We start from the raw sequence: 57,671 nt of genomic DNA on the forward strand, positions 1-57,671 counted from the left end.
ATGGAACCGCAAATGGACTATGATCGGCGCCGATTTTTTTGTTGCCATCTGTTCAGCAATCATTTCCCTGTTCTTTTACTTGGATATCGTTGAATTATGGTCTATCTATATTTTATTGATGCTAAGATCTGTAGGAAGTGCATTTCATGCTCCAGCTATTAAGTCTATTATACCGGTTATGGCTCCTAAATCTAAACTGGTTCGTATTGCAGGTATCAATGAAATTATTCAGTCAATATCGATAATATGCGGTCCCATGTTGGGTGCTATATGTTTATTGACATTTGGTATGAGTACTGTTATGTTATTAGATGTAGCGGGTGCTATTATTGCTTGTACATCATTACTATTTGTATCAATCCCTCACGTAACGAATATCGGAAAATCTGCGAAGAGTATCTTACAGGACATGAAAGAAGGTGCAACAGCGATTCTCAGAAATAAAGGTATGTCTTGGCTAATGGCTTCCGAGGTGGTGGTCAATTTCTTTGTTATGCCAATCGTAGCGGTAATGCCGTTAATGACATTGCATTACTTTCATGGATCAGCTTATCAGGTTAGCTTGATCGAAGGATTGTATGGAATTGGTTTACTCGTTGGTGGTGTTATTTTAAGTGTATGGAATCCGAAGTTAAAAAAAGTGACGTTAATTATCTTCGGGTTTTCTGGATTAGGGCTTGTTCTTGCACTATGTGGCGCATTACCGTCTAGTTTCTTCATCACCTACGCCGTGTTGACAATTGGTCAGGGATTAGCGGTGCCGCTTTTTACGGGCCCGTTTACAGTATTAATACAAACACAATTTGAGTCTGTCTATTTAGGTCGTGTATTCGCTTTATATAGTAGCTTAAGCCAATTCCCCGCCATCATTGGTTTACTCTTTGCGGGTTTTATTGCTGACGAAATAGGTGTTGAAAAGCTTTTCCTTTTTGGGGGTATCGTTGTGATGCTGGCAGGAGTTTCTTTGTTCTTTATACCAGCTGTGCAACGGGTGGAACATCATAAGTATTAAACATGTGTTAAAGGTCTCGTCGACCTACTTCTTGAAGAGAAACGCACAACGTGTTCCATTAACAGGTGTATCAATGTGATCTTGGTTTGGCATTTAAATTTTGAAATACTCAAGCAAGAATTTTTGTTAAAGGAAAGGCCGTTTGAGGATATCAAACGGCTTTAAAATTGATTTAAATTACACCTTTAGGCTATTTTATTTTATCTGTGAATATATCTTCGGAGTTATTCATAAGGTATGCTTATAAGCTCAAATCAACTGATTGTAAAATAGTTTTATTATACAATGCTAATCGATGTTTATCTTATAAATTGCAGCTGCTTCTGTATCATCAAACAGATGAATTTGCTTAATTAGCTTTTTCTTCATCATTTTCACGATGGAACTATAGGCAGGATCATGATAGACATTATGAAGTTCTTGAGGGTCTTTTTGTAAATCGAAAAGTTCCCATGCTTCCTGACGTTTATAATATCGAATTAATTTGTGACGGTCATCACGTACTCCAAAATGGGGACTAACAGCATGTTCTCCATTTTCAAAGTAATGATAGAAAAGATCTTTCCGATGTTCTGTTGATGGATTTTTAAGCACATGTACAAAAGACTCTCCCTGCATGTCCTTCGGTTTTTTGACTGATGCAAGTTCCAGGAGAGTCGGTGCAATATCGGCATTGACAACCTTTGCATTGATTTCAGTATGGGGTTTTAAAATTGCCGGGTAGCGCATGACCATGGGTGTACGGAAGGATTCTTCATACATCCAACGTTTATCAAACCAACCATGTTCGCCCATATAAAAACCTTGATCGGACAGATAGATCACGACTGTATTTTCCCTTAGTTGCTTACTATCTATGTAGTCCAATACATTTCCGATGTTCCTATCCATGGATTGTGCTGTATTGAGGTAATCGGTCATATAGCGTTTAAACTTCCACTCTGCTAAAGCTTTTCCGGTCAACTTGGATTGCTTAAGTTCTTCATAAATCGGTCTGTAATAATTGATGTATTTTTCTTGCTGTGCTGATGTCATGCGTTTGAAATTACCATCCTGCATCATCGCTTCAACAGATTCGAACATCTTTAGATCGTAGCCCATACGCATATCCTTGTCAATAGACATCTCCTGAAGCTTGGCTGGTTTACGGCTTTCGTAATCATCGTAAAAGGTTTCCGGCAATTTAAAATCGACGCTGTCATAGGTGCCAAAATCTGCAGGATCGGGCATCCAGGTACGATGGGTAGCTTTATGCCCGATAACCAAGCAAAAAGGCAGTTCTTGATTTACGGTATCGAGCCAGCTTAAAGCTTTATCGGTCAAGATGTCTGAAACATATCCTTCACTTCGTTTAAGACCTTGTTTACTAATGAAATCCGGATTGAAATAGGTACCTTGATCCACCAGAATGTCAAAATAATTGAATCCTTGTAATTTGTCTCCCAAATGGATTTTACCGACCCAAGCGGTATTGTACCCTACTTGTTGGAGTTGTTTGACAAATAGATCTTGGCTGAAATCGAACTCGGAAGTCTCATTATCTTTAAAACCATTTTTGTGGCTGTACTTTCCGGTCAATAAAGTGGCCCTACTGGGGCCACATATTGAATTGTTGACAAAAGCATTTTTAAAAATAGCTCCCTCATTGGCAATCCGATCTATCTGAGGTGTTTTTCCATATTTTGAGCCGTATGCTCCTATGGTTTGATAAGCATGGTCATCGGAAATGATGATGACGACATTAGGCCTTTTCTGTCCGTAAGCATGTCGTCCTGTAGTTAGGGCGAGCGCTAAAATTACAATAAAACTTAATTTCATGATCCCTTTTGTTTAAAATTGATGGTTACTTCTTCTTTGGAAGTGGAGTTTATTTTGACCCAGCCCAATCGATCTTGACCCGAATCATTGGCCTTGATCGTCAGTTTCTGCGTCACGTTACCAGAGCCATATTTGCGTTCCACACTGTACCACTGTACGTTTGCGGGCAATGTAACCCACCAGCCATTGGTACTGCCTACGATGCTGATGGTATAAGCAGCTTCTGCTTTTTCGATTTCGTTTGTCACGGTACTGGTTACCTGAAATGAACCAGCGATAGGTTTAGAAGGAAGGTCTTCTTTTTTACAAGCAATTAACGCTAATAAGATTAGGAGTATAAGGACACCGAAGTTTCCTTTTTTATAAATTAATGTCTTCATGATAGTGATTTTACCAATTTGGGTTTTGTTTCCATTTACCGGTATAAGTAGGCAGACACTGATTTGATCTCCGTAAGCTTTGGACCCATATTCCAGATTTCCCAAAATACTTCGCTAGCGACATCTTCAGCGTGACAATCGTCTTTAACAATGGATAAGGCGTATTGCTCAAGAATTTCAATATTTTGAATGAAGAGCTCCTTAAACACATATTCATCACGTATAATGGCGATTTTATGTTTTTGTTCTTCACTAAAATCCTTAATATCGTACATGTGTATGGTTCGTTGATTGGCTTGACTAATATAAACAAATCATACATAAAACATTAACAATTAAAAAAAATAAAGACTTTTACTTCAGCTTCCTGGCCGAATTTTTGAAAGGCTGGAATGATTTCTACAATTTGGACATACCTACCAAAAGCAATATTAAACTATTAAATTTAAACATATCTATCTGACTTAATATCTTTTGATTTGATTAAAAATTTAAGTATTTATTAAGGTATCTTAAACATTTTACTTCTTACCACAAACCTGAAAATTGTTTTATACTTAATATTATATGTTGCATGAATCTCCTGCTATTGGGTTTTTAGAAGTTGAATCAACATGCGGTATCAAAATTTGGTCATATAAAAGCCGTTTGGAATGACCAAACGGCTTTTATTTTAATACTATCTTATTTATATTTTTTGTGGTACTGCTGCAAAAACTATAAAGATCACGACTTAACAGAGATATAGGTCTCTACCTCGGCTCCAGGACCATCATTATATTTTTCACCATGTACGCTAAAATCTGCTTTGTAAGCTCTTCTTGAATTAAATTCTTGATCAGCCCAAATACCCAGCCAGGTATTGAGTATAGCTTCTGGCATCTTTCCTTTGGACACATATTCAGCATAGTCTCCCCCTTCGATCACTAGCCCTATAAGTCCTTCTGGAACGACCATTAACGTGTTTACTTCATATCCGATAATGGTATCGTAATAGCCGGTAAAATCTGTTTCATAATTTGTATAAACGGCATAGATGTCGTTATTTATCTTTTGCTCAAGTTGATGTATGGTTTCATCTTTCAAAAACTTTTGCCATAATAATTCGATATCATTTGCAGCCTGTCCATTTTCATTGGTAGTTCGAATGACCATACCGATAATCTTCTTTTCTTGAATGGTGATGTTGTTCATTTTTTGATTTTTAATATTTAAACGAAGATAACGATGGCGACTGACAGCAGTATGTCAGCAGTAATAGCGACATTGAATTAAACTTATGCCCGATTAAAAGGAATCATATATAGAATGATACGCTGTTAGTTTGCACCTAAATAAAAGCGTCGTACAATTTGAGATGTATGACGCTTTTTGTTTAATAATGGAAAGACCGTTGCGACTTTTATGACAGTAATGGATCGCTTTTCGCGTTTTGCCCAACTTCAATACGTCCTGCAAACTGTTCGAAATAGTTCAAGTATCCATTACAGCTTACCTTTATATCATACCAAAAATGCTGTTTGGATAAAGCAACTATGGCAACCGAGGTCGAACCGGCACGCACCTTCATGTTACGTACCGCTTGTCCATAGCTGTTATCTTGAAGCAATACTTCAACCTGACGGTCTTCTTGATTCGCGATCTCGAACAGCAATCGGCCTGTCAATCCTTTACCTTTTTTATCACGTTCGTAACGACAAGAAATTTTAATTTTCGGATTTTCTTTACCTCCGGTAAATGTTCGAAAAAAACCATTTGGACCGTAAACGCTCAATTTATAAGCAGGCTTTTCGAAGTCATTTAATGACCAACTATCGGACAATCGGTCTCCTGCGACGGTAGCATAGTTCCAACTTCTCCCCTGTTCATTATGATAAGGAGTTTCACTGTAAACGGTAAATGCTGCTCCTGCTGATGCGGCACCGAATACGCTATTTGCAGACTCAAAGGAGATTTTATATGCTGCATTTTCTTGATCAAAATATCCATCAACATAGAGTTCATAGGGTAGCCCACATGAATCTCTATTCCCTTTCTCCTGTTTCGGGAAGTAGGGCGAAGTTCGAGGATCTTGCTCTATCTGCTCTATTTCAGCTTGATTTAAGACTTTAAATCCTTTGGGCACATCTTTAAATTGTGCTTGATGAATGCTTTTAATAAATGGCTTTTTCTGAACAAATTCGGGTTTTGCTATCACTTCGCCGTTATATGGTCTGAAAGCGGAGGTTAAATCTCCACAAACGGCCCTCCTCCATGCTGTAATATTAGTCTCTTCGATATCAGAACGTGTTTTGTGATTAATGAACCGCTCTAAAAACTGTAATGGTGAGGTGTGGTCAAACACCTGTGAATTTACCCAACCTCCACGGGACCATGGAGAAGCTATGATCATCGGTACACGATACCCCAGGCCGATGTTACTTTCACGGCCGCTTTCGGGATGATATTGCTCTTCTTTTGTTACATATTCCAACCGTGTGTCGATGCCTTGAGAAACTTTACCTGAATCTTGACGATAAGGGTTTGGCGCCGCAAAAGGTGCCACATGGTCAAAATAACCATCATTTTCGTCATAAGTAAGGATAAAGATAGTCTTTTTCCATACTTCTGGATTTTTGGTTAAGATGTCCAGAACTTCACTGACATACCAGGCTCCGAACCAAGGTGAATCGGGGTGATCCGAGAAAAGCTGTGGTGCAGCCAGCCAAGATACTGTTGGCAGTTTACCTGTGTCGACATCTTCTCTAAACTGATGCAAGATGTCACCCTTCGGTATTTGGAGGTGACGGGTCTCATCGCCTTCTTGATATTCCATCTGCTCGAGCTCCATATAATCGGGAGCAGCACTGTTATTGACAAATGCACGTCGGTGGATTTCTTTTGTGTGCGCGCTTAACTTCTCAAAGTTTTCGTCCGTATACAGCTCTTGCTCTTTTAAGGTTTCTTGCAGTTGCTTTTGCAATTTATCATACTCTACCCCAGTTACAATATCTTTTTCCTTTAGCTCTTCAAGCTTTGCGTCGATCTGCTTTCTTTTTTCAATCAATAAATCTTGATAACGCTTGCTATATTTGACAGCATATTGAGGGAAATATTCCATTACATTACACCCAAAATTCCCCAACCAACTGTTTTCTTGACCACTGTAACCGGCACTACTGGAGGATATTTCATTTTGATATATTTTCCAATCCACTCCGCTTTCTGTCAGGCGTTCAGGAAAAGTTTTCCATGTGGCTTTACCACTGAACTCGGAATCTCCGTTCCACACCAGTGCTTTATCGGTCAGTTTTTCTCTGATATTGCCTGTCCAAAAATAAAGCCTATTGGGATTGGTGCCTGTTAGACTGGAACAAAAATATTGATCGCAGATGGTAAATGCATCGGCAATGGCATAGTAGAACGGTATATCTTCACGCGTATAATGACCCAATGTTAAGGGCATCTCTTTAAAATCTTTAAATCCCGAACGTTTTACATCCAGCCATCGATTCATTTTGCCCTGATTACGTGCATCGGTCTGGTCTGTCCAATTGTGTGGCAGACAGCCCATCCAAGTGACTTTAGAATCTTTTATATCCAGTCGAAAAGGAGCGTATGTTTTACCATCAGCTTGTGTCTGTAACCAGACTTTCTGGTTATTGGGCTGACGGATAGTACGTGGATCGTTAAATCCTCGAACTCCCCTTAAGGTACCAAATGCATGGTCAAATGATCTATTTTCTTGCATAAGCAGCACAACATGTTCTGCATCATAAAACGTACTCCCTAAAGTGGGATCTATGGCCATGGCCTTAGCAATAGACTGAGGTAGCAGTTGCGACAATGACATACCACCTGCCAGCATCGCTGCTTTTTTTAGAAAATCTCTCCTGTTATCCATTTTATCAATTATTCTTTTAAATGATCATTCTTTAATCAGCCCCATCCATTCAACTTTTCCCTTACTCACAAAAATGCGCCAGTGTCTTCTTAATATTGTAATATCATGTGAGACTTGAAAATACGAATTATAGCTTGTTTATAATGAACAGCAATTATAAACTAATTATTGGAAATAGAATATTATTTTTTTATCAATTCCATGTTTCTGAGTAACGATAGAAATGGGATATTACCCATCGCCGTGGTCATATATTGATTGTAGTGATTGAATTAGGCAGGATGATAAGGGAGAAAAAACTAAAGATCATACGGGAGATAACTTTTGGAAATGTGCCTCTTATAGGTGCAAGTGCGCGATAATCTTATTATCTTTAAGATATATCTCCTTTTATAATTTTTTTAGATATACTATTATGTTTACCAATATTATACCACTTTCCGATCAACTAAAAAAATATATTACCTGTTTTACAGTATCACATCATGGAGAGACTTTTCCTTTAAGGTATACAGCGTTTCCAAATCTCGGCACGTGTCTAGCCCTCTTTAACCATACCTCGATATCCATACAGCCCAACGAAGTTACTTTCACAAGAGATGAAACCCATGGGCCTGAAATTATTGTACTGGGTAGATTAACACAACCGACACTAATCACGTTTAATAATCCTGTAAACGAAATAAGCATTAATTTTACACCCAGCGGTATCAACTTTTTTTTCGAGTTACCATTTTTAGAAATAGCCGCTCAATCACATCAATTACTGAACGAATCCAAATGGTCTAGATTTGCTTCACAACTCTTTTCAATTCCTCTAGAAAAGAGAATTGAGTGCCTCGAAGAATTTCTTTTATTAAATTTAAGCGTGCACAAAGGTGATCCATTAGAAAGAATTTATAACAGCACTTCTAAAGTCGATAAATTGACCGTGAAAGAGCTGGCAGCATCCGCCTGTATGTCTGAACGAAATTTCTTACGGTATTTTAAAAAGTACGTTGGTTGCACTCCTTCCCTCTTTAAAAAAATAATTAGATTTAGAAATGTACTGGATGCGCAATACTCGAAAAATACAAACGCATACCATAGGTTTTTAATTACGGAAGATTATTACGATTCATCGCATTTCAGAAAAGAATTTGTACAATTTACAGGTTGTGCATTGAGGTCCTTTACAAAAGGTACTTTCCTGCCTGGAAATGGGAGTTCAGTCTTTAAACTGATGTAAAAGTTGTCCGATTTATACCTTTTGGGCTTCTTCCTATCGTGTATTTTTGGTAAGTAAAATAAGTTGTAATTATGAAAGAAGTATTCCTATCAGTATTAGCACTCATTAGCATAAGCTGCTATGCTCAACAGCCATTAAATCTGGAATTAAAGAAACAATTGGATAGCATTCTACGAACTGATCAGGGTATAAGAGAATTTTTAGATCCTCAGGTTACAGATGAAAGGAAAGATACCATTGCTCAGTTCCTCAATTATCCGAGAGCTTTACTGGATAAAAGTAAGTGGAAAATTATGCAAAAAATTGATTCAATAAATATTGAAAAGGTAGAGCATATCATTGAAAAATATGGTTACCCAGGTAAAACATTAGTTGGTGAACCTGAAAATACAGCTGTTTTTTATGTAGTACAGCATTCAGATAAAATCTCAAAGTATTATAAAATAATTGAAAATGCAGGAAAAAATAAAGAATTACCTTTTCGATATGTTGCTATGATGCTGGATAGAAAACTTACTAGCGAAGGAAAAGAACAGATATACGGTACCCAAGTATATATGCAAATGGTCAATAATCCAAAAACCGGTAAAAAAGAGCCATTTGAATATGTGATGCCTATTAAAGATGCTAAAAATGTAAATAAGAGACGGAAAAAAGCTGGTTTTGATTCTACAGTGGAAGAAAATGCACAGAGACTCGGCGTGGTCTATAAAGCATATACACAAAAGCAAATAAATGATGTTATTAACAATAGGTAGACGTATCTTTAGCTGTTTAACATGAGCTTCTATTGACGAATGATTAAAACAAATTGTTAAGTGATTATGAGAAGAACTAAAGCTTATTCAAAAAAAGGATTTCACATTTTTATCGGATTACTTTCAGTATTATTCGTCCTGTTCTACAGTTCGTGCAGTTCAATATCTCCGAAATATTTAGCAAAAACTGCCGATGAATATACTGTTTCTAAAATAGTATCCCAGGAGATTTACAGCTTTGATAATTTTCCGCAGAAAATCGGAAGCCGAATAAATCCCATTCTAAAAAAGAGCTCACAGGAAAATGTCGATTGTCTCTGGAATTTCATTGAGCCTGGTTATTATAAACGCGATAGCCTCCAATATCTTTATAAGACCTCATTGGAATTAATTGGCAAAAATAAAATTCATTTAAAATTGATTGATACTGTGGGGCATGTTGTGCGGGAAAAAACAATAAAAATCAAATCGGAACCGCAAAACTTTATCTCGTTTCGAAAGACAGATATGGACATTTACATTCTATTAAATAGATTTACCTCAACAACATTTTGCCTCGCCATATCTAAAAATGGCAACTTAATCGTACCAAGTGAAACCACAGCAGGTGGCTTTCTCGTGTTTTTTCCTTTTGCAGGGAATCAGGATATTGCGACGAATACTTATAAAAGAATCGATGCAGGCTACAATCATTGACCAAAATTTCAATACCAAATCGATAAAACAGCCGTTTGGTGATTTCAAACGGCTCTTCATCAATCAGATTTTAATCTCATTCTTTCAGATCTGAAACCCAGATATTATCTATACCATAAGTGGAAGGTTCGGCGCTGGCCTCTATCTCCAGTAATCCACCTTTATCAAGTTCATCATGATGTAACCAAAGTCTGTTGATATCTTTACCATTGAGTAAAACCCGTTTGATATAGTTGTTTTTATCGTTATAGTTGAGCACTTTGATTTTCAGTTTCTGCTCTCCCTGCTGTACGATAATCTCTGGAAATAAAGGGATGCTGACATAATAAATGGGCTGTCCGATCAGAGGTTGATGTAAACCCAGTGCCGTGAGTACAAACCAACCTGACATGGCGCCGGCATCGTCATCCATGGTGCGTACAAATGCTTTGGGCTGGTTTTTGTATATCCGGTCTATAAAAGGATCGATACCACGGCTATTGTCATTAAAGTAATATTGTATTACCGTATCCAGAGCCAGTTCCCGTACCAATGATTGATAGCGTGATGGCTTACTGCTGGCATAATAGGATGTGGGTGACTGTATATCGGGTTCATTGGCACGATTAAAATAATGGTGATCAAAAAAATCATTCAACTGTGCAGTGAATGTTTCTTTCCCTCCTGCCAGATCTACTAATCCCTGCATATCAAAGGGTACATTCCAGCGATACTGGCGGATTGTACTTTGATACATATTTCTTGCCGACATACGGTCTACATCTGGACGATTGAGATCTTTAAATTCTTTTAACCAAACGTTTCGGTAACTACTGGCTCGGTCCAGGTAATACTTGCGTTCTGACTGGAACAGACCTGCCATAGCCCACATATCATAAGCAGCTTCTAAATATTTATCTGGTTTAGAAAAATCAAAACGCAACGTATCCTGGACTAAGGAGTCACAGATAGCGGTTAGATTTATATCATACCCTTTTTTATGGGCATCTAAAAGCACTACCGCAGCATGTTCTGTTCGAACAGAATTTGCTGGTTCGTGAGGACCGGCGAAATCAAATTTTCCATAACGATAGAGATCTGAAACCGAAGAAACAATATCTTGATACTGTTTAGGATAGAGCAGTTCTAAAAGCGGCAACTGTGTTTTATAATTGTCCCAGATGGCCCAACCGTGATAGCGCTTACCTTTGGAATAGTGGACTTGCCCATCTGTACCGTTGTAGTTACCGTCTGATTCATTTATCTGATAGGGTGATTGAAGGGTCCGATAAAGCAAAGAATAGAAAAGCTTCTCGCGCTCAGGATCTCCTTTGACTATAATACCCGACAGGTAACTTTCCCAGCGATGATCTGAAGCAGTTTTTACCTGGTCGTAAGTTTTATTGCTATTAACTTTTAAAGTGGTTTCGGCATAATTTGGACTTACAGCAGAAAAAGCGATCCGTAATGTTGTTTTTTTTACCTGCTTATCCAGATGAAGAGTCAGGAGATTATCAGTTCCTATCCAGAGGCTGCCAGATGTAACAGCGATTGCATAATGAATGCTGTATATACCTACGCCGCAAGTTGTTTTTGATCTGACAGTTCCTTTGATCATACCATTGTTGTCCATGGTATAGGTGTTCGACACAAATGAACCATTGAATGCATGTGCGAGATCCAATGTCAGTCCTTTTTCTCCTTCAGGAAAAGTGTATTGATGAATTCCAAAGTTTTCATGAACGGCAAATTGTGCTTTTATACGACCCTTTAATGCAATGTCATAATATCCCGGCCCTGCCTTTTCCTGCTCTTTAATCAGGGGTTTGCCATCATCCTGATGTCCTAGAAATGGCTTTATCAAAATGAGACCTCCGCTCCCCTTACAACCCACACCTTCAAATCTATTGTGGGTAAATCCCAGTATTTCTTTAGCGAGGTGCTCATAACCCATATGCAACGTGGGATAGGTTTGAGGAGCGATACTCATCTGATGGAAAGGTGAAGATGCGGCGGGAGATAGCTGTCCGTGATCTCCAGAAGATCCAAGAAATACATTTGTCAATTCTGTCTTTGTCTGAGCATGAAGTGCTAAAAAGGAAATGAATGACATTAAAAAGCTGGTCGATAATTGTCTCAAGTATTTTTTCATAACGCTGTTTACAGGTCTCAAAAAGAGACCTGTAAATTACTATAATTATAGGGTTAGTAATGGAAATATATAAAAATTGAAGAAAGAATCAGAAACAGCTAAGGATCTAACGGTTCATCCGGATCTATGGTTAGAGATTCTATACGCGGTTTAAACTCCATAATGACATCACTGATGCGTTTTCCAAGCTCATACGGTACATATCCTAATTCCCGCATGCAGCGATCGGCCATATTTTGAACGGCATCGATATGTGGTACACTACTATTAACGATTGCAAATTTATCTTTCGGAAATCCATAAGTCAACAGGATACGGGCAGTATTACGCAGGTTAGTGGTGGTATGGCGTGCATGTGGATCAATCAAAATTGCTTCTTCAGGCACACCGAGTACCTGCATCAGGTATTTTTTCATCTCCAGCGCTTCGATGTAGGGGGTTTTATAGGGATGTACGCGTCCGCCTGAAACTATAATAAAGGGAGCTAATCCATCGAAATAACTGCGAGCTGCCATTCTGGAACGCAACATTCCGCCGGGGCTGATTGGTTGACCGTATTGATCTGGTCCTGCTCCTAAAGTCAATAACAGGCTATAAGGATAGCGGTCAAAATCTGTTATTCGGATCGCTTCGTATGCTTTCTTATTCTCCAACTGCATCAAAGGTTCCAATTGTGCCGCGTCCCATCTTTCGTTAACTTCCAATAGCCTAACAGCTGTCCAAAGTGATTCGTAGAATGCTAACTTAGGTTGCTGTACATCTTTGAGAACGTCCTGTGCCACATCTTTGAGCAAGTGTAGATATGATTTACTGGTAATATTAAAAGAAATAGAATCTATACGCGGATAATTAGGTTTCTTAGCTCCGGCATAAACATCGATCACATAGTTCATTGCTTCAAGATCCTGTCGCAATGCGCGAGCAAGGTATTCATCGGCTTTCTTTCCATGTGAAAGCCCATAGGTCTGTGAATCCATCAGCCGATTGCGGAAGGATTGCCCTTTCTGGCTTTTGGTGTTAGCAACAAAAATGTTCACTAAAAGATCAATTTCCTGTTGTTTCCATTTGAAGGCATCCACAAAGCATGCTACGGCTGCACATTTAGTATTATTGAGGTAGCGGCTATGCCGTTTTTTCAGTAGATTTTGAACTTCAGGCAGAGACAATAATTGTCCAATCAGTACGCTATCTTGACTTAGAATAAAAGAGGCATAATAGTTTTTGGCGATCACCCAATCTTGTGGGCTTCTATCGCTATGAAACTCCTGGCCCCAGGTTACATTCGAAAGGCATGTACCTAGGACCAGAAGCCATATTTTTATCGTATTGATCATAAGAGTAGTTTGTCACTAATTTAGTATCCTGTATTTTGATACATCTTTTCAGGATTTAGCTTATACTCGTCAAATGGTATCGGATAGTAGCGATCTTTAATCGAAATATTGGATAACTTGGCATTACCATAGTCGGCCTGACTCTTCTTTTTAAAATATTCGACCAGTGCATTTGCATCATAATTACGGATGAGATCAAACCATCTGTGATTTTCAAAGGCAAGTTCTACACGGCGTTCATGCAAAATAGCCTCTTTCAATGTCGGGTATTTGGCTGCGTAACTGGCATTAGTCCTTGAAACTGCATATGATGGTAAGCCTGCTCGAAGCCTAACCTCGTCGAGCAAAGCAATAGCTTCTGCATCTTTACCCAAATTCATCTTCGCTTCTGCAAGGAGCAACATTACGTCGGCATAACGGATCAGTATCCAATCATTTCCTCCTCTTCCTTCGGTTCCTGCACCTTCACTGTTATCTCTAAATTTGGTGATAAACCAATCTTTAACTTGTGCATGTTCGGCAAATTTGATAGAAAAAATCTTGCGCAGATCTTGATCTTCATAATCTTTTACAAGATCATGCTTAACATTGCCTCCGATACCTGTTGATATAAATTTCGAATTGATGTTTTCTCCTCTCGCCTGATTATTGCGTGCGATACTTGAACTGTAGTTTTGGTCACCTTGCAGATACTGAATCTGCATTACCAATTCTTTACAGGTACTTTTTTTGCTAACATCGAATACTTCCGTATAAGGAATCTCCGTAAGCTTGCCAAATGTACGCATGCCGTATGATGCTGTCAGATATTGCTCTGCTTTTTGAAAATTAGTTTGTTTATCGCCTGCCAAGGTTGCTCCCATAGTCAGATAAACCTGTCCTAAAATAGCATTGATGGCTGCCTTGGAAGTTCGCCCTACAGCATACTGCCACTGCACATTGGGCAGGTTGCTGTTCAGAGCATCAGTTAGATCTGTTACGATCTGCTGATAAACAGTAGCTTCTTTTTGTCTATAGGCAATTTCGGCCGCTTGCTCTTTAGTCGTGATCTCGACCGTTGACAACGGAATATCACCGAATTTACGTACCATATGGAAATATAAGAGTCCTCTCACAAACTTGGTTTCGGCAATGTAACGTTCTTTGACTGCATTGTCGGCAAATGTTACACGGTCGATATTGGACAACAGCGTATTGCAACGTGCAATTCCATCGTACATAGCAGACCAGTGTGTTTTGATATAAGAGTTACTGGGCAATATGGAGAAATCATTAAACTGGAAGGGTTCTCCTGCATTGGACTGGTTATCATCGCGTCCGGTATTATCCGAACGCTCTTCGCTGTAAAGTGCACTGGACTCGCCGATGGTGCTTCCGGAACGCAATGCTTGGTACAAACCGTTAACAGCTAACAATACGTCGTTTTCTGACTTAAAATATGTGCCGACAGAGACCGCATTGGGGCTTTCCTGATTTAGGAAATCTTTATTGCAAGAGGATAATGCGAGAAGAACAAAGGGTAGTAAATATCTTTTTTTCATGATAGTCGATTTTTTAAAATGTAACTTTTAATCCGAGATTGAATGAACGTACCAATGGGTACAGACCGTAATCAACACCTGGAGTCAGATTGCCGCGTTGATTGTAATCGGGTTCGGGGTTGTAACCTTTGTATTTACTGATGGTAAATGGATTGTCAACACTCGCGGATATCCGAACGCCCGAAAGGGATAACTTGTTTGCTGCTGCACTTGGCAGACTGTAACCCAGGATGATATTTGTCATCCGAAGGAATGAACCATATTGTAGGTAGAAAGTCGACAGACGTGTGCTGTTACTCTGGGTTCCACCACGTGAGGCACGATATACTTCACCATTACCTGGATTTGAAGCTGATCTATAGCGCTGTGCAACATCTGCATATTGATTGCCTGACCCTTCCATATTATACAGGTAATAATCGTAGCCATCCAAAACTTTGTTGCCTTGGGATCCATTGAACGAAGCTCTTAAGTCAAAGTTTTTATACCGTGTACTGATCGCAAATCCATATGTAAAATCGGGATGTGGACTACCGATAATACGTTTGTCTTCATCGTTTACAATACCATTACCATCTACATCCTCAAAATAAAGATCACCCGGTTGCAATGGATTGGTTGAACCTGCAGATGGGGCAACACTTTTATAGTTCTCTTCGGTAGCTACTCCCAACACTTTGAATCCATAGAACATGCCGATTGGACTGCCTTCTTGGGTAATATGTGTGATGTATGAGCGCTCTGCCCCATTGGTCATAATGGTAGAACCTCCACCAAGATCAAGTACTTTATTTCTGTTGACATTGATGTTACCACTGATACCTAAATCAAAGTCCTTTTTACGGATCAAGGTAGCATCGACCTGAAGGTCAAACCCTTTATTTTCGACTTTACTATTAGGCAGATTGGTCAATATGGTCGTCGCTCCCGATACTGCGGTGATCGGCTGATTGAATAGCATATCGGACGAACGACTCAAATAAATATTGGTCATGATATTCAAGCGACCCCGGAGAAGTCCCAAATCCAAACCAGCATTGTATTGTGAGGTGGTTTCCCAACCTAATTTCGGGTCGCGTATATCTCCTGGCGCTAATGAGGTTTCCACTTTATCACCAATGATCACACCTGTGGGTGAATTGTATGTAGTGATGGCATTATAATCGCCAATATTGTTATTTCCACTTTTCCCCCAGCTTGCCCTCAGTTTCATCATCGATCCCGCTCCTAACCAAGCATCATAAAAATCTTCTTTGGAAATTGTCCAGCCCGCAGATACGGAAGGAAATGTTCCCCATTTAGTTTTGGGTCCAAACCGGGATGAACCGTCGGTACGGAATGACGCGGATAGAAAGTATCTGGAGTCATAGCTGTAATTGACCCGGCTAAAGTACGACTGCATTGTTGTTATTCTTTTGTAAGCGTCACGCAACTGAAAATTTGACGGATCTGCTCCTTTATTGCTAATCTCATCGATTGCATCATTCTGAAATCCGTTGGCGCGAACAGACATATAGTCAATATCTGTCCTTTGGGCTGAGTAACCTAACAGAGCAGTCACTTGATGGTTTTCTGCAAATGTCTTACTATAATTTAAGGTCGTTTCGATGAGCTTATCGATCTCACTTCGGGTAGTGGCATCGGCATAAGCTGCTGCTTTTGCAGAATTTGAATAGGGTGCGTTATTACCATTTGAGATACTTGTCGGTCGATAATAATCGTGCTTCTCGTCGTAAGTTGATAATCCACCGTTCACTTTTAGGTTAAGACCATCTATAATGGAGAAATCTGCAAAAGCATTGTAAAGTCCACGCTTCCCGCGTCTATTATTTTTGATCTCAGTGACGTAAGCCAACGGGTTTTCCGGATTCTGGACACCAAAGTTATTGGCAGAAAGATCAGCCATTAAAAATTTGGCATAGCTACCATCCTCATTATAAACCGGTAGCGTGGGTAAATAGATCAATGCGGCCATGGAAGGGCTGCTGTCATAGCGGCCTGTGGTGACCTCATCGTTATCATTATACGTGAAAGATACATTGGTACCTACAGTGAGCCGCTTGCTAACCTTGGCATCGACATTGGCTCTAAAATTAAAAACCTGTTGTCCAGTACCCAACATAATACCGTCTTGATCTTGATATGATGTACTTAAAAAGTATCTATTTTTGTCATTTCCTCCGTATGCGGATAAGTTGTGTCTTTGAAAAGGTGCATTGCGATAAAGCGCATCCTGCCAATCGGTATCATACTTTGCTTTCTTAGCAAGTCCTGTCGAAAAATCGTAATACTCTTCTGGAATAGAAACAGAACCGGCATTGCTTACACGAGCGACGCGGTCGGCATTGCTGTCTAAGCGCATATTATCATTCCAAGTCAATCCTCTACCAGTGACCAGGTCTTTGTAGGCATTATTTCTTCCATCGATCAATAAATCAATAAATTCGGCCGCATTTAGTAGATCTATCTTTTTTGATAATTGTCCGAAACCGCCTAATACTTCGTAATCTATATTACTACGTCCCTCTTTACCACGTTTGGTGGTAATAAGAACCACACCTCCTGCAGCTCTAGAACCATAGATCGCGGCAGAAGCGGCATCTTTGAGGATATCGATGGTCTCAATATCATTGGGATTGATATTTAAGTTATTGCCTGAAGGATATCCATCAATAACGTACAAAGGATCTGAACCTGCATTGATAGATCCTATTCCGCGTACCTTAATTTTGGTTCCCTCATAGGGTGCACCGCTGGTTTGCATGACTTGTACACCAGCTATTTTGCCGACTAAAGCTTGCGACAGTTTTGGTGATGTCAGGTTGAGCTCATCTGCTTTTACACTGGCAATAGCTCCTGTTACATCGGATTTGCGAACTTTCTGGTATCCAATGGATACCATCACTTCTTCGAGCTGTTGCCCTTCTGAAACCATCTTAATCTGAAAACCACTTTGAGCAGTAATGGTCTGTTGTGTGGTGGTATAACCGATGAACCGGATAGAAATGGTATCTCCTACTTTTCCGTCCATCACGAATCTACCGTTATGATCAGTCTGATAATCTTGTTGAGTGCGCAAATTTCGGACAGTAGCGCCAATAATGGGCTGACCAGCTTCATCGAGCACGGTTCCGGATAGCTGCTGTTGAGTGTTCAGTTCACTTTTCAGCAATGCTATTCTTAAATTGCTTGCTTCTGTAGGTAGTGAATGGCATGTAAGTGGTAATAACAGCCACAATAGTCTAGATGATTTAAAGTACATGAGTTTTGCCTTTACAAATAAGATTGATTAGCGGCAAAGCTATACGTTGCGTGTTAAATAGGGATTACCATAAGCTTATGAAATGATTAACAATCGTGTGCGTACCACTTAAAACATACTGTCCACAATAGAACAAAACAAGTCTTAATGATCGTGCATAACATGAATTTAAACTTATTCCTTAATTTTGAAATTCAAACCAACACACGGCATGGGAAATAAGAAAGTAAAAAAGGTTGTAGTAGTACCCTATACTGTAGATTGGGTTACTGAATTTGAAAAACTTAAATCCGTTTTCCAAGATTATTTGAAAACGCTAATATGTAACATTGAGCATGTGGGCAGTACCGCTGTACCTGGTCTCTCCGCTAAACCTATTATCGATATCGATATTATCATCAGCAATAAAGAAAAATTTGATGAGATCAAAAGTATACTCAGAAAACTAGGTTATACGTATTCCGGTGAAATGGGTATTCCTGGAAGAGAGGCCTTTAAAAGAGATGACCAATTAACGCCTATGGATGGTTCTGGCTATTATTGGCATGAGCATCATTTATATGTTTGTGTTGAAGATAGTGAGAGTTTAAAAAATCATTTATTGTTAAGAGATTACCTACGCGCAAATCTGAATGAAGCACAAGACTATGGTCGATTAAAAACCGAACTAGCGGCAAAGTATCCTGATGATATTGATCATTATGTAGAAGGAAAAACAGCCTTTATTCTTCAAATTTTGAAAAAGTCAGGTTTCGATCAAGAAGTCTTATCACAAATAGAACTGCAAAATAAGGCTATGAAGTTATAGCATATATAGATCGAATATAATTCTACTGTCTAATATCGTTTAATTTGTTTCTTTTATTTCTGCTCAATATCTGCGCGAAGATCCCGAGCGCGCACACACCTGTTGAAAGCAGAAAACTTCGTAAACCTATTTCCCCGATAGAAAATAAAACTATACTAACGGTTTCTACTAAAATATAAGCTATAATAATGATTTTCGAATATTTATTCATAATGTTATAATTTGGGCTGTTCTATCAATTTAGTTTATCAGTATAGTGCTCTACATCTTTTAGAAAAAATAACAGATCCATTCAAAGTAATTATCTTTCGTCGAAAAAGACACCTACAATTATGATCAATGATAACCTTTCTTCTCCTAACCGTGTTTCTTAAATTGTAATTGTGGTTTACAGTCTTAAGATAGGCATCATTTTTTTAAAATAATATTAATAGTGCAAAAATATATTTCCCGGTTTAAAAACTATGTGGTAAGATTCTCTAGTGCATTGCAAAAAAACATCACAATAAATCAAATTAGCAGTAGCAAGGATAATTTTTTTTGATGATTTTCACATAAAAGAATTCTTACATAGATGTAGTACGATCGTTGTGCTTGCTCGCGCGTATCTTGTTCATTCACATTACGAAAATTTTACCTGTTCGATCTTGTAAGTCACAATAAAAATCTCGCTGTAATGATTTCTTATTTTTTTATATTGAAAAACACACAACCTTGTTATGAAACCCATTTTTGCAAAAGTAATGGAAACGGTGGGGGAAGATTTGTTTGCAGTACGGGTAACACAGCAGCAAGCATTCTCTACCGATTATCATTTTCATAAAGAATGTCAATTGACTTATATTGTGCAGAGCCAAGGTAAACGTTTAATCGGTGATCATTTCGATTATTTTATAAGTGAAGAACTCACGTTAACTGGGACGGAGCTCCCTCATGTATGGTTTACTGATGTTATTGAATCGGAGAAGGAACATCATGCTCATTCTATTGCCTTGTTTTTTGATCCGGACCGTTTAGTGGAAATCTTATCATCATTTCATGATACTGAGAAATTACAGGCATTTCTGCTTCTATCTAAAAGGGGGATACGCTATGAAGGAAAATGCAAAGAGCAGATCAAAAAATTATTGTACAAGCTTCTGGATGCTCAAGGATTGAAAAGAATAATTATATTTCTGCAAATCATCGAAAAACTACAAGATGCATCGGACAAAAATGTTTTATGTCACATTGACTACTCAAATATTCACTTTCCTAACAACGCTCTAAAAATTGATAAGATAGTTCAATATGTACTGACCAATTATTCGAGAGAAATCAGTTTAGAGGAAATCGCTCTGGCAATGAATCTAAGCAAAAATGCTTTCTGCCGTTATTTCAAAGCTCAAACTCAAAAAACATTTGTGCAATTTGTCAATGAAGTACGCATCATGCAGGCATGCAAATTAATTGTAGAAAATCAACTTTCAATACATAGAGTTGCTTACGATTGTGGTTTCAATAGTTTATCAAATTTCAATAGAGTCTTTAAGACGATTAAAAACCAAACTCCGAGTGAGTTCAAAAATGCTCTTTACGAAGCTACTTCGACTTCTTGAAGTCGTAGTATAAAGTGCTTCTTATATTTCACCTCTTCTGCGTTCAAGAAAATAAACAGGAAATCATATGGACTCCCTGTTCTTCAAATTGTTTACAATGGGCCTGTATACAAAACCATTGTAAACAATGCTGATCGCATTAAGCATTTACAGCTTCTTCTGAAAATACAACACCTTCATAACACGCATTATAGATTGCCTTCAATTCTTCTAAAGAAGGAACACGTGGATTGAACCCTGTACACGGATCTACCAGTGCATTTTGAGCAATAAAATCCAAATTTTTCTCCCAAAGTTCTTTTGAAATACCAAAATCTTTGATCGAAGCGTTGTTATTCACTTCAGAGCGTAAACGTTCAATAGCTTGTGCTAATCCTTCTGCTGTCTCCTCACCTACTATTTTCGCTAAATCTGGATAACGTGTAGTTTCTTGGGCATTATAGCGGATTACATTGGGCAGAAAAATCGCATTGGAAGCTCCATGAGGTATTCCATATAATGCTCCTACCTGATGTGATAGCGAGTGTACTATACCTAACCAAGCGTTATTGAAAGCCAAACCGGCCATAAATGAGGCATCATGCATATTTTGACGTGCTGTAATGTTATCCGGATGAAGGACAACTTCGCTAAGATTATCAAATACAAGCGCTAAACCTCCTTTTGATAATGCATCAGCATAATTGTTTTCAATGTTGGAAACATAAGCTTCAACACAGTGAGTCAATACATCAAGACCTGTATTTGCTGTCACATGGGCAGGCATAGACGCGCAGATTTCTCCGTCTACAATAGCAATATCTGGTGTAAGTTCGTAAGAAACAACCGGATATTTGACACCTTTCTCACGATCTGTAATCACAGCAAGGCCTGTTGTTTCTGTTCCTGTACCGCTTGTTGAGGGAATCGCTATGAATTTGGCCTTATTTCTTAAAACCGGAACTGTAAAAGGTTTTAAAATACTATCAAAATCAATATCAGGATATTCGTAAAAAACCCACATGATCTTAGCGGCATCAATAGCAGAACAGCCTCCCAATCCGATAATCCAGTCGGGCTTAAATGCTTGAATCTGCGCTGCTCCTTTTAAACAAGTTGTTGAAGAAGGATCTTCTTCAACGCCCTCGAAAACACTTACTTCTACCCCTGCTTCTGCAAGAAATGAAATGGCTCTATCCAAAGTACCACTTTTTTTCATCGAGCTGCCACCGGTTACGATTACAGCTTTTTGACCTTTGATATTTTTCAGCTCTTCAAGACTTCCAGCACCATGGAAAACCTCACCTGCAATAAATAATTTACTCATGTTTATATTTTTTTGTACTTGACAAAAGTACATGAGCAGGAATTACCACTGTTATACAAATGGGATTATCCGTTATACATTTGCGACAGTTCCTGCTGCAGCTGTGTGGGTGTTTCTTTTAATTTCGAGCGCACGAACTTGTTCAATGCTGATGGCGAATTAAACCCTAGATCAAAAGCTATCTCTTTGTGAGCTAGATCGGAAAACATCAATTGCCTTTTAATTTCCATTAAAATACGGTGATGAATAGTTTGAATAGCTGTTTCACCGCAATGTTTTTTGGTGATGGCATTTAATTTTTTTGTCGTTATCATCAGTTCCGCCGCATAATACTGAACTGTACGATGTTGTTTGTAGTGTATATTCAACAATTTCTTGTACTTGATATAAATGGGCTTATCGCTAGTTTCCTGATACATTATGGGATGTAAACCATGGACAGATTCAATTAATCCGAGTAATAAAATTTTAATATAAAATCTGGCTTGCTCCTTTTTAACCAGCGAGGGATTCTGATAAACATCTTGAATAATATTGATCATCCCGAGACTCCGCTGAAAATCTGCTGCGGCAAGCATCGTACAATTGAGCTGTGTGGAAAGGTTAACATTGTATGTACTCAATTCATTTTTCAAAATATCGGAACAGAATAATATTTCTTCAAATAGGATGATCTTACCTTTTAGATCTATACTTTGATTTGCGATTAAACTCACCTGCTCTGGAAATATTACGGCAATCTTACCTGATTTTAGTGTATGGATTTTATCTTCTACACTCATTTGCATGGTCCCATTTTCAATCACGTAGATGCAAAAGTGATCCTTCTTATGCGCTATTGTATATTGATCCAAATTTTCTTTGGTTAAATCAAACACTCTAAAAGACAGATCCTGGTCTTCCTTCTTTTGCTGATTATCTTTTATTTTTAACTTCTTCAAAATCCTTCGCTTTGTTTCTGATACATCGGGGCGGTAAATCTAAAAAAACTAATGACACTTAAACGTAAAAAATTAAAATGTCTTCGATTCAAAGGATACGAAATTAAAAAAAGAAGTGTAGCAACTGATCTGATGATTTCATCTTTACTTTATAATAGTATATAGTACTTTACGTCAAAAACTAATCATACTACTAAATTCATCCTGCCATAAATTCCCTATCGTTGAATCTTTGTCTTATTTTATACCGATATGTAAAAAATTAGTGCTTAGCAGCATAAGATAGATCAAATTGTTAAAAAACTAACCTTAGTATTTCGTAAAGTCATGATCAAAATCTGAATATCGATTTCCAAGTAGCGATAACTAATTAAATCATTGGTAAAAAAAACATAAAATGTAAAGAAGTTATTTATCTTTGAATTTCAAATCAATAACATGATAAATAAATTACCCTTGATAACGCTATGTTTATTTCTATTTGCTTCATGTAATAAAGCAAAAGAAGATAATCTAATCACTCACGAAGAAAAAATCAACCCTTATTTTACAGGTATAGATCTATCCAATACTGCTCATATAGATTGGAGAACTAAGGATGTTACAGACACCTATTATATGCTCGGCTACGGCTATAATATTACGGGTAAATATGCGCATCCTGCATCTACTAGAAACAAAGTAATCGATATTGAAGCATTTGACAAGGATGGTGGAACGATCTTTCAAAGTTTCAGTTCAAGTGGTGGCCCTAAATTAGAAATAAGTGGAACAAAAGAAACATGTATCCAGACGATGGGGCAAAGAGCGGGGCTTAGCAGCGAGGAACTTGCTAAATATAAACATATTTTTAGAGAGACTTTCGAATCAGCATTTAAGAATGATACAACATTTAGATCAATAGATTATGAATATGAAGGGATTTCTCAAGTCCTAGTATATGCTACTTTTGGAATCTTTGAAATGGATCTCAATGAATTTCAATCTAAGTATCTAACCTCAGCGTTTAAAAATGATCTGGAGACAAAAACAGCCAAAGAAATAATAGCTCTTTATGGAACACATGTTTTAAAGAAAATCGATGTTGGACAACGAATGGATTATCTCTATCGCCATAATCAAGCGTCTAATGGAAGAAAGTGGTTTATACCAACGATGTATAAATATTTTATGCCCACCCCTTCTACTTGGACAGAAACACCGAAAGAAGCCGCTCCATTAAAACAGAATTTAGCTGTTGAACTGGTTGGAGGAAATAAACTAGCGCCCAATTTTTGGATGATCGATGTCACGAATTACACCGGAGAAAAAATTGTTTCTCAGGAATGGAATAATATTTCGAAGACAGCTCCTACCCTGGTTGATTTTTTTAAAAAAGATGGTGTAATTCCAATCTATAAGTTTGTAAAAGACGAAACAAAAAAACAAGCACTTATCGAAGCTTACAATGCATATCTAGGTCTGTAAGTATATATAAACTCGGCTAAAAGATAATCCGCGAGCTCATCTATTTTAACGCTGAACTGTTACTCGTCGAATACCATAGAATGGGACTTGTAAAAAGTTATGAAAATGGTGAATTTGATCTGAAATCATTAATAAAAAAGAATGAGTTTGATTTTTTTGAAAACGACCATTGCGCATGATGAACAATATAGTTCGCGCTAAATCTCTTAAATTAAAGGTGATATTCTTTACCAAATACAGGTTACTTTGCGGGTAAAGTTCAAATTAAACACGTGGCTAGAACTTGTTTTTCAATGGAGGATTGTATAGGTTTGTGTTCGCTAAACATTCAATATAAAAAAGTATATGCAAATGGGCTATGTGATCTTCAACGGAAAATTAATTCCTGAAAACGAAGCTAAATTATCAATTACGGATCTTGCTCTTGTGCGCGGCTACGGTATTTTTGATTTTTTCAAAACGGTAGACGGTATTCCAGTATTCCTAGAAGATAATCTAGATCGATTTTATCAATCTGCTGAGCTGATGGATCTACCTGTAAATTACTCCAGAGATGAACTGAAAGCTCAAATAAAAAGTTTGATGGAAGCAAATATGATTCCGGATTCTGGTATTAAAATTTTATTGACCGGCGGATATAGTAATGATGGGTATAGTATTGGTGAGCCCAATTTAATTATCAGTCAACAAGTTTTAAAAAGAAATTTAGTGTTGGAAAGTAAGGGTCTGAAACTACTTCCTTTTCTCTATCACCGTCCATTTAGTCTCGTCAAATCTATCGATTATGTGATGGGTATACAGGCGCTTAAGGCAGCTAAATCGCAGGAGGCTGACGATGTGGTTTACATACAAAACGGCTTGATATCGGAATGCCCGCGTGCTAACTTCTTTTTAATAAGTCAAGATGGCAAATTGTTAACTGCTGGTGAAGATGTTTTACAAGGTATTACCCGTAAAAAAATTATCGAATTGGCAAAAACTATCATGGTGGTTGAAGTCCGCAATATTAGCATTGAGGACATTGCATCGGCAAGTGAGGCATTTATTAGTTCTACTACTAAAAATATTACTTCTGTAACTGCTTTATTGGGTTATAAAGAGTTTAGCCCAGCAGCAGGACCTTTAACAAAGCGCCTTCAGGAATTGCTACAGGAATTGGTTTACGGTCATTAATAATTCATCATTTATCCGGTAAGCGGACGACGCTGTTATTTATAAAATTCTATGCTATACGACAATAACTGACACAGTTCTAAAAAAATAAGATCATACTGTTCAAAATTTCTTAACTTCAAGAAAGCTAAATTATGTTGACATGGAACAGTATGCAACAATTATCATTGGAAGTGGATTATCAGGACTCGTTACTGCATATGAAGCGACGAAAGCCGGTAAAAAGGTGCTTATTTTAGATCAGGAAACTGAAACGAATATGGGTGGCCAAGCATATTGGTCATTTGGAGGTCTTTTCTTCGTAAACTCTCCACAACAACGAATTTTGGGGATTAAAGATTCTTTTCAACTTGCTCATCAGGATTGGGAAGGTACGGCTTCGTTTGATCGTCCTGAAGATTTCTGGCCTCGTAAATGGGCTTCTGAATATGTTAAATTTGCAACAGAAGAAAAATACAACTATGTTTCGGACTTAGGAATGAAGTTTTTTCCGATCGTCGGCTGGGCTGAACGTGGTGCTGGTTCGGCTTCGGAACATGGCAATTCTGTACCCAGATTCCACATTACATGGGGCACAGGAACTGGCGTGGTCAAGCCTTTTGTTGACAAAGCATATGAAGCTCAAGAAAAAGGTTTGCTTACGTTCAAATTTCGACACCGTGTGTCGCGGTTATTGATCGAAAATGGAGTTATTGTCGGTGTCGAAGGTGATATTCTTCAAGCTGATGATAAAAAACGGGGTGAGAAAACTAATAGAAATTGTATCGGTGAGTTCTGTTTTCGTGGAGCACACATTGTCATCGCTTCGGGTGGAATTGGAGCCAATCTGGAACTTGTGAAAAAAAACTGGCCGATTCGACTGGGCTCTCCTCCTCAACATATGGTATGTGGAGTTCCAGATTATGTGGATGGCAAGATGATTGAAATCGCGGAACAGACTGGCGCACACGTCATCAACAAAGACAGGATGTGGCATTATACTGAAGGTCTAAAAAACTGGAATCCCATCTGGTCGAACCACGGAATTCGTATTCTACCGGGGCCATCTTCAATTTGGCTCGATGCAACGGGCAATCGGCTCCCCGCTCCTTTCTTTCCTGGCTTTGATACGCTCGGTACGTTGAAATTTATACAAGCTACGGGATACGATTATTCGTGGTTTATTCTCACTCAAAAAATTATTAAAAAAGAATTTGCACTCTCTGGTTCTGAGCAAAATCCAGACCTGACCAATAAAGATTATCGACTCATTCTGAGCAGACTTTTTGGGAAAGCTGCTACAGCGCCTGTGGAAGCTTTTAAAACTCATGGCGATGATTTTATTGTCGCAACAAATCTGGAGGAATTGGTGACAAAAATGAATCAGAAAGCAGGAAACGAACTGCTCGACTATAATACGATAAAAAAACAGATTCAGGACCGGGACCGTCAACTTGACAATAAATTTAGCAAGGACATACAGATCAACTACATTCAGCATACGCGAAAATATCTCGGCGATAAACTTGCCAGAACCGCAAAACCACATAAAATACTAGATCCTAAAAATGGTCCATTGATCGCTGTACGTCTGAATATTCTGACTCGAAAAACGTTAGGTGGCATTGAAACCAATCTAAATGGTCAAGTGCTTGACGCAGAAGGTCGTGTCCTGCCCGGATTATTTGCTGTTGGAGAAGCTTCTGGATTTGGAGGTGGTGGAATGCACGGTTACAGGGCTCTGGAAGGAACTTTTCTAGGGGGATGTATTTTTACCGGAATGAAAACTGGTCAATATATAGCAAAACAATAAAGGGATAGCCTAGAAACACAATCTGATTTTTAATCTACATACAACTAAAAATCAAATCATTAAAGCAGACCATATAAAGTCTTACCACAGAAAGAATACCGAATAAGAAGTGTTTAAAAAGCATTCTTCACAATCTTACCCAGCCGTTTCAGATCGGTATGGATTCGTTCGTTCCACTCTAAAGCAAAATTTAACCGCATACAATTATGATAACGGTCCTGAAGTGTGAACATTCTACCTGGCGCAAAGCTTATATTCTGGCGGATAGCTGTATCAAACAATGATGCTGTATCAATTCTTTTATCCAATTCGAGCCAAAGCACGAATCCGCCCTGAGGGTCGGATATTTTAGTATTGTCCGGAAAATATTCTTCGATAGCCCGTTGGTACTGAAAGCAGTTTGAATACAGCTTATTTCTAAAATTTTGAAGGTGGTGGTCATAACGGCCATGTTCCATAAAATCTGCAATAACCTCCTGATATAAAACAGGTGTTGAGATGGTCTGCAGCAGTTTTTGCCGAATGATCTTCTTCTTGAATTTTCCTGGCGCTACCCACCCTACACGGTACCCCGGTGCCAGTGTCTTTGAAAAGGAACCGCACCACATGACTATTCCAGCTTCATCAAAGGCTTTACAGGGCTTAGGTCTATTGGTGCCAAAGTAAAGGTTACCATACAGGTCATCTTCAATCAACGGTATATTTCGTTCTGTAAGCATCTTCACCAGTTCGATTTTGTTTTCTTCTGGCATAAGACTGCCTAATGGATTACTGAAATTTGCGGTGAAGCAACATACATCTATTTTAGAAATAACTTTCTTTAATGCGTCCATATCGATCCCAGAAATCGGATGGGAAGGTATTTCGATCACATGAAGTCCAAGTGACTTAGCTATTTGAATTGTCCCGAAGTATACAGGTGTTTCCATTACGATCGTATCGCCTGGCTTTGTCACGGCTAACAAACAATTAAAAATGGCATTCATGGCTCCGGAAGTGGTCACCAGATCATCTTCAGTTAGTTGTCCTTCAAACTCCATGCTCCATTTGGCTATGCTTCTTCTTAAATTAATACTTCCCTGCGCAGGTTCGTAACTGGTCCCGCCGTCGTCAAGTTTTCGTATCACATTCACAATTCCTTTATTTAGTTTTGCTATTGGAAGCATGCTTTGTGCAGGAACACCTAAAGAGAACTGTGTCAGATTTTCTTTTTTTAGCGAGTTATAAACTTTATCAATAAGATCTTCCTGGTCGTGCTCATTATCCGAGGCCTGTAATCGACCAACTGAGGGAAGTGATAAACGTCGTTGCGCTATTTTACTCACAAAATAACCAGATCGAGGTCTAGATTCAATCAGAGACCTGCTTTCTAACTCTAGAAAGGCCTGTTTAACCGTATTGATACTCACATGATACATCTTCTGAACCACACGCAGCGAAGGGAGTTTATCACCTAATTGCATTGTTCCGGAGACAATCTGTTCTTCAATAATATGAGCAATCTTGAGGTATAAGGATTCTTTCTTCATGGATTTTACGCTATTTAATTATTTTCCTTTTTTTTAATCTTATTATTCACTGCCTTCAAATTGTTGGATATAGAACACGCTGCAATTTACATATTTTAGGATATCATATGTATCCAACAGCACCTATGCTATATGTTTTAAATATTCACATTTTCATTCAGTTTAAAGGTTGAGCCAATCAATAAGTCGTTCAATCGCCAATTTAAGTTTAGAGATGCTATGATCATCATCTCCGAATGTCTGGATATAATTTCTTTTTGCTTTGACTTCTAATGCTTCCTTAAGTTCGACTTGATGAAATTCTGATAAAAAGAAACAAGTCATTTCCACCTTGTTTGAATGATTAATAACTGCAGATGCATAGCCAATAACTTCTTTAGCCTGCATGAGCACAGCTAAAGGGAGTCCAAATTCGGCCGTCAAAATATTTATCCTTGCGTCCTTTCCCTGAAAATCGGATTTCTCCTGAAGTTTTTTATATAAAGAAACTACAGTACGGAGTTCGGACAAATAAAAATTTCCAATCTTAAATCCATTAATTTCATTAGTCTTCATCTTCTTATTGTATTGGTGATAAGCAAATTTAAAGACTCTATTTCTTTGGGTACAGATACAGAAATACTAATTTTCATAGGTACAGCTAGTATTTTTTATACGAGTCTTAACCATTAATTTTACACATTTTAAAACGACATCTAGAAAAAGAATATAATCAGTTATAAAAATAATTGAGAACGCAATACCTTTCCTTATTTTGATTATATTCATAAAAAATTGCATCCCTTAACTATTAACTAAAGTAGAAAAGCCAATGGAGTTTCTGATCATATTTTTTCTAATTTCATTTCCACTACTAGGATTTTGGGTTTATAAACAGTTGCGAAAGAAAGCTAACACCTCTACTAAAATTACGGAGTACCTTATTATTGTTGCTTTTTGTATTTCGACTGTACTATTTGGTTGCGGACTTATGCTTTATGGTTCACATTATACGGAAGCAATCGATATTGTCGACGGCGGTTACTCGCCATTTGCTTTAGAACATAGCTTGACATTAGTTACTTTTTTCGCACTTGCCATGTTTGGAATTATAAAGCTATGGTTAAAAGGAAGATCAGCACCTCCACTTCTATTTGTACTGTCACTGATCTTTGTCATTATCGGAATAATTATAAGCGTTGCTGTCTTAATACAGATCTCATCGAATACGCAATTCTACGATTCTTGGTTATTCTTTTTCCTGCCCGTCACCTATATCGTGACTGCGTTTACTTTAATTTTTAGATGTATCGGAGAAGAAGCTATATACGCAACAAATAAACATTACTCGAATAAATTTCTTAACTACCTGAACACCAAAATGGCGAATGTGAGCCATCAACCCGTTTACGTTCTCGTCTTTCTTATTCCTGTTCTTATGATTATTGTTGCAATATTGGTTTTATTTGGACAGGAAGTAAATTCCATAACAAAAGTATTTACGGAAACGACTACATGGAATTTTTCTAGCAAAACTCACCCACCTTTTTTAGATCATAGGGGACATTATTTATGTACTGTAGCTGTTTGTGGAGATCCAACGGTTGTAAAACCACTTCGTTTAGGGAAAAGACATGGGAATGAAGTTGTTGTCAACAGGCAACTACTCGTTGCCAATGCTTTCGAAGAACTAATTTCAGATCATTTTCCATCTGTACATCAAGTCATCAGAAGATTTTATGATCGTTTTGGTTATCCTTTATCAAAAAAGATTAATACGACTCAAAAATCTAATTTGGTATACAGATTGATGAAACCTCTGGAGTACTTTTTTATCTTTTGTCTGTATTTATTCACTGAAAAACCTGAAGAGAAGATCGCTAAACAATATGCTTTATAAACACTAACAGCGCTTTAAATCAACTATAGATCGCAGTTATCATGTTTGTTTTTACTGTTAAAATGTAAAACATGTATAATTGTGATCAAATTTTATTATTCCATTTAATGATTTGGTTCAGCATGGATTTCATAGCCAAATCCATCTTCCTTCCAGGACTCTTTCTTTAAAAGAGCCATATTTGAAGTTTTACCGAGCCAGATCTTGATCACCTGCTCCGCTCTTACACCTTTCCTAAAAAGCTTTTTGAACTTGGCATGGATACCTTTAGTGGTTTCATCATATTTAGGTTCTCCATATAGGGAGGATATATATGTTGTAAAAACTTCCAGTTCTCGTTTTCCTATTTCAGGATTAAACTTCCTATAATCCAAATGCTCAAATCGCACATTTAATTTCGAGAAAATTTCTTTACCGATTTTATTGCTGTAGACTTGAAATTCATAATCTTGTGTTCCATTGTTGGTGTAGCCAATATTTTCATTCGGATCACCACTCAGCTCACTCCATTTAACGTGCAAAAAGTCTCCATCGCCAGAAATACGGATTGTTGCAGAATCTTTTACAACTAAGTCCTTTCCTCTATACCCCTTTAAGTAGGTTTTATAATTTCCTGGTAAATAAAAATAATGCCCCCAAGCTGTAGTAAACCGATATCCTCCGGATTGTTTAACGACAAGATTCAGTTTCTTGGGACTTCCTTCAACTTCCCATGTGAGCGAATCTAAATTTTGATATTTTAAGGGAATTAGCATTGATCCGTTTGGTCCATTATAAGTACTATCTTTTAGTTCAAACATCACCATCTCGTAGAAATTTTGATTGCTCTTATCTGCAACTATTCTGATCGGTACTTTTTCTTCTTCGCCAGTAGGATGTTCGACATCAATTTCGTCGACAAGTGAACCAAGTTCTTTGTCAGAACATGAAATTAGTAAACAGCTTGTTAAAAGTAATAAGCAGATTTTTCTAACCATAATTTAAGTCTTACTTGGGAGTCTACTCAAAAATAAGAATTAAAGCTTTATATTACAAGTTGATCGTGAATATTTTAACCGTTTTTTCATAAAAAAACCTTTGAAGTATGTAGTAAAAATAATATTATTTGTCCTTTCCAATTATTTATACGCTTATTACACCGATTTTATTCTGAAAGCATTTCACAATTTTCTTAGATTGATTATTATATTTGCATTGAACCGAAACACTATACCTTGAAAAAAAGACATTTATTAACCCTTATGATCGCGGGTATTTTTATTCCGCTTAGTATAATTGCACAAAATAAAAAGAGCAAACCAAATGTTATCTTTATTTACGTAGATGATTTGGGATATGGTGATTTAAGCTGTTATGGTGCAAAGGCTATTTCGACACCAAATACAGATAAATTGGCCACAAATGGACTGCGATTTACGCGTGGACATGCAACCTCTGCAACCTGTACTCCTTCCAGATTCGGTTTAATGACCGGTCAGTATCCCTGGAGAAAACCGGGAAGAAATATTCTTCCCGGAGATGCAGCTTTGATTATACCAACAGATCAGATTACCTTGCCTAAGGTATTTAAAAATGAAGGTTATACCACTGCTATCATTGGTAAATGGCACTTAGGATTAGGTGACCAAATTAATAAGGATTGGAATGCGGATATTAAACCAGGACCAAATGAGGTCGGGTTTGATTATTCATATATATTTCCTGCAACAGCTGACAGAGTTCCGACCGTTTTTATGGAGAACCATCGGATAATAGGCTTGGATCCCAAAGATCCTATTAACGTCAATTATAAAAATAAAATAGGAAATGATCCTACTGGAAAGGAACATCCTGAATTGTTAAAGTTACAATCTTCTGTTGGTCATAACCATACGATCGTAAACGGTATAGGAAGAATTGGCTATATGTCCGGTGGAAAACAAACAAGATGGACAGACGAAGAATTGGGAACTACGTTTTTAGCTAAAGCTCAGGATTTCATAGCGCAAAATCATAAGAAACCATTTTTCCTGTATTTTGCACTGCATGATATTCATGTGCCGCGAATGCCTGCCACCATGTTTAAGGGTAAAAGCAACTTAGGCTATCGGGGTGATGCTATTTTGGAAATGGATTGGATCGTTGGTCAAATAACAAAGCAACTTCATGAACTTGGTATTGAACAGAATACGATGATCGTTTTCAGCAGTGACAATGGCCCTGTACTGGATGATGGATATGCTGATAAAGCAGAAGAACTAAACGGAATTCACAGTCCCGCAGGTCCACTACGGGGATGGAAAACGGACCTATATGAAGGTGGAACCCGTGTCCCTTTTATTATCAGCTGGCCCGCACACATTAAACCTGCTGTAAGTCAAGAATTGGTTTGTCAGATTGATTTCGTTGCCAGTTTTGCCAGTTATTTCAATCAAAAACTTCCAGATGGACAAGCATCTGATAGTCAAAATTTATGGGATACCTTTGTTGGCAACGCGAAACAAGGAAGAAAGACATTGATACAAGAAGGATATAGCAACCTTGCTATTGTATCTGGAGACTGGAAGTATATACCTCCATTTGGAAAAAATGGTCCTCAACTCTACAATCTTAAAGAAGATCTTGCGGAAGAAATAAATGTATTCGATCAATTTCAGGAACAAGCCGCCATACTAGAGGCATTATTTAAGCAAGAGAAAAATTAAATTAGGATATACACTCATCACTAAATTTAATCATATTATGCTTTAATTATTTAAAAAAAACAGCTTCAATTGATAATTGAAGATGTTTTCACAGCATGAGAATTTACAAGACTTTTTAAATCTAAAACTCTTATTTTATTTTGAGATAATTACCTTTTTCATCAATATATTTCCAGACTGCTTCCCGATAAACCAGCAACGGGAAGATGTTTTGCTTTGTATCTAAAGGTGAGTCGAAAAAGGTGGGAGCATCAAATAAGATTTCTTCGAATTCAATTGGCACTATTATGTTTCCTTTAGCATCCGATATGCCAAATTTTTTATTTTTTTGAAGCAGAAAATAAGTTCCATTCTGAAGGGCCCGAATCTGTGTGTATTCAATTGGTAGCACCTCTTTTCCTGTGGTAAGATCTCCCAATCCATACAAATATTCATAACCGTTTACTTTTGGTAAAAAGACTGAATTATTAATAAACACAGATTCTTCGTGGTTTAGCCTAGAATTTGTGAGATCATATGTCAGGGGAAAGATCAATGCTCCCTTTTTATTGATAAAACCCATTTTAAAAACCAGTGCACGGCTGTCTGAGTTTTCAGATTGACATACCATAGCGGCATCGCCCCGGAAATCAAATGCCCAAACATATTTCGGTGAGACGATTACCTCACCCGTATTGTTGATATAGCCATATCCTTTTTCGTTGTACAGCAAAGCCATGTCACCTTTAAAGGGCAAGATCACCGTTTCCTTACCGGGATCCTTTGGCAGATAACCTTCTTTTACATAGGTTACACTAAATGCTCCTTTGAATTCTTTTTTTGCCTTAATATCATAAAGAACCCCGGTTTTGTCATTTTTCGACACTAATAGAAGATTGGGATTATTGATCGGATAAACAGATTGATAATCAAACGCCTGCAGCTCCATGTCATCCATATTGAGTAAAAGGTATTTTCCTTTTATATCTTTTATTAAACAGTATTTAACTCCTATGGTGTCTATTCGTTGAATAGCTGTCTCCAATATCTTTTTTCCTGCAAGATCATACAGATCACTACTCTGATTATCCATATCATCTGTATCTTTTTTCCGGACATTGTTTGCTTTTATAAGGTTTCTATTCCCGAATTTCCCCATAATAAAACTATCGTAAACGGGTGGAATGATTTCCTTTCTGGTATCTAAATCGTAAATGCCCATTTGTCCATTTTTGATGAATGTCATTAGATTTTCCGGCGCATCATAGAGTTCGGAAATCCCTTCAAAATCGCTTAACAACAGGTGTCCATCTTGATCAAATAGGCTGGAGATTTTATTTTTCTCGGTAATGATATATTGCTCTTTTGGTTCGTTGTTCTTAAACTTAAAAAGATCAATCTTATAATATTGTGGTTCAATACTGGTGTTTGTGCCGGCAAAATACAAACCATAATATGCTCCTTTTTTAATCTTAAAAGTAGCTAGGTTATTACTGCCGGATGAGTAAAAGTAATCATTGACATGTGTTATTTCTCCATTCTCGATTTCGAAAAGCACCTTCCGCGTCTTATCCATCAGATAAGACTTTTGCTGTTTTTTAACAACAAAATAATCGTCGTATACTTTTATATCATCATATTCATTTGGTATAATAACTGACCCTGATAAGTCTGAAATTCCTTTTTTATGCTGTTTTGTGGTCAACAGATAGTCTCCATAATAACCTAAATATGAATTATCGTTAGGCAGTTCGATATTATCGAAATCAAATGGTATTTTCAGATCACCGTCCTGCCCGTATACACCATACTTGTTATTTTCTTTTACAAGTAAAACACCTGTTAATATTTTGGCATCAACAAACTCTCTTTTTGATGGTATATGTATGATAAGCGGCTGTCCATTTTTTGAAAAGGAAGCCACCCATTTATCACTCCGCATATTCCAATGTGCATGCTCGTATTTAAATGGAACGAGCACTTTTTCACTCCAATCCATGACTCCCCACTTACCATTTTGCTGTGCATATACATAGGTTGAACCATTGCCACATCCCCCACAATAATCAAATGCATCATAGCCCTGACTGGTCGTTACTTTATTTTGCGATTTACTGTATAAATACCATTTTCCATTTTGTTTAACATCAAAATATTCACCATCTAAATATCCGATATCATCGAAATAAGGTAAAAAAGTTTTATCAGCTAAAAATAAGCTTACCTTTCCATTGCGCTTTACTTTCCAGAACTGCCGAAATTCGATGTCAATATCATCGTAGTCTACTGCTAACAAAAGATCTCCTTTTGGCGAAATAATTCCGATTTTTCCATTTTTCAGATACTTCAATACACTTTTTGGAAGAAAATCTGCTTCCTCTTTAATCTCACGTTGATAATCTTGTACTGAATACGCATCGTTAAAACTTACGGGGGTAGTTTCTGCAAGTTCAATTTTCTCCCCATGCACATTAATATAATAAACCTGACCTTTATCTGTTATTTTCGCGAAGCCATTTCTAAAGGGTGCCATACGATTTTCTTCAACATATGAACTGCTTATTTGTGCTGCTGCAGGATGTGAAAAACAAAGTGTTGCAGTAAAACAGCATGCAGTAAGTATAAAATTCAAATTCTTGTATTTTAAATATGATGAAAATGATGTCATAAGCGATTATATTTAGATTAAAAAGAGCATTCTTTTGCTTTTATGGAATACTTTTGACCATCTTTCCCAACGAAGTAATACCAGTCACCCTCTTTTACCAATAAGGGCCAGGTTTTTTGATCTCCTTCATAATTCCTACGAATATCGTCATATAGGGGCGCTACAAGGATATTACCAGCCCAATCTGCCAATCCATACTTGTTCGCTTTCGCAAAGGTAAAATTAGGATATGCACTACTTGTCTCTATGTCATGGTATTCTGCTCCTAAAATAACCGTACCGTCTCGTCGTACTAACATCTGGCTATCTTTTCTAGCAAAAACTAACATTTCAGCATCTGCGCCAGCGGTATACACTTCATCATACTCAAATGGAACGACTGTTTTACCATCCAAATCAATCATTCCTTTCAAGTATTTGAATCCACTAGAGGCTTCTTTGTTTTCGATCTTCTTTGCTGCAACAGCATATCCATCGTAAAAACAATCAACTTGATCAATGCCCGTAAATCTTTTCTCCTGACCTAAAGTATCAATAAAAAGATTTCCTTCTCCCGCATATATTTTTTTCAGCCCAAAATAAAACCCAATCATAGCATGCTTATTATAATTGAGGAAACGAATAAGGTGATAATTACCCTCGACCTTCCATGAAGGGTTCGCATAGATCTTCGTACCATCAAAAGTGGTCAATTGATAAACACCTTCTTTCGTTTCGATCTGCAAAAAACTGTCATTCACCACATGTACATCGGTAATATCAGCTCCTAATTTACGAAGCTTACGTTGTTTGATATCATAGAGTAAAAACTCGTAATTATAATCGGCAATCAGTTTCCGCAGTAGAAAGAAACGGTGATTCAGTAATGTAATATACTGTTCATGCGCTGCAAAAATAATCTCGTTTTGATCCAGATCAAACAATCCAATTTTTAATGCAATACTTCCTTCTTCTTTTCCTTCTGAGAATACAATAAAACGATTCGCGAGATCGAATTCGTTTTGTACTGCTTCTTTGGAATATTGATAAGAATCATTAAATCTGTATTGAACTGGTAATAGTTCGGTTCCAGTTTCATCCACAATTCCAGATTTTAGTTCGGAGTCTACAAGAAAGAATGACTTACCTCTGTAATAGTGAAATTGTATATTCTTGTATTTACCACATGGGATAATTGTTTTTCCGTTCCAACTGTACAGCCCTTTTTTTCCAGCCTTCGTGACTTCTATAAAATAGGGTGCCTGGTTTATCTGTTGCTCATAAATTAACTTCAATCTGACATCTTCTGGAGGTTTTCTGACCAACATTTTCTCGGTTAATGCATCGGAGCCGGTGGCATATTTATGATGGCCATTTGCCGCTAAAAATCTAATCTCCTCAAATTGAAAATCCAAAAGTGTTTTTCCCTGCATATCAACCACTCCGTATTTACCGGATTTTTTGGCTATTCCCAGATTTCTAATAAAAGGATCCAATGATTCAAATACTGGCGATACAATTACTTTTTGAGTATTCGGATCAATAACTCCAAACAAGTCTTTTTGCTTAAAAATCAAAAGTTTTGATCCTTCAATTGCTTTATAGTCCGTATTTCCTGAAAGTAATATCGTACCTGTAGTATCCATTAAATAAAGCTGTTTATTTTTTGTTCCCTCAATATAGGTCTGCAGTCCCCCTACGATATACCTTAAATAGTCATCATACTCGACGGGGATGATAACTTGCCCGCTAGCTTTAGCAAGTCCACTTTTATCCGCCGTGCGAACCTCCACATACTCGTCAGAAAAAAATTTTGTGATATATTCATATTCAGGCTCATGTACTAATTTACCATCAGAGGCTGAGGCCCAGCCCCAAAGATTATTTTTGGCAATTCCAATACTATTTTTATTAATAACTGTGGCATTCTGAAATTGTAAGGGAATAATAATGTTGCCCTTATCATCAGCGACTCCGGTTTTACCATCTTTTTTTAAAATGATGTATTTGTAATCGTATGATATTCCTGCATACCACTGTCCTTCGTATTCCGTAGCGAGCTCAATTTCATCATAATCGATAGGAACGACCATGTTTCCCTTATCATTCAAGACACCATAATGCCCCTTCTTCACGACAACAAATAGATCTGCATCATGTTCTTCCACATCATCTATGAAATGATTGCCATCCAGATGATAAAAATATTCTTTTCTATCTTTTTTGACTTTTACTAATGGAGACATCGAACCTCCGAAGCCTATCGCATCTGCAGTCTGAACTGTTTGCGAAAGACCTAAAACAGTTGATAATAAGAGTGAAAAAATAAGAATATGCTTCATTGATAACCCGTTTCTCCAAAGATCTAGATTTTAAACCGAAAAATACACCCCTGAAATCCGCTAATTTTATTCTTTTAACATCCTCATTATTAATGGCTGTATATCATTGTTCGAAAATAAATCGTTAATTTTATACATACAGTATATATGATCGTAAAGTTTTCTAGTCATACATACAGGTTTAACATCGCTAAATAAAGAATAAAACTATGCTAACAGCAATACATCCGAAATTACCTATGCGCGATAAATCGTTAACAAAAGACTATTATGTCAATCAATTAGGTTTTGAAACTTTCGGCGACCACGACTATGAAGGTTATTTAATGCTTTTCAAAGATGGTATTGAAATTCACTTTTTTGAATTTAAAGAACTTGATCTGAAAGAAAATTATGGCCAGGTTTACATTAGAACGGAGAATATTGAGACCGTTTATCAGCAGTTCTTAGACAATAATGTCGCTATTCATCCAAATGCTCCTCTGGAAATTAAATCGTGGGGGCAAAAAGAATTTTCGTTGCTCGATCCTGACAACAATCTATTAACTTTTGGACAAGGTGTCGATTGAATTTATAATACAATTTAAAGCTCAATCCAATTATTATCTTTTCTTATCACCTCATTCAACCTTTCTTGAGCCGCTTTTCTATCCTCAGCAATACTTCCGCCATTTGATTCCATTATGGAAAGCATATTTTTTTGATAGTACCTTCTATCTTTGAACAGCTTATCTTTGTTGATTTTTTTAATTTCAACATTTTCTTTTTTGTTTAATTCTATATCCTCGTCTACATTTTGAATAGACTGAAATTCAAATTTCCATGTTTTACTTGAATCTTCTAATCTTAAAATTAGTCCCGGTAATTTTCCGAATTTGTAAGGCCCATCCGATATTGGAATTTCTGTTGAAAACCAAGCTGTCCAATGCCTACCGCCAAAGTCTATTTCAGCTTTTTGACAAAGAAATTGCTTAATGGTAATTGTGTCTGAAGATAATTTCCAACTGTCCATTGCTGTAGCAGGCTCTGTATAATAATTTATTTCTTTAACATGATTTAAATTGCTGCCTGAATATTCATCATAGACTTTGATCTGTCCAGTATTAGATTTTAATATTTGATAATTCAGGTTATTGATCTTTCCAATTGTCACAACCACTGGTGCAGAAAGTTGGATAACTTTATTATTAATATAAGCTGCATACGTGGCATCTTGCTCAGCTTTATGAAGTGTTCTAAATAAAGAAACCGTATCTGATAACAGCAACTCTGTCAACTCGGTAGTTTTAGATGCTGTATCTAAACTATCCATTTGAAAAGTCATATTATACAGTACCTTTTTATGTACTTTCAAACGATCAGATTGGGCATAAATAGCCGTACTGAAAAACAATGCAACAGTTGAAACTGATAATGATAATAATTTTACGCGTTTATTTAAGTTCATATTTATGTGGAGTATTGATTGAGTCTACTTTCTAAACACATTGAAAACATTGATTTTTTGAAGTTAACAATTTATCCTGTAATGACAAAATTATTTACCACATAAAAAAGTATGTACTAGGGTTAATAATAAGGTTATTAAAAACAATGAATTCTAGAATAAAGTAACAAAAAATTAATAATCAATAGGGGAAAGATTTCAAACTGAGGGTAAAGTGTATGACTATAAATCAAATATTGCGGAAAGCTGTACTATAAAAGTGTTTTAGAATTATGTAAATTGAAATTGTTTTATAACACATCACATCATGTACAGATACAAAAGTAAGCGTTTTTCACTTAAAGATTTGGAAGAAATTATGCATAAATCTCAACATGGAGATTCAGATAGTCAATATTTACTTGCAAATTATTATGATGATGGATTATGGATTGATGAAGAACCCATCTTGCAACAAGATAAAAAAGAAGCATTCGATTTAACAGAAGCGGCCTATAGGAATGGTAGCAAACAAGCTATGATAAGCTACGCCAATTATTTATCTGTTGGGTATGCCTGTGACAAAAACGAAGCGCTAGCACAAAAACTATATAAAGAAGCGATTAAAGCAAATGACTGTTTAGGTGCTTTTAATTTAGCTCGTTTGTATACTACGAATGGGAAATATAAAAAAGCATTTGAGTTTTATCATCTAGCGGACAATATGGGTAAATATTGTGCATTAGAAATAGGAACGTGTTATTATTATGGAATTGGAACCAAGCAGGACATTAAAAGGGCAATTTGTTATTATAAATCTATTTTAAGGTTAGAAAAGTATTATTCCGCCTACGAATTTGAAGAGGCTAATTATATATTGGCAAAATTGTATTTGGAAGGAATTCACTTACCCAAGTCTCTTTCAAAAGCAAGAAAACTCTTAAATATGGCTAACATAGACCGAGATCACAGAAGTGCCCAGAATATCCAAGCGATGTTAAAAAATTCCCATAACTCATACTGATATGGTGTAGATAAGGATTATGATGAGGAAAAGATTTAAGATACAGATCAACATTGAATATCGCAGCTGATCTGTATAATTTAATGACTAATCTTCATCATGGTCTTCTCCAGCTAGCGAGAACTTGATTGATTTTTGAGGATAATCATCAAAACTTTTTCTACTGGTATTACCAATTACTTTTTTAAGGCTTACTTTATCTCCTAATCTAAAATGAAGTTCTACTAACTGATAGTCCAATAAATATGGCCCACAAAAGTAATTACCCTTTTCGTCTTGCTCAATTATTCCTTGATATAGCCCTCTTTTTGTTTCTCTTGGCATGTTATTATATTTATGGGACAAAGATACGAAGAGTAAAGGCATTTTAAACTATTAACACAAAAGATAATAATAAATGGTCTGAATTACATGATCATCCTATTCATCATGATCTCTGAATCAGAGTTGTGCTTTCAACATATCTAACGATAATCCCTGCATACTGGTAATCGTTTCGGAATCATAGCTTCCATCAGGTTTTAGCATAATATACGAAGGAAAACCACCTTTATTAAATAAATTCATCGCTTCGCTTGTCACCTTTTCATTAACAAATACATGAATACCGGGCTGCTCTATTTCAAGCACTTTATTTTTCCATTTCTCTTCACTTGAACTGGATGATGTGCAGATATAGACAAATTCAATTGGTAAATCAGCTTCTTTTGCTTGTTTATGTAGCTCTTTACTATAAGGCATTGCTTGAATACATGGGATACACCAGGTTGCCCAAAAATCAATTACAACAAGTTTATTTGGAAATGTAGATTTCAAATCTCGCAAAAAATCAGCCCCAGATTGATGTTCATCGATATAAAGTAATGCTCCAGATCCGGTTTTTAATATGTGTTTTCCAAGCGTTGATGCAACATTTTCTTTGACATTTTCTTTAACAGTTGATGCCTGGTTGATTGAATCAATTTTCTCAATCTTACTGTCCAACATGGCAATCTGAGATCGTACATACTCGGTAGACCACTTGAAATGCAGGGTCGGAGCTAATTGTTTATAAAGATCACGCTGAAGTTTAACATCTCTATCTTCTAGCTGTAACTTGATTAAATCTGCGTAAGCTGCCGGTAGTATGCTATCGCAGTAATTAGCAAGATTGACAGGACTATATTTTTGACCGGTAGTTTTAAAAGAGGATCTTACATAATAATTCAAAAATTGTATATATGTGCGTGAGTTATTTGATATCGCGTAAACAGGAGTCAGTAAGTCTTCTATCTGTTTTACTTGAATATTGTTTTCAAGTAAATATTTCAATTTATCTTCATAATAACTGGCCGCTGTTTCACTTTCGACTAAATATTGATAAGTATCGCCATATGTAGTATAGAACATATGATTAACACGATCCTGAACAGCAAATAAGCTATCTAGATTGGTTAAGAATGCTGTATCTTTTTTATTTAGATCCTGCAATTTCGTTGAAAAACTTTCATTATGTTTTTTATCGAATAATATATAATTATTCATCACCTCATTTTTTTTACCATCTTTACCACCAAAAGTAACTCCCTCGCCATTCCAGTAAACAAATTTCTTTTTCAATTTGTCCAGATCGAAAGTGAGCTCCAGTTTTTCATTTAAATAGATACAGATATATGCATATTCTCCAAACGTGAACCATATTTGCTGATTCATTAATTTATCTGGTATGACAATACTAAAAGTGCCATCTAGAGCTACTTTAGTTGTATAACTTGATTGAAAAGGATTTCCCGCATTCACGATGCTATATTTAATCGTAATTCTTTCGAGATCGGACGGGCTTGCATGTAACACTTTTCCCTTTATCTGAGCTTGTACCTGATGAGTAGATTGTGTATCAAAAGCCGCATCTGTAAGTGGCATTGGATGACTTTTTCCCTGAGCAAATAAAGCTATTGGAAAAACGATGCTAAAAAAGTAAATAATAAGAGTTTTCATGGTTTTATAATCTGGTTTAAAATTTGATATACATATTCTTTTTTCTGTCTGGCAATCGGTACCAAAAAATTATGTTGCATATGAACTGCCGGATTATCTCCTTTGGTATACCCCAACACATGCTTCGGATTTATGAGATGGCTCTGATGTGTTCTTATAAATCCATATTGACTTAACATTTCATCGTATTCTTTAAGGGTCTTACTGATCACAATTGGTTCTCCCTCCGACAGGTAGATCTCGGTATAATTATCATCTGCACGACATCGAACAATTTGAGCAACGGCAATATACCGGGTTTCTCTTCCAGTACTTAAAGCAATTTTATCTTCATCATGTTGCTTGTTATTGAGATTCTGGATTAAGTTCTCCAGATTGGCATTGTATTTCTTCTGCCTAATTTTTTCAACGGCTTTATACAATGCTTCTTCCAACTCTTGTATATTCAATGGTTTGAGCAGATAATCCAATGCTGAAAACTTAACAGCCCGAATTCCAAATTTATCATAAGCCGTTACAAAAATCACTTCAAAACTACGCTCTCCTATTTCCTGTAACAGATCAAAACCATTTTTTTGAGGCATTTGAATATCTAGAAAAATTAACTCCGGTTGTGTATTTTTTATCAGTAAAACACCTTCGTCAGCATGGGTAGCTGTACCGACCAACTGTAGATTATCCCTATACTTATCTAAATAAGAACTTAATATTTCGATGTTGTTTACCTCATCGTCTATAATTACATATCTGATCATCTGATTAATTTTTAGAAATCCAGTTAGAAATCAGGATACAGACCTGAGTTTTATTGTTAGTAGTCTTAATCTCAATATGAAATGTATTTTCTGGATAAAGCTTATTAAGTAAATTTAGACGTTCTTTGCTCAATCGAAGACCATATCCACTTTCATTATTTTCAACCGTATAATCAAATCCGGCTCCATTATCTTCGACACAAATACGCATGGTCTGTCCGAGCTGATCAATGATAATACTGATCATACCTGTATTTCCTAATATAGCGATACCATGTTTTACGGCATTCTCAACAATAGGCTGTAATAACATAGTTGGTATTTCAATGAGATCTGCATGAACAGAAATTTTATTTTCAATCTGATAATGAAAACCAAATCTTAACTGTTCCATTTGTAAATAATCGTCCAATAATTGTAATTCTTCACTTAGTGGATTCATTTCTTTTTCTGCATTTTCTAATGTTGCGCGAGTAACCGATGCAAATTTACTTAGGTAATGATTGGTTCCGATCAAATCATTCTTTTGAATCAAATTTTGAATGGAATTGATGGCATTGAACATAAAATGGGGATTTAACTGTGCCTGAATATTCTTGATCTGTAGTGTAACCGCCTGCTTTTGCTGCTGTACTTGTTTGATCTTTCTCTGACTTCGAGACCTCATCATGAAGAATCCAGCGCATACCATAATTGAGCCGGCTAAAAGATAGGGCCATATGATAGGCCACACCGCTTGTGTGGTCTTTATTGCTGTCGGCACTATTCGATAGGAAATGCGCAAGATCTCGCTATCTTTATATTCCGAAAGATCTCCGGTTTTATGCACCAGCAGTTCATACTGACCTACTTCATTCAAATATTGATTTGAAATGGTAAACTTGTCTAACTGTGTCCACCACTCCAGACGAAGTGTATCCACCTGACCATTGCTATTTTTAATTAAATGAATGGAATATGGAACGGTCTCATGCTTCTCAAATTCTAGATCAAATTCAGTAATACTATCTTTCTGAAAGGTCCATCCTACCGGAACTCCAGTATGCTTATCATAGGATTGAACCTGCCCCTTATTCAAAGAGTCGTTTAATACATTGAAATACCCGTATTCTCCTGATCCTCTTGCTACCAGCTGCTTCAGTACGGGGCGATTATTTTTACGCCAGTCAATGATATAACCATCTCTGATGCCGTAATTCTTCTTATGCCTGACCTCTACAAGGATCTGTTTTCCGGGATAATTAAAAGTGCCTATAGCACCATAAGGGACTTTGGCTCCATACTCCATTGACAATTTAGGTATCGGAGACCAGGGAACTAGTTCGATGCTATCATGCTCTACGACCCGGTAGACATAATCCTTATAATTATCTTTATTAATCCCCATAGCGACAATGATAGCATCGGAACTATCGGGTACAATATAACTATAGTAGACTTTGGATATGTTTTGAACAGGTGCCGTAAAATAGTTTTTAAGTTTAGGGCTCAATTTTATACCGAGCAATATTGGGGAATTGGGAACATTATTCAGGCCAGCTCCAGGTAATTTTACTTTATTATCAAAATTACCATAGACATGCCATAGATATTTAGCTGATTTGACATAGACGATATCATTGCGTACCATCATCCGCTTATCTGTTGAAAAACCATGAAAATGAAAATTATCTCCGAAAAAGTAGTCATTCCCCTGCTGGTCCTGTGCCCAGGTTTTAAAAAATAAAAGTAGCAGCAATAATAAAAGTGTTCTTTTCATTTCTATTTGGTTTATGGATCGAAAATGCTCAAATTAATTGGAATGAAAAAAGAAAATGAGCAATTGGCAGGATGTATTGAGTATCTGGAGAAAAGAGTAAAATATTCCTATAAAGATTTAAATCCTGATCAATTGAAGATCAAGACATACATCCTATTTTCGGATTAATTTGTTATATTTATAAAGTGTAGAGCGTGCTCGAAAGTGCCTTGTGAGAAGTACTTAAAAAAATAAAATACCTTAAAGAACGCAAATAGAGACTATTTATAAGATTAATTCCGTAAACAGATGACTATACGAAATACCATTCTTTTCTTAAGTATAATCTCCTTGGGATGTACAAATCAAACGACTAAAGTAAACGATAAAAAGACAACTGATAGCTTATCCAAAGTAACAGATAGTTCAATAATCGGCAATTTAACCGCCATACAACCGGTTAAAACTGATTCTACTTTGGGAAAAGTATTGATCCGTACTTATGAAGGAAAAGCTGCTTCATCTTCTCAATACACATTAATCGTTCTAAATCAAGAATATAGTGGTGATGGACAGTTCTCTATCAGTATCTATGATAACAGGAATAAAAAATTGTTCGTAGCACAAGGTAAAAGATATACGTTACGAGGTGAGAATGACACCACGCTATGGCAGTTTGTAACGAATGATGATAAATATAGTTTTGAATTTTTAGTTAATGCGGCTGACTCAATTACATTGGTCAATAATCCTTATAGTCAAGATAACCCTATTTTAAAAATGATTTCAAGTGAAAAAATAACGAACTAGTATATTAGGACACCGTAAATTTAATACACTTCATACTCAGTTCTTTCTTAATCAATAAGCTTACCTTCAAATATCTGCTTCTGGTTTGTTATCCAGCCGTTTTCTCTCTATATTTTTTTAAACTCAGTCCATGATGGCGTTTAAAAAATTTATTAATATGACTTTCATCCGCAAATCCAAATTCATGTGCAATCTCATGAACTCTTTTATCACTAAACCTTAATCGATGTTCTATTAAGCGGATCCGATACGAAGAGATATACTGTTGTATAGATTCATGACATTGTTTACGAAAATAGCTTCCGAGATAAGTGGAAGATAGTCCAAATTTTTCGGCCATTACTCCTATTTTTAAAAATTCGGGTTGCCGTATATTTTCCTGTATATAATCCAATAATTGCAGTATGCGTGTATCTGCAGTCTGTGAAATATGCTCTGGTTTAACAATCGCAATATTCCTTGCTGCTATGACAAGAATGGCATTGACCAGATGTCTTCTCAAATCTTCATTATAATGCCCATGCTCTTCGCATGCCTGTTGAAGATTTTGCATCAGCAAGCTGACCATCTGCTTGTCTTCCTTATTGACGAGCACAGATCCCGACAAATGAGAGGCATTGTATAATAAGCATTCTATATGGTCGATGCTTTTCCATTGATATTCTTTTATGTAGTTTTCGCCAAAGCGTACGACCAGAAACTCATTCATTCCATCGAGATCAAATTCATGACAATCATGTGGTGTCAAAAGAAATAAGTCTCCTTGAAAATAATCAAATTTATTACCATTGACACCGTGTTTTCCGTTGCCGGAGATAACATATACGAGTTCAAAGAAATTAAACTGTCGATCACGTAAAGGACATACTGAAACTTGTTCGTAAAAAACTTCTAAGGATTGATAGATATTTTCTCTTGCCATGATGCAAAGGTACCCAAATAACACTTAATTGTACCTGTTTTTACCTCCTTTTTCAGTCTATTTTTGCTAATAAAAATTAAGATATGAAGGCAATTGTGTTAGAAAAATTTGGCGGGGTAGAAAATCTGATTTATAAGGATATTGAAAAGCCTATATTAAAACCGGATGAAGTACTGATTGAAGTAAAAGCAATTGGTGTCAATCCTGTGGATGTTAAGGTCCGCAGTAGACAAGCTCCTCTTGCAGAAGATTTAATCAGGTATGATCCATTGATCTTGGGATGGGATGTTTCTGGAGTGGTAATAGAGGTTGGAAGTTTGGTTAAAAAATTTGGGATTGGTGATGAAGTATTTGGAATGGTCAATTTCGTCGGACATGGACGTGCTTATGCTGAATTTGTTGCGGCACCAGAATCGCATCTTGCCTTAAAACCTAATCGGATCAGTCATATTGAAGCTGCTGCCAGCACTTTGGCTGCATTAACAGCGTGGCAAGCATTTACCACATATGGAAAACTGCGCACTCATGATGTCGTATTGGTCCATGCCGCATCTGGTGGCGTTGGTCATTTCGCAGTACAGATAGCAAAATATATGGGCGCTTATGTCATCGCGACATCATCGGTACAGAATCGTGATTTCTTGCTCAACATAGGGGCTGATGAACATATTGATTACAACTCAACGGAATTTGAACAGGTCCTTTCGAATGTCGATTTTGTACTGGAGTCACTGGGGGGTGCTAATTTTCAAAAATCAGTTCAGGTTTTAAAACCTTTTGGCACTATCGTAGCCCTGCCATCGGGACATACGAAAGATGATGAGTTAAAAGCTCGTGAAAAAAATCTTCACGCCTGCTTTTTTATGTCTGTCTATAGTGATGGAGCGGCTATGCAACAAATTGCGCATTTATTAGAAACGGGTATTCTGAAACCTCATATCTCACATGTTTTCAATTTTGATCAGATGAGAGAAGCGCATCTGCAAATTGAATCTGGGAGAACGGTAGGTAAAGTGGTTGTACAATTTTAAAGCAATTTGAAATCATGTTGGGGAATATAGATCCAGAATTATTAGAGGCTATTGCTGCTAGTCCTTACAGTAAAATAAAATATGAATATCTGCTACAAAACGATCCTACAAAAATCAGAGCGGAAGAACTACGTTTGTCTTTAAACGAAGAGCCTTTGATTATACCAGAGCAATTACTTGTTGAAAATATGCTAATTCCATCTTCTCAGTCTGAAGAACCGATACGTTTGAGAATCTACAAACCAAAAGCTAAGCAAGATTTACCGGTATTGTTATATTTTCATGGTGGCGCATTTATATATGGAACTCCGGAGCAGTATGATTTTATACTCTTTGAATTAGCACTTGAAGTGGGTATGCTTATCGTTTCTGTCGATTATCGATTAGCTCCAGAATATCCTTTTCCTGCAGCTATTGAAGACGGCTACGATACCTTATTATGGCTCTATGAAAATGTGAGCAAACTGGACGGAAATAAAAATATAATCATTATCGGTGGCAGCAGTGCAGGTGCGACAATCGCTGCATCGATTACTCACCTAGCCCGGGATAAAAAGAATAAGATGATCCAACATCAATATTTACTTTATCCTCCTATGTGCGATACGTTGAAGAGTCCATCGATGGACAGTTTAGCAAAAGCACCGATGCAAACAAAAATAGCGGCTACATGGATGTGGAAGCATTATTTATGGAACGGCAGAACCCATGTCCCCAAATATGGGGTGCCATTGCGTGAATTTAATTTTCATCATTTACCCCATGCGACCATCGTTGTCTGTGAATTTGATCCTTTAAAAGATGAAGGAAAATTGTACGCAGAAAAATTATGTTTAGCTGGCACTTCGGTCGAATTATTGGAAATAAAAGGTGCAGTACATGCCTTTGATTTTTTTCCTTGTCTATTATCGGAAACCTTTTATGCACAGCAAATCGAACTGTTTAAGAAAATTATCAATCAGAAAAAATGAAAAAAATAGTTGTTATCAACGGGCATCCGGATAAATTAAGTTTCAATAGTGCTCTGGCAAATGCTTATATCAAAGCGGCGAAAGAATCAGGTGCTGACGTACGTTATATTGCTCTTGCCGACTTGGACTTTAATCCTAATTTACAATTTGGCTATAGGCAGAGAATGGAACTGGAGCCCGATCTGCTCCAAGCGCTGCAAACCATTCAATGGGGTGAGCATCAGGTATGGATTCATCCACTCTGGTGGCTCGGCATGCCTGCTCTGATGAAAGGTTTTTTTGACCGAGCATTTCTACCCGGCATTACATTTGGCAAGTCTAAACAGGGTCTAAATGTGGGCTTACTTCAAAACAAGACTGCTAGAATCATAACCACAGCGGGTGATCTAAACCTAAAAACTTATAAAGAGGTTTATGGATCCAGTGGATTGATTCAATTGAAAAATGGTATTCTGGAATACTGTGGTATCACTTCGATTCAAAGTAGTTTTATTGGACCTCTTGAAAATTTTGATGAAGCTGATCGATTGAAAGCATTAAACGATGTTGCAGATTTAGCGAGAGATGACGCAAAAGCGCTACCTATCGGCATAGTAGCTGATGATAGCATCCCATATATTGGATGAACACATCATTAAAAAGCTCATCTGCAATAAAATACAGATGAGCTTTTTAATGATGGTTATACATAACCTACCTGAATCAATGGTTTAATGATGCATAAGCCCCCACTGTTTATTTGGTTCAGACCCCATTTCTAGGACAAGCTCTCCTCCTTTCAGAAGCTCGGAAGCATCAAAATAAAATGTATCAAGTTTCTTTCCATTCAGGGTTGCGGCCTGCACGTAGATATTCTGTTTGCTGCTGTTATTGGCTTTGATCACGAATTGCTTTCCTCTACCGTATCGGTTATCCAGTTTAATTTTGATCTGTTTGAACATGGGACTTCCAATTTCATATACCGGATTGCTTCGCGTACCTCCATCCATCTGGAATAAACCGATTGCAGTCATGATATACCATGCACTCATCTGTCCTTGGTCTTCATCACCGAGATAGGCATTGGAAATGCCTTGTCCATAATACCTTTCGGCGATAGAACGGCTATATTTTTGCGTGAGCCAAGGTTTGTTCATGTAATTAAAAATATAGGCAAAATGCATCGATTGTTGATTACCTTGTACAACGGGGTAATCCCAGTATTGATCATTTGGCCCATTATAACGCCATTTTTCACTTTCTCCAAATCCCCATTCCAATCGCTTTAACAGCACATCTTCACCGATCCATTTGGAAAGCCCAGGTAGATCCTGAGGGACAAAGAAGGTTAATTGCCATGCATTACCTTCTACGTAATGATGGTTTGCTCCAGATTTGAATGGATCAAAGTCTTTTAACCATTCGCCTTTTGAATCTTTCATCCGGGCATAGCCGGTTGATGGATCGATTGCATTTTTCCACCAGGTTCCCCGGTCATTAAAATATGCATAATCGTCAGTTTTGTTTAATGATTTGGCAAATTGACCTACCGTCCAGTCATCATAGCTATATTCTAAACTATTGGAAAAACGACCCAGATCTGATGGTACATATTTATATTTTAAATACACATCTAGATCTCTATTGCCCGCAAATCCGCCTTCAAATTTCAGCGGGCTGGTCATCTGCATTTTCTTAACTGCTGTAAAAGCCTTTTCTACATCATAATCACGAATTCCCATCTGATATGCTCCGACAATCAGCGGAATTTCATGTTCTGCAACCATCACTGGTATATACTCCATTCCTGCTGGTCCTTTAGCTAACCAGCCGTCGGCATCGTACATCGCTAATTGTGATTTAACCCATTTGTTTGACCATTCAGGAGTCACCAGATTCCAAAATTGATTCAGATTCCAAAAGGTATTCCAGAATGCGTCACATCCAAGTGCCAGATCATTCTTGTTCGTGAGTGTACGAACTACTTCACGTGAATCTCGCCATTGCCCGTTAATATCGCTAAATGTGTTTCTACTGGCAAGTGCACGGTACATATTGGTGTAGAATTTCTCTTTCTCCAAATAATCGTCGGAGGTGATTTCCAAGCGGTCGAGCAATTCATTCCAGACATCGTGTTGATGTGCTACAACCTGATCGAAAGACCATTGAAAAGGTTGGGTGATTTCCTGATGCAAATTCTCTTCGGCATTTTCGATACTAACATAGGATATGCCTGTGCGCAATTGAACTGTTTTTTGTTTCCTGACATCAAATTCAACAAACATGCCGGCTTCTGTCACCTGCTTACCTTCGCCATCTTGGCCAGAACTGACCTGGTCACCTTTCCATGTTCCGAAGTTGATAATGGGACGATCAAACTCGATTGCAAAATGAACAATGTAATCTTGTTTTGCATCGGTAGACCACACATTTTCAGATAGCTGACTGCTATACCCAATGATCTTAGTGTCTGATACTTTCTTTAGTTTATAATCTAAAATCTGGTAAGGATACTCGCCGTTAGCTTTGAGGTCGATCATCACCCGGCCTGTATCGGATCTGTTGAAAGTATAACGTTGAAAACTTGCTCGCGTTGTCTGTGTTATGTCCACATCGATATCGTGATCGGTCAAATTGACGTGATAGGATCCTAATGGAGCACGTTCGGTTGTCTTATCAATCTGTGAGCGATATCCTGATTCGGGGTCGTATTGATCTCCGACCTTAACCTGCAGTTTTCCTGATGTCGGAAAGGTTCCTAACCCTCCCATTGTCCATTCATGGATATGACTAAAGGAACCGATCGATTCTATTGAGGGTTCATAACCTGCCTGCCAACCAATATTTTGATTATCAGGACTGATTTTCACCATACTAAATGGCATCCAGGGTCCCGGAGCAATCATCCATCGCGAATGAGCTGTACCAATCATGGTATTAACATAGTCGGAGGCACCTCCAAGTCTTTTCGGTTCTCGTGTCACCTGCAAACGATCTGTTAATTTATCATTGATGTAAATTTTACATATACTTTGCTTTCGTTTTTTTACGGGATCAAGGGGAACTTCGAGCATGGATAAGCCCTTGTCTAAACTTCCTTGATAGACAGATTTACCATCTATAAGAACCCGGATACGCTGGGCATTTTTTAGACGAAGCACCTCTACCAAAAGATTCTGCACACGTCCTTTAGGACCATTAGATTCGAAATCAGCAACCTTGATCTGCTTTACCAAAGCATCATAATTTGTGATCAATTTGGAATTTGCCGGCCCCAGCAAACGAAAAGAATCAAATTCAACCCATCCACCTTTCAAAACGGTTAAAGTGATATGGTTATATCCTGCGCGAATTACAGACGGATCAGGTTTTATAATAAGCTTCTTCTTCCCCAAAGCTCCAACTCCAGGTTGTCCTGTACCGGCTCCATTAGTAATATCATAATTATAATTTCGACCATTAATAGATAGCTGCAAGGTTGGATGATTTTTAGGATCCGAATTCACAAGGTCTACTTCCAATACATAAGGCTCATTGCCAGATGCTTTATCCAAAGCGTAATAGAAATTAAGGAAATGAGTCCGTAAACCTGAAGTAGGCCCTGTACCCCCCCACTCGTTTGCGGGCCCTGGAAGAACATAGGGAAATTCCGTATTTAGCTGGCTTTGACCAATGATTACCTGTCTGTCTTCATATCCCATATCATGAGCCAAAAAATTCTTATAATCTCCTGGTGCTAATGCAAATTCTGCACTCGAACCATCAGGTTTACCCAATTGCCAAATTACATTTTGCTGTGCTAAGGCCTCCTGTCCAAAAGCAAGAAAAAATAATCCTGTTGCTACTAAAAATTTATTTCGTTTATTCATACTGTTTAGTTTATTGGTTATTCTTAAAAAAACATCTGCTTTCTGATCCAATTCAAAAATGGGATCATAACGACAATATTTAATTAAAAATAGACACAATCATCACTGGTTTAAAAGGTAATTATTTGACAAGATTTAAAATAAATATCGATTTTTCAATCGATGCCATGCAGGTATAATTAAAATTTAACTACACTTAATATGCATCACGCGTCTCATCTATAATACAATAATAAAACTTTGTACGTACATATGCAAGGATAAATACTAGATTGTACATACATACTTATAAAAATTGGCAATTACAGCCTTTTATTCATACTGGATTAACAATGGAATGGGTTTTATTCCTTATCTTATTGTCCAAAACCGATTATAATGAAAAGATTCTTCTTTTGCTTACTATGTATACCTTTTTTTCTACATCAAACCTCTGGACAAATTGCTATTGATCGAAAAGCAGTAGTAGATAGACATCGGATTGTAACCAACAAACTTGATCTGTTGAGTCCAGCACAGGTTGGTAATGGTGAATTTGCTTTTGCAGTGGATATTACCGGTTTACAAACATTTGTACCATTTAACACTTTATCAAACTGGAGTTGGCACAGTAGTCCTTTACCACAAGGTATGAAGGAAAGTGACTTCAAAAAGACTACTCTCAAAACCAATGGCAAAGATGTTCCTTACGATCTTCCAAATCCAAAACAGGAACAACTATCCAACTGGCTTGCAGCAAATCCGCATCGTTTCAATTTAGGACGTATAGGTTTCAAACTAATTCGAAATGATGGTAAACTGGCAAATCAGAATGATATTTCACATCCCCATCAAAAAGTTGATCTCTGGACAGGAATCATTAGCAGCAGTTTTGTATTTGAAGGTGTACCAGTCCATGTTAAAACAGCTTGTCACCCCGATAGCGATGCAATTGGGGTATCGATTGAAAGTGCACTTATCGGGAAGGGGCAACTTGCCGTTTTCTTTGCATTTCCTTATGCCATAGAACAGGGATATGAGAATTACCTAGGTGTATATGATGGCGGTGATCAACATACCTCCACACTTCATAATTTAGAAAAAAATTCTGTACGTATAGACCGTACAATGAATAGCACACATTATAGCGCTTCCATTAAATGGGCGACTGATGCTCAGATGATAAAGACAAAACAAATGCATCGTTTTGAACTTATACCCAAAGATACAGCAAAACTTTCCTTCACTTGTTTCTATTCAAATCAAACTAACGATATTCAGATACCCATCACTTCAAACCTTTTTGATGAAAGTGAAAAATCATGGAAAGCATTCTGGAATTCTGGAGCTGCTATCGATCTATCTGAGAGCAAAGATCAGCGATGGAAAGAGTTGGAACGGAGAATTGTATTATCGCAATACCTGATGCGACTGAATGAGTCGGGCTCTTTACCTCCACAAGAAAGTGGTCTGGTCAATAATGGCTGGTTTGGTCGTTTCCATTTTGAAATGATTTGGTGGCATGGCGTACATTATGCGCTCTGGAACAGATGGGCATTGTGGGATAAAAGTCTTTCGACATATCAAAATTTTTTAAAAACATCAACAGAAAGGGCACTCAATCAAGGATATCAAGGAGTACGCTGGCCCAAGTGTACTGGTGATATCGATCGAGAATGGCCAGACTTAATTCATGCGACACTTGTATGGCAACAACCCCATCCCATTTATTTTGCCGAACTCGATTACCGATTGCATACGAACAAGGAAACATTAACGAAATGGAGAGATGTGGTATTTGCAACTGCAGATTTTATGGCAGATTATGCTTCGCATGACAAAACAAAAAATCAATTTGATTTAGGTCCTCCTCTATACTTAGTATCGGAAAATTCTGATCCATTAGTAACCAAAAACCCGACATTTGAATTAAGCTATTGGCGTACTGGACTACGCTTAGCACAACAGTGGCGCGAGCGACTTGGCATGCCAATAAATAAAAAATGGAAAAATGTACAGGATAAACTCGCCCCCCTACCTCAAAAAAATGGCTTATATGAAACTTATGAAAATATACCAGACATGTGGGAAAAATATAATTATGAACACCCTGGACTAATTGGTACTTATGGTATGCTTCCTGGAGATGGTGTAGATCCAGAAACGTTCAAACGCACACTTAAAAAAGTGTTGGAAACCTGGAACTTTGATCGCACATGGGGATGGGACTTTCCCATGCTAGCTATGGCTGCTGCTCGTTGTGGCTATCCGGAACTGGCGATCGATTTGCTACTACACCCTAGTAATAATTTTCAATTTGACCAGCATGGTTTAGCCACAGGTGGTCCATTTCCCTATTTTCCATCAAATGGTGGATTACTAACTGCAATTGCCATGATGGCCGGTGGTTGGGATGGTTCATCCTCAAAAAATCCTGGATTCCCTAAGGATGGAAATTGGTCAATTCGTGCCGAAGGATTCAATCCTTTACCAGCACTAAAATAATAGCGAAATAAAAATCTCCAATCACTGTCGGCGGAAATCAAGAAAGCCAACAGTGAAGGAGATTTCCAAAATACAACTGAAGGAATTATACCAAGAATTCCTTCAGTTGTGCTATATCTGTTATGGTATAGTCTGCTGATGAAGCTGAGTGAAGCGGTTGTTCCTCCCAACCTTCTCCATTCAACCAAAGTGTTTGACAACCGTTCACTTTTCCCGGTTCCATATCTTTGGTATAGGAATCTCCAATCACCAGGCAGGCATTTGCAGGTATACCTAAAGCTGAAACACCTAAAGTATAGATTTCAGGGTTAGGCTTACGTACTCCAACTCGTGCAGATTCGACAACGGCCTCAAAATAATGCAGCAACTGATAATCATCTAAAACATGTTCCAGATTTCCATAAAAATTAGATACCATCACCATTTTATATTGTTTCGATAAAGTATCAAGTAATGGCCTAACGTGATCAAGGCAATCTTCTACTAGTTTATTGCAGGCATTAACAATTTGCAATCCGACACTATCTACCTGAGAGGTCATATTTAAATATTCAAATTGTGCTGTTATCTTAGCTAAAAGCACATCTTTAAAATTAAAAAGTGGCTTTATAATAGGATTTGTAGCCATTTTTCGTTCAGCATATACATATGCATCGTAGAAACCTGACTTATCGGTCGCTACTCCATAAAATTGATAATATTCCCAAAAAACAGCTGCCCAATGTCTTCCATTGGTATCCAATGTTCCGCCGTAATCAAATAATAATCCCTTTATACCTGTTATTTTTATCATCTTAATTTATAATCTTTGCGGACAATACTCATCCAAATCAACCCTATACCAATCCAAATAATTTCACGAATACGGGTTGCCAATCCCATAAATATACCTACCGATGCGGGGAAACCAATACTTGTGACTGCCATTGCCAATCCTCCTTCACGTGTACCCAATTGCATAGGTAGAAAAAAGATCAGGTTAGCGAAAAGCGAAGATCCTGAACTAACTATAAAAGCCTGAATCACACTCATATCGAGTCCCAGTGCTACTCCAATAAAATAAAGTTCGGCACAACCGACAACCCGAGCGAAAAATTCCCAAAAGAGTGCTACAAAAAATTGTGGTCTACGCTGTGTATATAAATCTTGGATCTGCTGATCAACATGTTCGAGTACTGTTTTTTTTTCTTCATAAAATGTACGAGCGTACTTACCTACAAATGGAATCTTTTGAAAAAAGCGTACGATAGTGACTGTAAATCCTCGTTTATAAATTTTTGAAAAGGACCAAAAAATACCGAGTCCAAAGAATAAAATAAATAAACAGACGATCAGCATGCTCGCACTTAAGGGCACTACTGCTAGAATCAAAAAGATGGAAACCAGCCAAAAAACAATATGCGATAAAATATGCACCATACCGTACAGCAACACCGAGGAGCTCGCTTTTGCTTCTCCCAAATGTGGTTTCAATTCCATGATCCGGTAAGGTTCGCCGCCTAAAGCGACAAAGGGTGTAACATAATTAATGCTGTAGCCACTTACTGTCAACTGTAGAATTTTGATAAAGGGCAGTTTCGTTTCAGGAACGTTCGGTTCTTCAATGATTGATTTAAAAGCAAAAGCATTCATTACATAGATCACCAACCAACTTAGCAATATGGGCACAAACCACCACCCGGTCTGCAACAGATTGTTCCAAATATTTACTGGACCAATACTGAAAATCATATAAGCAAGTGTAGCTATTCCAATGATCAAGAAAATAAGCTTATATATGTTTTTCATCATATTGATTTGTCGCTAATTGATCGATGAAATGAGCACTTACTTGCTCCTGTCTTTTACACATATAGATCAGTATCGGATTTAAAATAAACATGTCAAAAAAGAAATATAACCAGACCTGATCAATAAAGATCCATAGAAACAAAAACAGTACGCGTGTATTAAACTGTACGATATTGGTATACTTCATCAATGGACGGTTACGGATACGAAATGCGTTGACAAATGATGCTGGCATCTGGTCGGCATACTTGTTCTTAACCATCTGCAATAACTGTTGCAGTTTTGGTGAAAAATTCTCCTGCATGGTGGTATAATTCTTATAACCGTTCAGTACGAATTTTTGAAAGAAGTCTTTCTTCCAGCTCATTTTGTCCAACTCTGCCTGAAGCTCTTTCGAATTATCTAGTTCACTACCTGCTTTTCCCTTTATAAAATACAAATGGACATTGCGATAATAGTCAGCCATTGCTGATTGAAATACATGGGATACTCCAGCTAAAACACCTGGTACCCAAATCCAGGCAGACCAACCTTCATTCATACAGCGTAAACATAAAGCAATATGAATGGCCGCAAACCAGAAATCACCTGCAAATCCATCTAAAATTCTTCCAAACCGACTTTTATTGTCAGTCATCCTGGCCAACTGTCCATCTGCACTGTCTAAAGAATTGGCAAATACCAATAATAGCATGCCGATGATATT

General features: G+C 37.3%; 45 protein-coding genes (2 of these 45 only partly in view). 19 read left to right on the forward strand and 26 right to left on the reverse strand.

Annotated features, from left to right (window positions below; translation table 11 throughout):
• Positions 1-1,012 carry the 3' portion of an MFS transporter gene (locus tag EDF66_RS02375; RefSeq protein ID WP_207898395.1) on the forward strand. 218 nt of this gene lie to the left of the window's left edge, so only the last 1,012 of its 1,230 coding nucleotides appear in the window; the start codon falls outside the window, past its left edge; the stop codon is at positions 1,010-1,012.
• Between the two features lie 288 nt (positions 1,013-1,300).
• Here EDF66_RS02375 and EDF66_RS02380 read toward each other — a convergent pair whose 3' ends face one another.
• The 5 genes from EDF66_RS02380 to EDF66_RS02400 all read right to left on the reverse strand — a co-directional run bounded on the left by EDF66_RS02380 (position 1,301) and on the right by EDF66_RS02400 (position 7,093).
• Positions 1,301-2,830 (reverse strand): sulfatase, encoded by a 1,530-nt coding sequence (locus tag EDF66_RS02380; RefSeq protein WP_132840284.1) that lies wholly within the window; start codon positions 2,828-2,830, stop codon positions 1,301-1,303.
• Positions 2,827-3,210 (reverse strand): BACON domain-containing protein, encoded by a 384-nt coding sequence (locus EDF66_RS02385; protein ID WP_132840285.1) that lies wholly within the window; start codon positions 3,208-3,210, stop codon positions 2,827-2,829. The genes EDF66_RS02380 and EDF66_RS02385 overlap by 4 nt, the downstream gene beginning before the upstream one ends.
• Before the next feature lie 35 nt (positions 3,211-3,245).
• Positions 3,246-3,485 carry an RNA polymerase sigma factor gene (locus tag EDF66_RS02390; RefSeq protein ID WP_132840287.1) on the reverse strand — a complete coding sequence of 80 codons (240 nt, stop codon included), beginning with the start codon at positions 3,483-3,485 and terminating at the stop codon, positions 3,246-3,248.
• A gap of 451 nt (positions 3,486-3,936) precedes the next feature.
• Positions 3,937-4,404, reverse strand: coding sequence for a GyrI-like domain-containing protein (locus tag EDF66_RS02395; protein WP_132840288.1), 468 nt, complete (start codon positions 4,402-4,404; stop codon positions 3,937-3,939).
• Positions 4,405-4,612: 208 nt separating this feature from the next.
• Positions 4,613-7,093: a phosphocholine-specific phospholipase C gene (locus EDF66_RS02400; protein ID WP_132840290.1), complete on the reverse strand. Its 2,481-nt coding sequence runs from the start codon at positions 7,091-7,093 to the stop codon at positions 4,613-4,615.
• A gap of 415 nt (positions 7,094-7,508) precedes the next feature.
• On the opposite strand from EDF66_RS02400, the gene EDF66_RS02405 reads away from it, so the two are divergent.
• The 3 genes from EDF66_RS02405 (at position 7,509) to EDF66_RS02415 (ending at position 9,775) form a co-directional block, all read left to right on the forward strand.
• Positions 7,509-8,321 carry a helix-turn-helix domain-containing protein gene (locus EDF66_RS02405; RefSeq protein ID WP_132840292.1) on the forward strand — a complete coding sequence of 271 codons (813 nt, stop codon included), beginning with the start codon at positions 7,509-7,511 and terminating at the stop codon, positions 8,319-8,321.
• Between the two features lie 71 nt (positions 8,322-8,392).
• Positions 8,393-9,079: a DUF6624 domain-containing protein gene (locus EDF66_RS02410; RefSeq protein ID WP_132840293.1), complete on the forward strand. Its 687-nt coding sequence runs from the start codon at positions 8,393-8,395 to the stop codon at positions 9,077-9,079.
• A 66-nt stretch (positions 9,080-9,145) separates the two neighbouring features.
• Complete coding sequence (locus EDF66_RS02415) at positions 9,146-9,775, forward strand: hypothetical protein (RefSeq protein ID WP_132840295.1); 630 nt, start codon at positions 9,146-9,148, stop codon at positions 9,773-9,775.
• 76 nt (positions 9,776-9,851) lie between these two features.
• Here EDF66_RS02415 and EDF66_RS02420 read toward each other — a convergent pair whose 3' ends face one another.
• From EDF66_RS02420 to EDF66_RS02435, 4 genes are all read right to left on the reverse strand, one after another.
• Positions 9,852-11,906, reverse strand: coding sequence for a glycoside hydrolase domain-containing protein (locus EDF66_RS02420; protein WP_207898397.1), 2,055 nt, complete (start codon positions 11,904-11,906; stop codon positions 9,852-9,854).
• 98 nt (positions 11,907-12,004) lie between these two features.
• A complete protein-coding gene (locus EDF66_RS02425; RefSeq protein ID WP_132840297.1) occupies positions 12,005-13,240 on the reverse strand; it encodes a YdcF family protein in 1,236 nt (411 codons plus the stop codon).
• Positions 13,241-13,260: 20 nt separating this feature from the next.
• The gene (locus EDF66_RS02430; RefSeq protein WP_132840299.1) at positions 13,261-14,781 is read right to left on the reverse strand and encodes a RagB/SusD family nutrient uptake outer membrane protein; all 1,521 of its coding nucleotides are present in this window, start codon (positions 14,779-14,781) and stop codon (positions 13,261-13,263) included.
• Positions 14,782-14,794: 13 nt separating this feature from the next.
• Positions 14,795-18,043, reverse strand: coding sequence for a SusC/RagA family TonB-linked outer membrane protein (locus tag EDF66_RS02435; protein ID WP_132840301.1), 3,249 nt, complete (start codon positions 18,041-18,043; stop codon positions 14,795-14,797).
• A 211-nt stretch (positions 18,044-18,254) separates the two neighbouring features.
• Between EDF66_RS02435 and EDF66_RS02440 the strand changes: the two genes are divergently transcribed.
• Together EDF66_RS02440 and EDF66_RS02445 are read left to right on the forward strand one after the other, a co-directional pair.
• Positions 18,255-18,851 (forward strand): GrpB family protein, encoded by a 597-nt coding sequence (locus EDF66_RS02440; RefSeq protein WP_132840303.1) that lies wholly within the window; start codon positions 18,255-18,257, stop codon positions 18,849-18,851.
• Positions 18,852-19,570: 719 nt separating this feature from the next.
• Positions 19,571-20,449, forward strand: a complete 879-nt coding sequence (locus EDF66_RS02445) for an AraC family transcriptional regulator (RefSeq protein ID WP_132840305.1) — start codon at positions 19,571-19,573, stop codon at positions 20,447-20,449.
• Positions 20,450-20,588: 139 nt separating this feature from the next.
• Here the strand turns inward: EDF66_RS02445 and EDF66_RS02450 are convergent, their stop codons facing one another.
• Both EDF66_RS02450 and EDF66_RS02455 read right to left on the reverse strand, forming a co-directional pair.
• Entirely contained in the window at positions 20,589-21,755 is a 1,167-nt protein-coding gene (locus EDF66_RS02450; RefSeq protein ID WP_132840307.1) for an iron-containing alcohol dehydrogenase, read from the reverse strand.
• 65 nt (positions 21,756-21,820) lie between these two features.
• Positions 21,821-22,696 (reverse strand): AraC family transcriptional regulator, encoded by an 876-nt coding sequence (locus EDF66_RS02455; protein ID WP_207898399.1) that lies wholly within the window; start codon positions 22,694-22,696, stop codon positions 21,821-21,823.
• 438 nt (positions 22,697-23,134) lie between these two features.
• On the opposite strand from EDF66_RS02455, the gene EDF66_RS02460 reads away from it, so the two are divergent.
• The 3 genes from EDF66_RS02460 to EDF66_RS02470 all read left to right on the forward strand — a co-directional run bounded on the left by EDF66_RS02460 (position 23,135) and on the right by EDF66_RS02470 (position 27,128).
• Positions 23,135-24,163: a hypothetical protein gene (locus tag EDF66_RS02460; protein ID WP_132840311.1), complete on the forward strand. Its 1,029-nt coding sequence runs from the start codon at positions 23,135-23,137 to the stop codon at positions 24,161-24,163.
• A 345-nt stretch (positions 24,164-24,508) separates the two neighbouring features.
• Positions 24,509-25,336, forward strand: a complete 828-nt coding sequence (locus EDF66_RS02465; protein WP_132840313.1) for an aminotransferase class IV — start codon at positions 24,509-24,511, stop codon at positions 25,334-25,336.
• A 142-nt stretch (positions 25,337-25,478) separates the two neighbouring features.
• A complete protein-coding gene (locus tag EDF66_RS02470) occupies positions 25,479-27,128 on the forward strand; it encodes an FAD-binding dehydrogenase (protein ID WP_132840315.1) in 1,650 nt (549 codons plus the stop codon).
• Positions 27,129-27,241: 113 nt separating this feature from the next.
• Here the strand turns inward: EDF66_RS02470 and EDF66_RS02475 are convergent, their stop codons facing one another.
• Positions 27,242-28,657, reverse strand: a complete 1,416-nt coding sequence (locus tag EDF66_RS02475) for a PLP-dependent aminotransferase family protein (RefSeq protein ID WP_132840316.1) — start codon at positions 28,655-28,657, stop codon at positions 27,242-27,244.
• 162 nt (positions 28,658-28,819) lie between these two features.
• Positions 28,820-29,212: a hypothetical protein gene (locus EDF66_RS02480; RefSeq protein ID WP_132840318.1), complete on the reverse strand. Its 393-nt coding sequence runs from the start codon at positions 29,210-29,212 to the stop codon at positions 28,820-28,822.
• Between the two features lie 256 nt (positions 29,213-29,468).
• Here EDF66_RS02480 and EDF66_RS02485 point away from each other — a divergent pair, with 256 nt between their 5' ends.
• Positions 29,469-30,536, forward strand: a complete 1,068-nt coding sequence (locus EDF66_RS02485; protein ID WP_310437763.1) for a DUF6688 family protein — start codon at positions 29,469-29,471, stop codon at positions 30,534-30,536.
• A gap of 104 nt (positions 30,537-30,640) precedes the next feature.
• On the opposite strand, the gene EDF66_RS02490 is transcribed toward EDF66_RS02485, so the two are convergent.
• Positions 30,641-31,513: a hypothetical protein gene (locus tag EDF66_RS02490; protein ID WP_132767702.1), complete on the reverse strand. Its 873-nt coding sequence runs from the start codon at positions 31,511-31,513 to the stop codon at positions 30,641-30,643.
• A gap of 237 nt (positions 31,514-31,750) precedes the next feature.
• On the opposite strand from EDF66_RS02490, the gene EDF66_RS02495 reads away from it, so the two are divergent.
• On the forward strand, positions 31,751-33,220 hold the full coding sequence (locus EDF66_RS02495; protein WP_243655974.1) for a sulfatase family protein: 1,470 nt from the start codon (positions 31,751-31,753) through the stop codon (positions 33,218-33,220).
• Between the two features lie 130 nt (positions 33,221-33,350).
• Here the strand turns inward: EDF66_RS02495 and EDF66_RS02500 are convergent, their stop codons facing one another.
• Both EDF66_RS02500 and EDF66_RS02505 read right to left on the reverse strand, forming a co-directional pair.
• Positions 33,351-35,831 (reverse strand): WG repeat-containing protein, encoded by a 2,481-nt coding sequence (locus tag EDF66_RS02500; protein WP_165902337.1) that lies wholly within the window; start codon positions 35,829-35,831, stop codon positions 33,351-33,353.
• A gap of 53 nt (positions 35,832-35,884) precedes the next feature.
• On the reverse strand, positions 35,885-38,188 hold the full coding sequence (locus EDF66_RS02505; RefSeq protein ID WP_132840323.1) for a WG repeat-containing protein: 2,304 nt from the start codon (positions 38,186-38,188) through the stop codon (positions 35,885-35,887).
• Positions 38,189-38,397: 209 nt separating this feature from the next.
• Here EDF66_RS02505 and EDF66_RS02510 point away from each other — a divergent pair, with 209 nt between their 5' ends.
• Positions 38,398-38,757, forward strand: a complete 360-nt coding sequence (locus tag EDF66_RS02510; protein ID WP_132840325.1) for a bleomycin resistance protein — start codon at positions 38,398-38,400, stop codon at positions 38,755-38,757.
• Positions 38,758-38,771: 14 nt separating this feature from the next.
• Here EDF66_RS02510 and EDF66_RS02515 read toward each other — a convergent pair whose 3' ends face one another.
• The gene (locus EDF66_RS02515; RefSeq protein ID WP_132840327.1) at positions 38,772-39,635 is read right to left on the reverse strand and encodes a GLPGLI family protein; all 864 of its coding nucleotides are present in this window, start codon (positions 39,633-39,635) and stop codon (positions 38,772-38,774) included.
• 307 nt (positions 39,636-39,942) lie between these two features.
• Between EDF66_RS02515 and EDF66_RS02520 the strand changes: the two genes are divergently transcribed.
• Positions 39,943-40,638 (forward strand): tetratricopeptide repeat protein, encoded by a 696-nt coding sequence (locus EDF66_RS02520; protein ID WP_132840328.1) that lies wholly within the window; start codon positions 39,943-39,945, stop codon positions 40,636-40,638.
• A gap of 87 nt (positions 40,639-40,725) precedes the next feature.
• Here the strand turns inward: EDF66_RS02520 and EDF66_RS02525 are convergent, their stop codons facing one another.
• From EDF66_RS02525 to EDF66_RS02540, 4 genes are all read right to left on the reverse strand, one after another.
• The gene (locus EDF66_RS02525) at positions 40,726-40,962 is read right to left on the reverse strand and encodes a hypothetical protein (protein ID WP_132767691.1); all 237 of its coding nucleotides are present in this window, start codon (positions 40,960-40,962) and stop codon (positions 40,726-40,728) included.
• Between the two features lie 117 nt (positions 40,963-41,079).
• Positions 41,080-42,615, reverse strand: coding sequence for a TlpA family protein disulfide reductase (locus EDF66_RS02530; RefSeq protein WP_132840330.1), 1,536 nt, complete (start codon positions 42,613-42,615; stop codon positions 41,080-41,082).
• On the reverse strand, positions 42,612-43,370 hold the full coding sequence (locus tag EDF66_RS02535) for a LytR/AlgR family response regulator transcription factor (RefSeq protein WP_132840332.1): 759 nt from the start codon (positions 43,368-43,370) through the stop codon (positions 42,612-42,614). The genes EDF66_RS02530 and EDF66_RS02535 overlap by 4 nt, the downstream gene beginning before the upstream one ends.
• A gap of 4 nt (positions 43,371-43,374) precedes the next feature.
• Positions 43,375-45,129, reverse strand: a complete 1,755-nt coding sequence (locus EDF66_RS02540) for a sensor histidine kinase (RefSeq protein WP_132840334.1) — start codon at positions 45,127-45,129, stop codon at positions 43,375-43,377.
• A gap of 42 nt (positions 45,130-45,171) precedes the next feature.
• Here EDF66_RS02540 and EDF66_RS26420 point away from each other — a divergent pair, with 42 nt between their 5' ends.
• Both EDF66_RS26420 and EDF66_RS02545 read left to right on the forward strand, forming a co-directional pair.
• A complete protein-coding gene (locus tag EDF66_RS26420) occupies positions 45,172-45,297 on the forward strand; it encodes a hypothetical protein (protein WP_259192630.1) in 126 nt (41 codons plus the stop codon).
• A 120-nt stretch (positions 45,298-45,417) separates the two neighbouring features.
• A complete protein-coding gene (locus EDF66_RS02545; protein ID WP_132840336.1) occupies positions 45,418-45,918 on the forward strand; it encodes a hypothetical protein in 501 nt (166 codons plus the stop codon).
• A gap of 88 nt (positions 45,919-46,006) precedes the next feature.
• Here the strand turns inward: EDF66_RS02545 and EDF66_RS02550 are convergent, their stop codons facing one another.
• Positions 46,007-46,840, reverse strand: coding sequence for an AraC family transcriptional regulator (locus tag EDF66_RS02550; protein ID WP_207898401.1), 834 nt, complete (start codon positions 46,838-46,840; stop codon positions 46,007-46,009).
• A gap of 83 nt (positions 46,841-46,923) precedes the next feature.
• Between EDF66_RS02550 and EDF66_RS02555 the strand changes: the two genes are divergently transcribed.
• From EDF66_RS02555 to EDF66_RS02565, 3 genes are read left to right on the forward strand one after another with little or no spacing between them, the layout of a single operon-like run.
• The gene (locus EDF66_RS02555) at positions 46,924-47,871 is read left to right on the forward strand and encodes an NADP-dependent oxidoreductase (protein ID WP_132840338.1); all 948 of its coding nucleotides are present in this window, start codon (positions 46,924-46,926) and stop codon (positions 47,869-47,871) included.
• 14 nt (positions 47,872-47,885) lie between these two features.
• Positions 47,886-48,842, forward strand: a complete 957-nt coding sequence (locus tag EDF66_RS02560; protein WP_207898403.1) for an alpha/beta hydrolase — start codon at positions 47,886-47,888, stop codon at positions 48,840-48,842.
• On the forward strand, positions 48,839-49,468 hold the full coding sequence (locus tag EDF66_RS02565; protein ID WP_132840342.1) for an NAD(P)H-dependent oxidoreductase: 630 nt from the start codon (positions 48,839-48,841) through the stop codon (positions 49,466-49,468). Before EDF66_RS02560 ends, EDF66_RS02565 begins: the two co-directional genes overlap by 4 nt.
• Before the next feature lie 84 nt (positions 49,469-49,552).
• On the opposite strand, the gene EDF66_RS02570 is transcribed toward EDF66_RS02565, so the two are convergent.
• Complete coding sequence (locus tag EDF66_RS02570) at positions 49,553-52,690, reverse strand: GH92 family glycosyl hydrolase (RefSeq protein WP_132840344.1); 3,138 nt, start codon at positions 52,688-52,690, stop codon at positions 49,553-49,555.
• 378 nt (positions 52,691-53,068) lie between these two features.
• Here EDF66_RS02570 and EDF66_RS02575 point away from each other — a divergent pair, with 378 nt between their 5' ends.
• A complete protein-coding gene (locus EDF66_RS02575) occupies positions 53,069-55,174 on the forward strand; it encodes a hypothetical protein (RefSeq protein WP_132840345.1) in 2,106 nt (701 codons plus the stop codon).
• Between the two features lie 85 nt (positions 55,175-55,259).
• On the opposite strand, the gene EDF66_RS02580 is transcribed toward EDF66_RS02575, so the two are convergent.
• The 3 genes in view from EDF66_RS02580 to EDF66_RS02590 are tightly spaced (each overlapping or abutting the next) and all read right to left on the reverse strand, a layout consistent with a single transcriptional unit that may run on beyond the window.
• Positions 55,260-55,967 (reverse strand): HAD family hydrolase, encoded by a 708-nt coding sequence (locus EDF66_RS02580; RefSeq protein WP_132840347.1) that lies wholly within the window; start codon positions 55,965-55,967, stop codon positions 55,260-55,262.
• Positions 55,964-56,965: a lysylphosphatidylglycerol synthase transmembrane domain-containing protein gene (locus EDF66_RS02585; protein WP_132840349.1), complete on the reverse strand. Its 1,002-nt coding sequence runs from the start codon at positions 56,963-56,965 to the stop codon at positions 55,964-55,966. The genes EDF66_RS02580 and EDF66_RS02585 overlap by 4 nt, the downstream gene beginning before the upstream one ends.
• Positions 56,946-57,671, reverse strand: the 3' portion of a protein-coding gene (locus tag EDF66_RS02590; RefSeq protein ID WP_207898405.1) for a CDP-alcohol phosphatidyltransferase family protein. It continues 237 nt past the right edge of the window; 726 of the gene's 963 nt are visible here — the last part of the coding sequence; its start codon lies off the right edge, out of view — the gene reads right to left on this strand; it ends in the stop codon at positions 56,946-56,948. Before EDF66_RS02590 ends, EDF66_RS02585 begins: the two co-directional genes overlap by 20 nt.

This window comes from Sphingobacterium sp. JUb20 (assembly GCF_004342035.1).
In the GTDB taxonomy this organism is placed as follows: Bacteria; Bacteroidota; Bacteroidia; order Sphingobacteriales; family Sphingobacteriaceae; genus Sphingobacterium; species Sphingobacterium anhuiense.

Excerpts from the sequence above, each read along its gene's own strand:
- EDF66_RS02380 (WP_132840284.1), bottom strand. The coding sequence starts at position 2,830 with ATGAAATTAAGTTTTATTGTAATTTTAGCGCTCGCCCTAACTACAGGA.
- EDF66_RS02385 (WP_132840285.1), bottom strand. The coding sequence starts at position 3,210 with ATGAAGACATTAATTTATAAAAAAGGAAACTTCGGTGTCCTTATACTC.
- EDF66_RS02390 (WP_132840287.1), bottom strand. The coding sequence starts at position 3,485 with ATGTACGATATTAAGGATTTTAGTGAAGAACAAAAACATAAAATCGCC.
- EDF66_RS02395 (WP_132840288.1), bottom strand. The coding sequence starts at position 4,404 with ATGAACAACATCACCATTCAAGAAAAGAAGATTATCGGTATGGTCATT.
- EDF66_RS02400 (WP_132840290.1), bottom strand. The coding sequence starts at position 7,093 with ATGGATAACAGGAGAGATTTTCTAAAAAAAGCAGCGATGCTGGCAGGT.
- EDF66_RS02405 (WP_132840292.1), top strand. The coding sequence starts at position 7,509 with ATGTTTACCAATATTATACCACTTTCCGATCAACTAAAAAAATATATT.
- EDF66_RS02410 (WP_132840293.1), top strand. The coding sequence starts at position 8,393 with ATGAAAGAAGTATTCCTATCAGTATTAGCACTCATTAGCATAAGCTGC.
- EDF66_RS02415 (WP_132840295.1), top strand. The coding sequence starts at position 9,146 with ATGAGAAGAACTAAAGCTTATTCAAAAAAAGGATTTCACATTTTTATC.
- EDF66_RS02420 (WP_207898397.1), bottom strand. The coding sequence starts at position 11,906 with ATGAAAAAATACTTGAGACAATTATCGACCAGCTTTTTAATGTCATTC.
- EDF66_RS02425 (WP_132840297.1), bottom strand. The coding sequence starts at position 13,240 with ATGATCAATACGATAAAAATATGGCTTCTGGTCCTAGGTACATGCCTT.
- EDF66_RS02430 (WP_132840299.1), bottom strand. The coding sequence starts at position 14,781 with ATGAAAAAAAGATATTTACTACCCTTTGTTCTTCTCGCATTATCCTCT.
- EDF66_RS02435 (WP_132840301.1), bottom strand. The coding sequence starts at position 18,043 with ATGTACTTTAAATCATCTAGACTATTGTGGCTGTTATTACCACTTACA.
- EDF66_RS02440 (WP_132840303.1), top strand. The coding sequence starts at position 18,255 with ATGGGAAATAAGAAAGTAAAAAAGGTTGTAGTAGTACCCTATACTGTA.
- EDF66_RS02445 (WP_132840305.1), top strand. The coding sequence starts at position 19,571 with ATGAAACCCATTTTTGCAAAAGTAATGGAAACGGTGGGGGAAGATTTG.
- EDF66_RS02450 (WP_132840307.1), bottom strand. The coding sequence starts at position 21,755 with ATGAGTAAATTATTTATTGCAGGTGAGGTTTTCCATGGTGCTGGAAGT.
- EDF66_RS02460 (WP_132840311.1), top strand. The coding sequence starts at position 23,135 with ATGATAAATAAATTACCCTTGATAACGCTATGTTTATTTCTATTTGCT.
- EDF66_RS02465 (WP_132840313.1), top strand. The coding sequence starts at position 24,509 with ATGCAAATGGGCTATGTGATCTTCAACGGAAAATTAATTCCTGAAAAC.
- EDF66_RS02470 (WP_132840315.1), top strand. The coding sequence starts at position 25,479 with ATGGAACAGTATGCAACAATTATCATTGGAAGTGGATTATCAGGACTC.
- EDF66_RS02475 (WP_132840316.1), bottom strand. The coding sequence starts at position 28,657 with ATGAAGAAAGAATCCTTATACCTCAAGATTGCTCATATTATTGAAGAA.
- EDF66_RS02480 (WP_132840318.1), bottom strand. The coding sequence starts at position 29,212 with ATGAAGACTAATGAAATTAATGGATTTAAGATTGGAAATTTTTATTTG.
- EDF66_RS02485 (WP_310437763.1), top strand. The coding sequence starts at position 29,469 with ATGGAGTTTCTGATCATATTTTTTCTAATTTCATTTCCACTACTAGGA.
- EDF66_RS02490 (WP_132767702.1), bottom strand. The coding sequence starts at position 31,513 with ATGGTTAGAAAAATCTGCTTATTACTTTTAACAAGCTGTTTACTAATT.
- EDF66_RS02505 (WP_132840323.1), bottom strand. The coding sequence starts at position 38,188 with ATGAAGCATATTCTTATTTTTTCACTCTTATTATCAACTGTTTTAGGT.
- EDF66_RS02510 (WP_132840325.1), top strand. The coding sequence starts at position 38,398 with ATGCTAACAGCAATACATCCGAAATTACCTATGCGCGATAAATCGTTA.
- EDF66_RS02515 (WP_132840327.1), bottom strand. The coding sequence starts at position 39,635 with ATGAACTTAAATAAACGCGTAAAATTATTATCATTATCAGTTTCAACT.
- EDF66_RS02520 (WP_132840328.1), top strand. The coding sequence starts at position 39,943 with ATGTACAGATACAAAAGTAAGCGTTTTTCACTTAAAGATTTGGAAGAA.
- EDF66_RS02525 (WP_132767691.1), bottom strand. The coding sequence starts at position 40,962 with ATGCCAAGAGAAACAAAAAGAGGGCTATATCAAGGAATAATTGAGCAA.
- EDF66_RS02530 (WP_132840330.1), bottom strand. The coding sequence starts at position 42,615 with ATGAAAACTCTTATTATTTACTTTTTTAGCATCGTTTTTCCAATAGCT.
- EDF66_RS02535 (WP_132840332.1), bottom strand. The coding sequence starts at position 43,370 with ATGATCAGATATGTAATTATAGACGATGAGGTAAACAACATCGAAATA.
- EDF66_RS02540 (WP_132840334.1), bottom strand. The coding sequence starts at position 45,129 with ATGAAAAGAACACTTTTATTATTGCTGCTACTTTTATTTTTTAAAACC.
- EDF66_RS26420 (WP_259192630.1), top strand. The coding sequence starts at position 45,172 with ATGAAAAAAGAAAATGAGCAATTGGCAGGATGTATTGAGTATCTGGAG.
- EDF66_RS02545 (WP_132840336.1), top strand. The coding sequence starts at position 45,418 with ATGACTATACGAAATACCATTCTTTTCTTAAGTATAATCTCCTTGGGA.
- EDF66_RS02550 (WP_207898401.1), bottom strand. The coding sequence starts at position 46,840 with ATGGCAAGAGAAAATATCTATCAATCCTTAGAAGTTTTTTACGAACAA.
- EDF66_RS02555 (WP_132840338.1), top strand. The coding sequence starts at position 46,924 with ATGAAGGCAATTGTGTTAGAAAAATTTGGCGGGGTAGAAAATCTGATT.
- EDF66_RS02560 (WP_207898403.1), top strand. The coding sequence starts at position 47,886 with ATGTTGGGGAATATAGATCCAGAATTATTAGAGGCTATTGCTGCTAGT.
- EDF66_RS02565 (WP_132840342.1), top strand. The coding sequence starts at position 48,839 with ATGAAAAAAATAGTTGTTATCAACGGGCATCCGGATAAATTAAGTTTC.
- EDF66_RS02570 (WP_132840344.1), bottom strand. The coding sequence starts at position 52,690 with ATGAATAAACGAAATAAATTTTTAGTAGCAACAGGATTATTTTTTCTT.
- EDF66_RS02575 (WP_132840345.1), top strand. The coding sequence starts at position 53,069 with ATGAAAAGATTCTTCTTTTGCTTACTATGTATACCTTTTTTTCTACAT.
- EDF66_RS02580 (WP_132840347.1), bottom strand. The coding sequence starts at position 55,967 with ATGATAAAAATAACAGGTATAAAGGGATTATTATTTGATTACGGCGGA.
- EDF66_RS02585 (WP_132840349.1), bottom strand. The coding sequence starts at position 56,965 with ATGATGAAAAACATATATAAGCTTATTTTCTTGATCATTGGAATAGCT.